The 57,671-nt window shown below is 40.8% G+C and carries 35 protein-coding genes (1 of these 35 running past the window's edge); 20 read left to right on the forward strand and 15 right to left on the reverse strand.

Annotated elements, in window-relative coordinates; translation table 11 throughout:
- Window positions 1-187: 187 nt before the first annotated feature.
- Together ACRRSQ_RS19670 and ACRRSQ_RS19675 are read right to left on the reverse strand one after the other, a co-directional pair.
- The gene (locus ACRRSQ_RS19670) at window positions 188-1,144 is read right to left on the reverse strand and encodes a hypothetical protein (RefSeq protein ID WP_440877484.1); all 957 of its coding nucleotides are present in this window, start codon (window positions 1,142-1,144) and stop codon (window positions 188-190) included.
- 659 nt (window positions 1,145-1,803) lie between these two features.
- Window positions 1,804-4,611, reverse strand: a complete 2,808-nt coding sequence (locus ACRRSQ_RS19675) for a bifunctional aconitate hydratase 2/2-methylisocitrate dehydratase (protein ID WP_440877485.1) — start codon at window positions 4,609-4,611, stop codon at window positions 1,804-1,806.
- Between the two features lie 436 nt (window positions 4,612-5,047).
- Between ACRRSQ_RS19675 and acnB the strand changes: the two genes are divergently transcribed.
- Together acnB and ACRRSQ_RS19685 are read left to right on the forward strand one after the other, a co-directional pair.
- The gene (gene acnB, locus ACRRSQ_RS19680) at window positions 5,048-7,651 is read left to right on the forward strand and encodes a bifunctional aconitate hydratase 2/2-methylisocitrate dehydratase (protein ID WP_440877486.1); all 2,604 of its coding nucleotides are present in this window, start codon (window positions 5,048-5,050) and stop codon (window positions 7,649-7,651) included.
- A gap of 223 nt (window positions 7,652-7,874) precedes the next feature.
- Entirely contained in the window at window positions 7,875-10,010 is a 2,136-nt protein-coding gene (locus ACRRSQ_RS19685; RefSeq protein ID WP_440877487.1) for a trypsin-like serine protease, read from the forward strand.
- Between the two features lie 30 nt (window positions 10,011-10,040).
- Here ACRRSQ_RS19685 and ACRRSQ_RS19690 read toward each other — a convergent pair whose 3' ends face one another.
- Window positions 10,041-10,799 (reverse strand): hypothetical protein, encoded by a 759-nt coding sequence (locus ACRRSQ_RS19690; RefSeq protein ID WP_440877488.1) that lies wholly within the window; start codon window positions 10,797-10,799, stop codon window positions 10,041-10,043.
- A 299-nt stretch (window positions 10,800-11,098) separates the two neighbouring features.
- Here ACRRSQ_RS19690 and ACRRSQ_RS19695 point away from each other — a divergent pair, with 299 nt between their 5' ends.
- The 3 genes from ACRRSQ_RS19695 (at window position 11,099) to ACRRSQ_RS19705 (ending at window position 16,111) form a co-directional block, all read left to right on the forward strand.
- Window positions 11,099-11,476 carry a YacL family protein gene (locus ACRRSQ_RS19695; RefSeq protein WP_440877489.1) on the forward strand — a complete coding sequence of 126 codons (378 nt, stop codon included), beginning with the start codon at window positions 11,099-11,101 and terminating at the stop codon, window positions 11,474-11,476.
- Between the two features lie 241 nt (window positions 11,477-11,717).
- Entirely contained in the window at window positions 11,718-12,956 is a 1,239-nt protein-coding gene (locus ACRRSQ_RS19700; RefSeq protein ID WP_440877490.1) for an efflux RND transporter periplasmic adaptor subunit, read from the forward strand.
- A complete protein-coding gene (locus ACRRSQ_RS19705; RefSeq protein WP_440877491.1) occupies window positions 12,956-16,111 on the forward strand; it encodes an efflux RND transporter permease subunit in 3,156 nt (1,051 codons plus the stop codon). Before ACRRSQ_RS19700 ends, ACRRSQ_RS19705 begins: the two co-directional genes overlap by 1 nt.
- A gap of 127 nt (window positions 16,112-16,238) precedes the next feature.
- Here the strand turns inward: ACRRSQ_RS19705 and ACRRSQ_RS19710 are convergent, their stop codons facing one another.
- Window positions 16,239-17,081: an HDOD domain-containing protein gene (locus ACRRSQ_RS19710; protein WP_440877492.1), complete on the reverse strand. Its 843-nt coding sequence runs from the start codon at window positions 17,079-17,081 to the stop codon at window positions 16,239-16,241.
- A 101-nt stretch (window positions 17,082-17,182) separates the two neighbouring features.
- On the reverse strand, window positions 17,183-17,797 hold the full coding sequence (locus tag ACRRSQ_RS19715; RefSeq protein WP_440877493.1) for a lytic transglycosylase domain-containing protein: 615 nt from the start codon (window positions 17,795-17,797) through the stop codon (window positions 17,183-17,185).
- A 230-nt stretch (window positions 17,798-18,027) separates the two neighbouring features.
- On the opposite strand from ACRRSQ_RS19715, the gene ACRRSQ_RS19720 reads away from it, so the two are divergent.
- From ACRRSQ_RS19720 to ACRRSQ_RS19740, 5 genes are all read left to right on the forward strand, one after another.
- Window positions 18,028-20,343, forward strand: a complete 2,316-nt coding sequence (locus ACRRSQ_RS19720; RefSeq protein ID WP_440877494.1) for a marine proteobacterial sortase target protein — start codon at window positions 18,028-18,030, stop codon at window positions 20,341-20,343.
- Window positions 20,344-20,423: 80 nt separating this feature from the next.
- Window positions 20,424-20,972 (forward strand): sortase domain-containing protein, encoded by a 549-nt coding sequence (locus ACRRSQ_RS19725; RefSeq protein WP_440877495.1) that lies wholly within the window; start codon window positions 20,424-20,426, stop codon window positions 20,970-20,972.
- 174 nt (window positions 20,973-21,146) lie between these two features.
- Entirely contained in the window at window positions 21,147-24,347 is a 3,201-nt protein-coding gene (locus ACRRSQ_RS19730) for an HD domain-containing phosphohydrolase (protein WP_440877496.1), read from the forward strand.
- Window positions 24,348-24,532: 185 nt separating this feature from the next.
- Entirely contained in the window at window positions 24,533-25,438 is a 906-nt protein-coding gene (locus ACRRSQ_RS19735; RefSeq protein ID WP_440877497.1) for a LysR substrate-binding domain-containing protein, read from the forward strand.
- A 123-nt stretch (window positions 25,439-25,561) separates the two neighbouring features.
- On the forward strand, window positions 25,562-25,843 hold the full coding sequence (locus tag ACRRSQ_RS19740) for a hypothetical protein (RefSeq protein WP_440877498.1): 282 nt from the start codon (window positions 25,562-25,564) through the stop codon (window positions 25,841-25,843).
- Here ACRRSQ_RS19740 and ACRRSQ_RS19745 read toward each other — a convergent pair.
- On the reverse strand, window positions 25,840-26,067 hold the full coding sequence (locus tag ACRRSQ_RS19745) for a helix-turn-helix transcriptional regulator (protein WP_440877499.1): 228 nt from the start codon (window positions 26,065-26,067) through the stop codon (window positions 25,840-25,842). The genes ACRRSQ_RS19740 and ACRRSQ_RS19745 overlap by 4 nt on opposite strands.
- Entirely contained in the window at window positions 26,057-26,461 is a 405-nt protein-coding gene (locus tag ACRRSQ_RS19750; protein WP_440877500.1) for a hypothetical protein, read from the reverse strand. Before ACRRSQ_RS19750 ends, ACRRSQ_RS19745 begins: the two co-directional genes overlap by 11 nt.
- Before the next feature lie 491 nt (window positions 26,462-26,952).
- On the opposite strand from ACRRSQ_RS19750, the gene ACRRSQ_RS19755 reads away from it, so the two are divergent.
- Window positions 26,953-27,603, forward strand: coding sequence for a cupin domain-containing protein (locus ACRRSQ_RS19755; protein ID WP_440877501.1), 651 nt, complete (start codon window positions 26,953-26,955; stop codon window positions 27,601-27,603).
- Window positions 27,604-28,117: 514 nt separating this feature from the next.
- On the forward strand, window positions 28,118-34,687 hold the full coding sequence (locus tag ACRRSQ_RS19760) for a hypothetical protein (protein WP_440877502.1): 6,570 nt from the start codon (window positions 28,118-28,120) through the stop codon (window positions 34,685-34,687).
- 133 nt (window positions 34,688-34,820) lie between these two features.
- On the opposite strand, the gene xseA is transcribed toward ACRRSQ_RS19760, so the two are convergent.
- A complete protein-coding gene (gene xseA / locus ACRRSQ_RS19765; protein ID WP_440877503.1) occupies window positions 34,821-36,155 on the reverse strand; it encodes an exodeoxyribonuclease VII large subunit in 1,335 nt (444 codons plus the stop codon).
- Between the two features lie 190 nt (window positions 36,156-36,345).
- Here xseA and guaB point away from each other — a divergent pair, with 190 nt between their 5' ends.
- From guaB to ACRRSQ_RS19785, 4 genes are all read left to right on the forward strand, one after another.
- Complete coding sequence (gene guaB / locus ACRRSQ_RS19770) at window positions 36,346-37,818, forward strand: IMP dehydrogenase (protein WP_440877532.1); 1,473 nt, start codon at window positions 36,346-36,348, stop codon at window positions 37,816-37,818.
- A gap of 225 nt (window positions 37,819-38,043) precedes the next feature.
- A complete protein-coding gene (gene guaA, locus ACRRSQ_RS19775) occupies window positions 38,044-39,621 on the forward strand; it encodes a glutamine-hydrolyzing GMP synthase (protein WP_440877504.1) in 1,578 nt (525 codons plus the stop codon).
- Between the two features lie 443 nt (window positions 39,622-40,064).
- Window positions 40,065-40,412, forward strand: a complete 348-nt coding sequence (locus ACRRSQ_RS19780) for a RidA family protein (protein WP_440877505.1) — start codon at window positions 40,065-40,067, stop codon at window positions 40,410-40,412.
- A gap of 44 nt (window positions 40,413-40,456) precedes the next feature.
- Window positions 40,457-42,412, forward strand: a complete 1,956-nt coding sequence (locus ACRRSQ_RS19785; RefSeq protein ID WP_440877506.1) for a RecQ family ATP-dependent DNA helicase — start codon at window positions 40,457-40,459, stop codon at window positions 42,410-42,412.
- Between the two features lie 4 nt (window positions 42,413-42,416).
- Here the strand turns inward: ACRRSQ_RS19785 and ACRRSQ_RS19790 are convergent, their stop codons facing one another.
- From ACRRSQ_RS19790 to ACRRSQ_RS19820, 7 genes are all read right to left on the reverse strand, one after another.
- Complete coding sequence (locus ACRRSQ_RS19790) at window positions 42,417-46,406, reverse strand: translocation/assembly module TamB domain-containing protein (protein WP_440877507.1); 3,990 nt, start codon at window positions 46,404-46,406, stop codon at window positions 42,417-42,419.
- Complete coding sequence (locus tag ACRRSQ_RS19795; RefSeq protein ID WP_440877508.1) at window positions 46,406-48,346, reverse strand: autotransporter assembly complex protein TamA; 1,941 nt, start codon at window positions 48,344-48,346, stop codon at window positions 46,406-46,408. Before ACRRSQ_RS19795 ends, ACRRSQ_RS19790 begins: the two co-directional genes overlap by 1 nt.
- 206 nt (window positions 48,347-48,552) lie before the next feature.
- A complete protein-coding gene (locus ACRRSQ_RS19800; protein ID WP_440877509.1) occupies window positions 48,553-49,830 on the reverse strand; it encodes an AmpG family muropeptide MFS transporter in 1,278 nt (425 codons plus the stop codon).
- A gap of 110 nt (window positions 49,831-49,940) precedes the next feature.
- Window positions 49,941-50,270 carry a hypothetical protein gene (locus ACRRSQ_RS19805; RefSeq protein WP_440877510.1) on the reverse strand — a complete coding sequence of 110 codons (330 nt, stop codon included), beginning with the start codon at window positions 50,268-50,270 and terminating at the stop codon, window positions 49,941-49,943.
- 265 nt (window positions 50,271-50,535) lie between these two features.
- Window positions 50,536-51,117 (reverse strand): peptidylprolyl isomerase, encoded by a 582-nt coding sequence (locus ACRRSQ_RS19810; protein WP_440877511.1) that lies wholly within the window; start codon window positions 51,115-51,117, stop codon window positions 50,536-50,538.
- Window positions 51,118-51,161: 44 nt separating this feature from the next.
- Window positions 51,162-51,728, reverse strand: a complete 567-nt coding sequence (locus tag ACRRSQ_RS19815) for a YajG family lipoprotein (protein WP_440877512.1) — start codon at window positions 51,726-51,728, stop codon at window positions 51,162-51,164.
- Window positions 51,725-52,876 (reverse strand): methyltransferase, encoded by a 1,152-nt coding sequence (locus ACRRSQ_RS19820; RefSeq protein ID WP_440877513.1) that lies wholly within the window; start codon window positions 52,874-52,876, stop codon window positions 51,725-51,727. Before ACRRSQ_RS19820 ends, ACRRSQ_RS19815 begins: the two co-directional genes overlap by 4 nt.
- A 372-nt stretch (window positions 52,877-53,248) precedes the next feature.
- On the opposite strand from ACRRSQ_RS19820, the gene ACRRSQ_RS19825 reads away from it, so the two are divergent.
- From ACRRSQ_RS19825 to ACRRSQ_RS19840, 4 genes are all read left to right on the forward strand, one after another.
- Window positions 53,249-53,566: a BolA family protein gene (locus tag ACRRSQ_RS19825; protein ID WP_440877514.1), complete on the forward strand. Its 318-nt coding sequence runs from the start codon at window positions 53,249-53,251 to the stop codon at window positions 53,564-53,566.
- 567 nt (window positions 53,567-54,133) lie between these two features.
- Window positions 54,134-55,324, forward strand: a complete 1,191-nt coding sequence (fabV, locus tag ACRRSQ_RS19830; RefSeq protein WP_440877515.1) for an enoyl-ACP reductase FabV — start codon at window positions 54,134-54,136, stop codon at window positions 55,322-55,324.
- A gap of 445 nt (window positions 55,325-55,769) precedes the next feature.
- Window positions 55,770-57,107 carry a Na(+)-translocating NADH-quinone reductase subunit A gene (locus tag ACRRSQ_RS19835; RefSeq protein ID WP_440877516.1) on the forward strand — a complete coding sequence of 446 codons (1,338 nt, stop codon included), beginning with the start codon at window positions 55,770-55,772 and terminating at the stop codon, window positions 57,105-57,107.
- Between the two features lie 2 nt (window positions 57,108-57,109).
- On the forward strand, window positions 57,110-57,671 hold the start of the coding sequence (locus ACRRSQ_RS19840) for an NADH:ubiquinone reductase (Na(+)-transporting) subunit B (RefSeq protein ID WP_440877517.1). It continues 641 nt past the right edge of the window; only the first 562 of its 1,203 coding nucleotides appear in the window; its start codon is at window positions 57,110-57,112; its stop codon lies beyond the right edge, outside the window.

Below are 57,671 nucleotides of genomic sequence, written 5' to 3' on the forward strand. Positions count from 1 at the left end.
AATTTACTTGCTTCATCTATGCGTTAACTCATTTTATTTTAAAAGAAAAGATTATGGCTCTAATTTATTGAGCAGGGATCAGTGTTTTTAAGTTGACGTGGGGAGTCATACCAACGCCTCGTTAAGAGGCTAAAATTAGTGACGAAGGAGTAAAAGCCAACTGTTTTTTGTCCTTTTAAACGACTTGTTAAGTTTCGGCTTCTTCAAGCTCATCTTCTTTTCTAGAGTTTACAACTACTTCGTCATTCTGTTTCTGTGAGAAGGGTTGCGAAGGACTGTCACTTAAAAGTTTTATAGACGCTTTGTTCTTTTCTACTTTACCTTCGTCATGCGCTGAAAAGAGTATATTTTCGATCGTTTGCAATGGTTTAGTGTAAACATCTGGGTTTAAGGTTTTTAAATCAGCAGTAAATCCGAAGATTACAAATAATGTAGAGAATATTAATCCCCAATGAGGCTTACTTTTCTTCACCTCTGACTCTATTTCATCTAATTTTTCTAAAAGTAAGGATGTATTTTGGTCTTGTGGTAAGTCACTTATTTGTGACTTTAAAATACCAACTAATGCGGACATCTTAGCTTTATTTATAAGGTCTGGATCATATGATGATTTAAACTCTTCAAAACTTGATGAGCCAAAAGAAACGTCACTTATTTTTGACGCTGAAAATCTAACAACTTGGGCTAATCTAGTTAGTGCTACTTTAGTATCTAAAATGTTCCTAGAAGAAACTAATTCAGCTTGTTGATCGTTAAATTTGATATCTAATTTAGGGGCAAAAATAGAGCCAAAAACTCCAAAAGACTTGCTTCTATTAAAACGATATATGTCTTTAGGTGAAATGCTCGATAAAATAGCGAAAATTTCACATAGATTTTTGTTTGTAAAAATATCTTCTATTTGAGTTTTTATGCTTGGTGAAAGCAAAGTCAACTTTTCATGGAGCCACAAATATAATGATTCAAAGCATAATAAAAACTCTTCAGGCGCATCAATAGAGAAATTATAAGGCATTATCTTATCTGATAAATATTGGTAGTAGTCCGCCAATACGATCATATCGTTTTTTGAATCACCAGTACTTCCATTTCGAATAATGGCATCAATATCATACTTCAATACTTTTAACTTATTTTCATCCATTTTATTTCACTTCCTTAGTGGAGATTGCAACTGATGTACAAAGAAACTTAACAGCTTTTTAACCAGATAAGTTCCGCATTTCTGCCAGAAACATTTCAGACTAAATTATTATAGAATATTTCAACTTTACCTTTTTACTATCACATCATCAATTAGTTATAAATTTGTGATTTTGTAACTATCCGTTGAAAAACGGAATTTTTCCTTTTTTGCGGTGAAAATAAGGACTTTAAATTAAAACCTGATTTTTAAAAATTAAACATTAGAAAAAGTGTTGCATTTTTGTTGATGATTTTCGTCCGGTATGTGCGCAAAGTGACCATTGATAATAGTACGACTGGTTTGAAAGACTATATCGGTGGCTTTGTCGATGTTCAAACTTGCCTAATGAGTCCAAATAAATTTAGCCTTGTTAAAGCGGTTAGCTGTCGGTAAATCAGAAAATTTAGACGTGAAAAATATAGAGATAACAATATAGAAGAAAGCTAATAAGGAATATTTCCAGAGGGAATTAAGCTAATAAAAAAGGCTACTTTTTAGTTAATGGCAAGTTTTACCTTGTTTAACTAAATAAGTAACCTTTAAATTATAAGTAATCTTTAAATTGTTTGCTACTTCAGCACTATTTAATGACTAAAAATAGTGCTGTAGATAACCGCTTAAACGACTTTAACTGGTACTGCTTGGGCAGTGTACTTAGTTGTCATTTCTTCTGTTGGTGGTGCAAAACGCGTTAAGTCGATACCTTCAACTGCCGCAGTATATTCTGCTAACGTTGGGAAACGACCCAATACCGTTGAAAGTACAACTAATGGTGTAGAACCTAGTAACGACTCACCTTTTTTCTCTGCAGTATCAGCAACAACACGGCCTTGGAATAAACGGGTAGAGGTTGCGATTACCGTATCACCTGGTTCCGCTTTTTCTTGGTTACCCATACATAAGTTACAGCCTGGGCGTTCAAGGTATAAAATGTTGTCGTATTTAGTACGTGCTTCACCTTTTGGAGCATCATCGTCAAATACAAAACCTGCGTATTTTTGAAGAATGTCCCAATCGCCTTCAGCTTTTAACTCATCAACAATGTTATATGTTGGTGGCGCAACAACCAGTGGTGCTTTAAATTCGATAGTGCCATTTTGTTTTTCAAGGTTACGTAGCATTTGCGCGATAATTTGCATATCACCTTTGTGTACCATACAAGAACCAACAAAACCTAAATCAACTGGTTTGCCGTTGTAGTATGAAACTGGGCGAATAACGTCATGGGTATAACGCTTAGAAACATCTTCGTTGTTAACGTCAGGGTCAGCAATCATTGGCTCAGCAATCGCGTCTAAGTCAATTTCAACTTCAGCGTAGTACTTAGCGTTGTCATCTGGAGCAAGTGCTGGCTCTTCACCAGACTTGATACCTGCGATACGCTCGTCAGCAAGTTTAATTAAACCAGCTAACATGCCTGCTTCGTTGTCCATACCCTTGTTGATCATGATTTGGATACGGCTCTTAGCAAGCTCAATTGATTGGATAAGCGTTTCATTGTTAGAAATACAGATTGACGCTTTTGCCTTCATTTCTGCAGACCAATCAGTGAAAGTAAACGCTTGGTCAGCTAAAAGCGTACCAATGTGTACTTCGATAATGCGACCTTGGAATACGTTTTCGCCGCCAAATTGCTTAAGCATTTGCGCTTGCGTTGCGTGTACCACATCACGGAAATCCATGTGGCTTGCCATGCTGCCTTTAAAGGTAACTTTTACCGACTCTGGAATTGGCATTGCCGATTCACCTGTAGCAAGAGCAATAGCAACAGTACCTGAGTCAGCACCAAAAGCGACACCTTTAGACATACGGGTATGTGAGTCACCACCGATGATGATGGCACGGTCGTCAATGGTAATGTCGTTTAATACTTTATGAATAACGTCAGTCATTGAGTGGTAAACGCCTTTAGGATCACGTGCGGTGATCACACCAAATGCGTTCATAAATGCCATTAACTTAGGCGTATTCGCTTTTGCTTTGCTATCCCAAACAGAGGCTGTATGACAACCTGATTGGAAAGCACCGTCAACTGAAGTCGAAATAGTAGAAGCAGCCATGGCTTCTAATTCCTGACATGTCATTGGGCCGGTAGTATCTTGAGAACCAACAATGTTCACTTTAACACGAACGTCTGAGCCTGCGTGTAAAGGCGCGTCGGAAGCAACACCTACAGCATTACGGTTGAAGATTTTCTCAACCGCTGTAAGACCTTGACCTTCATGAGAAACTTCTTTTGCAAGAGCATAAACTGCAGGCGCTTCAACACCTAAGGTTTCAGCAGCGAACGTTTGTAACTTCTTACCAAAAGTTACTGCGTAAGAACCGCCTGCTTTCATGAATTCCATTTTTTGTGGCGTGAATGCAGAAGATACGTCAGATAACTCGTTATCGCCGTTGTATAATTTCTTCGCTTTAGTATCAATAGTTAATACTGTACCCGTTGCTACAGAATATGCTTCTTCAAGCACTGGGTCGCCGTTTGCATCAGTAACAACATTACCGTCTGAGTCTACTTTCTTAACCCAGTTTTTAAGGTCAAGACCAATACCACCAGTTACATCAACCGTGGTTAAGAAGATAGGGGCAATACCGTTAGTACCGGCTACTACTGGCGCAATGTTGATAAATGGAACATATGGGCTTGCTTGCTCGCCTGCCCAAAGTGCAACGTTGTTCACACCAGACATACGCGAAGAACCTACACCCATAGTGCCTTTTTCAGCAACTAGCATCACTTTTTTGCCAGGGTGCTGTTCTTGCAGGGCAACGATTTCTTGTTGTGCTTCAGGAGTGATCATACATTGGCCGTGTAATTCACGGTCGGCACGAGAGTGAGACTGGTGACCAGGAGATAATAAGTCTGTAGAGATATCACCAACACCGGCGATATAAGTAACCACTTGAACTTTTTCTTGTACTTCTGGAAGCTTAGTGAAGAACTCGGCTTGTGCGTAGCTTTCTAGAAGATCTTTGGCAACAGCATTGCCTGCTTTGTAAGCAGCTTCTAAACGAGCAGTATCAGCGTCGTATAAGAATACTTGCGTTTTTAATACGTCAGCAGCAGGGGCTGAAACAGCTGCGTCATCACCTAAAGCTAAATCAAGTAATGCTTCAATTGAAGGACCACCTTTCATATGAGAAAGCAATTCAAAAGCAAACTCAGCAGTAATTTCAGCAACAGCTTCTTGGCCTAAAATAATTTCTTTTAAGAACTGGGCTTTAACACCAGCGGCACTTGTTGTACCCGGCAGAGTGTTGTAAATGAAGAATTTTAATGAATCTTCACGGTACTGGTTTCCAGTATCTTTAATTTGGGCAATAATTTCAGATAGTAGGTCAGCACTATCAATTGGCTTTGGTGCCAAACCTAAATCGTTTTTGCGGCTTTCAATTTCCGCTAAATATTCTAAATACAGGCTCATTTGATACTCTCTTTAATTATACTCTGATGATAATTTTGTAACTAAGGGGATAAAATTTGTGACTAGTTTACCTGATTTCTTACCGACTTCGAATCATTTGATCAAATAAGCATTATTCATCTTGTTTATAGTAAATAGACGGCATAGTTATATTGGTTATATTGTTGTTGTTACTATTTGATATTGCTATAAAAAATTATGATTTACATTTCCTCTTAGGAGAAAAGTCTAATATGTTGTTATTTAGTAATTGCTTATCTTAAAACTCAGCTATGCCCAGTTAAGTCCTGTAAAGCCGCACCTATTCAAGTTAGTTGGGTATAAAGTCATAATTTGTTGAAGCTTTATTGCTTATTCATCTGCTTGATATACCAATATTCAAGTTGACCGTTCACATGCATAAAGTACTTCAACCCGAACTTAAAAGGTGAATGTCGTGCTTCAAGAATATCGTAATCATGTGGCAGAACGTGCCGCACAAGGAATCGTGCCAAAGGCGTTAGACGCTAAGCAAACCGCAGCATTAGTTGAATTGTTAAAAGCGCCACCGGAAAATGAAGAGGCGTTTTTAATTGATTTATTAACCAATCGCGTCCCTGCAGGTGTTGATGACGCCGCTTATGTTAAAGCGGGGTTTTTAGCCGCTGTGGCTAAAGGGGAAACAAGCTCGCCGATAATCAGCCCTGCCAAGGCTACTGAGCTCTTAGGTACTATGTTAGGTGGTTACAATATTGAGCCACTAATTGATTTGCTAGACGATGCCGAACTCGCTGAACAAGCAGCCGAAGGCCTGGCAAATACCTTGTTAATGTTTGACGCCTTTTATGATGTAAAAGATAAAGCCGAAGCAGGTAACGCAGCAGCAAAACAGGTGATGCAATCTTGGGCAGACGCTAGCTGGTTTACCAGCAAAGAAAAAGTAGCGAGTAAAATTACCGTGAAAGTGTTTAAAGTTAGCGGTGAAACCAATACCGATGACTTATCGCCAGCGCCTGATGCTTGGTCGCGCCCTGATATTCCGCTGCATGCCAAAGCGATGCTCAAAATTTCACGAGACGGAATTACTCCAGATGACGACGGCACGATTGGACCCATTAAACAAATTGAAGCATTGCAACAAGATGGTATTCCTCTGGCGTATGTTGGCGATGTGGTGGGTACGGGTTCGTCACGCAAGTCTGCGACTAATTCCGTATTGTGGTTTATGGGGGAAGATATTCCTTATATTCCCAACAAACGCAGTGGCGGCGTTTGTTTAGGCGGAAAAATAGCGCCGATTTTTTACAATACCATGGAAGACTCTGGCGCACTGCCAATTGAGCTTGACGTACAAAAAATGCAAATGGGCGACATTATCGATATTTACCCGTATGAAGGCGTAGTAAAAAACGCTGTGGGTGAAGTGATTGCCGAATTTGAATTAAGCCCAGTATTACTTGATGAAGTGCGCGCAGGCGGTCGCATTCCACTTATTATCGGCCGTGGTTTAACAAATCGTGCTCGTGAGGCGTTAGGATTACCGGCGACTGATTTATTTGCCACGCCAATTGCTCCTGTTTGCTCAGATAAAGGTTTTACCCTTGCCCAAAAAATGGTCGGTCGTGCTTGCGGTGTTGAAGGTGTGCGTGCAGGTCAATATTGCGAGCCGAAAATGACCACCGTTGGCTCGCAAGATACCACAGGACCAATGACCCGTGATGAGTTAAAAGATTTAGCCTGTTTAGGTTTTTCAGCCGATTTAACAATGCAGTCGTTTTGTCATACATCGGCGTATCCAAAACCGGTTGATGTTACAACTCACCATACTTTGCCTGATTTTATGATGAATCGCGGCGGCGTATCACTTCGCCCAGGCGATGGCGTGATCCATTCATGGTTAAACCGCATGTTATTGCCAGATACGGTCGGTACTGGTGGCGACTCGCATACCCGTTTCCCATTGGGTATTTCTTTTCCTGCTGGGTCTGGGTTAGTTGCCTTTGCTGCCGCAACCGGCGTGATGCCACTTGATATGCCAGAATCAGTATTAGTGCGCTTTAAAGGGGAAATGCAACGGGGTATTACTTTGCGTGATTTAGTGCATGCCATTCCTTACACCGCGATCAAACAAGGTTTATTAACGGTAGAAAAAGCAGGCAAGATCAACGAGTTTTCCGGTCGTGTTTTAGAAATTGAAGGTTTGAAAGGCTTAACCGTTGAGCAAGCGTTTGAACTTTCTGACGCCTCTGCCGAGCGTTCGGCGGCGGGCTGTACCATTAAACTGGAGCAAGAGGCGGTGGCTGAATATTTAACTTCAAATATTGTCATGCTGAAATGGATGATCAGTGAAGGTTATGGTGATGTGCGCACCATTGAGCGCCGCATAGTTGCTATGCAAGCATGGCTAGATAATCCGTCATTGATGGAAGCTGACAGTGACGCGGAATATGCTCATGTCATTGAAATTGATTTAAATGACATTACCGAACCTGTGGTGTGCTGCCCGAACGACCCTGATGATGCCAAATTATTATCAGAGGTAGCTGGTGTTGAAGTTGACGAAGTATTTATTGGCTCGTGCATGACCAATATCGGCCATTTTCGCGCCGCCGGTAAACTTATCAATAACTTTCTTAATGATAACAGCAGCGCACTGCCAACGAGAATGTGGGTAACACCGCCGACGAAAATGGACAGCGCACAACTGAGTGATGAAGGTTATTTTAATATTTATGGCAGAGCAGGTGCGCGTGTTGAAACGCCAGGCTGTTCACTGTGCATGGGTAACCAAGCGCGAGTAGCTGATAAATCAACGGTGCTGTCTACTTCCACGCGAAACTTTCCTAATCGCTTAGGTACAGGCGCCAATGTTTATTTAACCTCGGCAGAGCTTGCCGGTGTTGGCGCAATTTTAGGTAAATTACCCAGCCCTGCTGAGTATATGGCATATGCGTCACAAATTGATGCCACCGCCGCCGATACTTACCGTTATTTAAATTTTGATAAGATGGAGCAGTACGTTCAAAAAGCGGATAAAGTGATTATGCAAGCTCCTGCTTAGTGCTAACTAACCCGCTGATATAAGAACAAATGAAAAACGCGTTAACAGATAGTATCTGTGACGCGTTTTTTTTGCACAATTTTTGTTACATATCCGGTCTAATGAAAAAAGGTAACTTGCTTATAAGGGTTGCTTAAAAACTGTATTTTGCTAAATTCCTTGTTTATTAGTGTACATGGTACTAATACACTTGGCGCTTAGCTTCATTTAAAAGGATTGTTTGATGTATTCTCGCTTTTCACACAAATTTTTCATCGTTTTATTAACCTTATCTGCGGGTAACCTTGCTGCGCAGACTCTACCAACAAACGATATTCCACAAACACAAATTGTGGGTGGTGAACTTGCTGCGCCAGATGCTTGGCCTTGGATGTCTGCATTAGTTTATACCTCAAGCCAAGTGAATGTTTCACTACAAGTTGCTAATACAACGTACGACAGTGACAGCTTTAATTACAGCGCCAGTGGCACGGCAACCGGTGCTTTAGTCGATTGTGGATTGGGCGGAACAGTTTGTGCTGATGCGAGCAATAAAATTTGTTTGATTGAACGTGGCGATTTTAACTTTTCAGATAAGGTGCTTAATTGCCAATCAGGTGGCGGCTTAGCGGCAGTTATTTACAATAATGTTGCTGGCGACATTTCCGGTACCTTAGGTGAAGGTTTTACTGGTACCATTCCTGCGGTTGCCATTAGCCAAGCCAATGGCGAAGTGCTAAAGGGCCTCGTTGGCGAAACTGCGACGGTATCGGTATCTGAGGCAATCAATGCTCAACAAGACTCAAGTTGTGGCGCTTCATTTCTTGGTGGTAAATGGTTAGTTACTGCGGCGCACTGTGTTGACAGTGCTATTGCTGAATTTGCCAAGGTTAATATTGGTGAATATGATTTATCAGATGGCGCAGAAAATGCGGTCGATATTGCCACTATCTATATTCATCCAGATTACGATGCAGCCAGTTTAGACAATGATATTGCTTTACTTGAGCTATTTGCGCCGGTGACCAATACACCAATTACCTTAGCCACTACTAATATCACCGACTCATATGCTCAGCAAAACCTGTTTGCAACCGCATTAGGCTGGGGTGGTCGTTTAGGTTATGAGCCTGATCAAGGACCAACAGGAAATTTTCCTGATAAATTACATCAAGTTGAATTGCAACTTTTGACCAATCTACAATGTAAAACAACACTTAGAGATAGCTTTAATGCTACTGCTGATCCAGGCATTGTTTATTCTTTAGAAAGTTTTGGCATACAAGATCATAATATTTGTGCAAATTTTGATGGCGGTGGCAAAGGCACCTGTCAAGGCGACAGCGGCGGTCCATTAATTATTAATACCAATGAAGGCTGGCAACTGGCAGGCATTGTTAGTTCAGGTTTTGGCTGTGCCGCCGACGGTTTTCCAGGGGTCTATACGCGAGTCGCTGAATATCGTCAGTGGATCGAAGAAATTACTAATGGCATCGCAATAGATACCAAAGTTGAATTCGGTTATTTTCCAGTAGGTAGTCAAGCGACTGTTGAGGCGACAGTCACCAACAATAGTTTAATGAGTGCGACACTTTCCTACGCCATTAGCGGTAACAGTGCCTTTACCCTTGCAGGCAATCAATGTTTAACCCTAAGTGCAGGTCAAAGCTGTGAGTTAACGATTAATTATCAGCCTACTGCCGCCGGTTTAGACAGTGCTAACTTAGTGATCAGTTCGCAAGACTCGAGTTTATCGTTAAGCCAAGCTAGCATTACCGGACATGCCTTGTCGCAAAATTCTGCCTTGGCCAATCAATTGGCGAGTACAGAAACGTATTTGTCTTGGTATAGCGGCGGTGATGCGTCTTGGGTGAGCACCGAGAGTGATGTAAGTATTGAAAGTGGCATGATTGAATACAGCGAAGAATCTGCTGTGATGTTAGCAACCACGCGTGGTGGCACCTTATCTTTTCAGTGGTCAGTCTTTTCCGAAGAAATTGAAGATAGAGCCGATGACAGCTATGGCACTTTGTCTTTGTTAGCCAATGGTCAAGTGCTTGCTACAATTTCAGGTAATGTAGATTTTACTGACTACGAGCTGGAATTACCGGCTGGGCAGCACATTATTACTTGGCTGTTTGCCAAAGATGCTCGTGGCACTGAACCAGAAGATAAAGCACTGCTTAAGAGTGTCAGTTTTGAAGCGCTTGCTGATGATACCAGCGGTAATAACGGTGGCGGTTCAAATAACAGTAATAATAGTAATAGCGCCAGTAGTGACAGCGGCGGCGGGACTTTGCATTATTCATTGTTACTGTTATTGATGATCAGTCTTGGTCGAGCTTGTTTCAGTAAAAGCGCCCAGAAAAACGTTAATTAAAGGCGAACGTTATTAAAGGTGCCAGTAAAACTATTTACCGAGTTTTGCTTGCACCTTTTTCATATGCTCGCGAAAGCTTTTATCAAACGCGGACTCGCCACAAGCAAATGCTGACGTTGCACTTATGCCTTCCATACCAACATTCGATAAGTCTTGTTCGATAAAACATACACCGTTATCACCTTTGGTGATTGAAATATTATCTGCCAGTTGCGTGGTATTGAGGGTCTTTTTTTCTTCTTCACTTAGTTTAGCAGTTGAATGCGGCACAGATGGCAGTGCTGGGTGCATGTTAGAAAAAGAACGTTGTTGATTACGCTCTTGAAAATATTGCTCTCCAATTTGTCTATTTAGCGAAGAGCGTAGTTTTTCAAGTTGCTGTTTGGGCGACATCTTAACTGCGTTGTTAGTGATGTTAGCAGTTTCAGCGGATGTTGAGCTTTGTTTAGCAGTTTCTTCAACAGGAACCGTTTTAATCGCTGCTGGCTCAACAGTAATAGGCCCGTCGCTTTTAGACTTGCTGCTTTTCGGCGCTTCGTTTTTGGATTGCGTGCTTTGTGGCTCAGCTTTGTCAGGTGTTAGCTCCTGTTCAATAACATCATCCATGTTATTTTTTTTCATCGGCTCAGGTAATACGGCGGGTTTAACATACAAATAGCTTTTAATCGCCTGTTGTTGCTTTGGCTTAAAAGCGGGAAACGTCTGACTATAAATTACTGCTAATAATAAAATATGACAGATAACCGCGATAAAAATTGCCCAGTAATATCCTTTTAACACACGCGCCATTTGATCTAATTTTGAATGAAGTTATAGACTTTGTTTTGGCTAAATAGTTCAGCCAATTGTTAATTGCTTGTTACAAAAGTGCGTTAGATAAAAAACACTTTTCTATGCGAGTGTTTGCTACACTTAGCGAAGGGCAAGGCGGCAAGGCCAGCTAGGTTTCAGTAACGAATGTCATTTCAAACCTTAAGTTTATAAATCCTTGCAAATACAAGGTCAGCAAATAACGTATACAAAACAGATAAATAACAATAATAGACCATTAAAATTAGCGCAATTGAGATAAAAAGAGGTAGTGGGCTATGGAATATGATTTTTTGCATGACGCAATAACAGGCAATGCCAAAGCAATATTTTCGACAGAGCACGAAGTGATGGGACCTTGGTTAGAGGTTGAAGTGGGCATGGATGCGAGCAAACTTACCCAGTTACTTACGGCAATTGATGAGATTGAAAAAGGATTTAAAAATGAAATACTGATCTCAGGCAGCGAATACTCCGTAATACTAGACCAAGACGATGTCTCCATTGAGACCAATAGCAGCATGAATGGCGCTGATGCATTACCGATTGAATTACAAGATGAACATGTTGATTTTGATAGCAATAATTCCAGCCAATGCGGCCTTGAAGATTTTCGCGAAGTGTTAATGGCTTGGGCAAAATTTATTAAAAGTTAACGGTATTAATTTTTATTACTGAACGCATACTAGGTGCGCAAGTGATTCAACGTGAAAATTAGACACTTCGTTTGTTTTCATAATGTTATTCGTCTTAATATTCTTTACTATACTTGGTTAAAAATGGATTGCCTTTAGCTAAGGCAGGCTGATTTAGCGTATTGTTTTTACAATAATTATATTACGTTGACATCGGCTACAACTAAACCAATCAACATGTCTATCATCATTGAGAAAGTGTATGAACTCTGCTGTTAAAAAAAATCGCCGTATGGTGCCTTTGCGCTATGTATTAACACCGATATTAATTCTAATCGTTGCAATCTTCATTTTAGTTGTCTTAAAAATGCTATCGCCAAAGCCGGCAAAAAAAGCGGTTGAAATTAAACCACCGTTGGTCGAAGTTACTCACCTTACCAGAGAAAATATTACCTTTGAAGTGACTAGCCAAGGCAGTGTTTTACCACGCACAGAAACTAATATTATTTCAGAAGTCGCTGGTCAAATTACCCAAGTATCGCCCAAGTTTAATGTGGGTGGATATTTTAAAAAAGGTGAGTTGATACTGGCAATTGACGATATCACCTATCAAGTTGCCTTAGTGCAAGCACAGTCGCGTTTAGGTACGGTAAAAGCTGAGCTTTTAGAAGAAGAAGCGCGTGCGAAACAAGCACGAGAAGAGTGGTTGCTATCAGGTAAGCCGCTTGAACATGCGCCACTTTTAGCCGTAAGAATACCGCAAAAGCAAAAAGCAGAAGCTGAATTACTGGCTGCCCAAGCTGACCTAAAAGCCGCTGAGATAAAATTAGAACGTACTAAAATTGTTGCCCCTTATGATGCGATGATAAAAAGTAAACATGCCGATATTGGTCAGTATGTCACCACGGGCACTCAGTTAGCGACGACCTTTGCCGTAGACTACGCTGAAGTACGTTTGCCGATCAAACAAAAAGATGTCGAATTTTTAAATTTACCGGGCATTAACGAAGTGAGCCAAGCCTTGTCTCAAGTGAATATTTATTACCAACTTTCAGGAAAAACTCATGCTTGGCAATCAAAGTTAACGCGCTATGAAGGCGTAGTCGATGCTACTAGTCGAGTTCATTATGTGATTGCGCAAATCGACGATCCTTATGCGGTAGCAAATAATGCCGAACATGAAGCTTTACACGTGGGGACGTTTGTAAAGGCAAAAATAAGCGGTAAAGATCTTGATGATTTAATTGTGATACCGCGCTTAGCAGTGCATGGCGCAAATGACTTGTATTTTATTGATAAGAATAATCAGCTAAAAATACTGCCTGTTAATATTTTACGTAGTGATACCAAATCTGTGTACACCTTAGATAAATTCCCTGCCAATTACCGCTTAATTACAACCAAACTTGAAGCGCCAATTGAAGGCATGAAACTACGCGTACAAGGTGAAGAGCCTATCGCTAAACCTGAGCCTGCTGTTAGTGATGAAGGGGCAGCTTAATGAGTTTGGCAAATGAAAATAACCAAGAGCAGTTAACAGGAATTATTGCTTGGTTTACCCGCAATAGTGTTGCTGCCAACTTGTTGATGGTAATTATTTTACTTGGTGGTTTTATTTCTTATCAGGGTATTAATAAAAAAATGTTCCCTGAATTTAACCCCAATAGCATTCAAGTTGTGGTGCCACATTTAGGTGCGTCGCCTGAAGAAGTCGAGCAGTCGGTAATTTTAAATATTGAGGACTCGCTCGAAGATATTCAGGGGATTAAGCGCATTACTTCAACGGCAAACGAAGGCATGGGCATGGTCAACATTGAGTTGCAATCGGGCTATTCGCTTGAAGAAAAACTGAATGAAGTGCAAATGCAGGTGGACTCGATCACCACATTTCCGGAGCAAACGGAAAAGCCCATTATCACCAAACTAGAGTTTACCAGTCAGGTGATGTGGCTATCGGTTAGTGGACCAATGGATCGTCGTGCGCGTCAAGAAATGACCCAAGATATTCGTGATGAAGTGATGGCGTTGCCAAGCGTTAATAATGCGCAAATTGTTGGTAATCGCGATTATGAAATCTCGATTGAAGTGTCTGAAGAAAAACTGCAAAAATACAATTTAACCTTTGATGCGATAACGCAAGCGGTACGTCGTTCATCAATCGATTTACCCGGCGGTACGATTCGCTCTAAAGGTGGCGATATTTTAGTGCGCACTCAAGGGCAAGCCTATACTGGCAAAGAGTATGGCAAAATTGTTTTGCGCACTGCCGCAGACGGTACTCGTTTGGTCTTGTCTGATGTTGCCAATGTTGTTGACGGCTTTGTTGAAGAGCAAGACTTTGCACTTTTTAATGGTCAGCCAACATCAAGCATAATGGTGCAGTCTACTGGTGAGCAAAACGACTTAGAAATTGCAGCTAAAGTCAGAGAATATGTCGCCAAAAAAAGTGAAAGTTTACCCGAAGGGGTAAAGCTTGATGTCTGGGGCGATGCATCTTATTACCTGTCAGCGCGTTTGGATATGATGCTCACTAACATGCTGATGGGCGCAATACTGGTCTTTTTGGTATTAACCTTTTTCCTTCGAATCAAAATTGCTTTTTGGGTCATGCTGGGTATTCCAATTAGTTTTTTAGGGGCATTTTTGGTGATGCCGATGCTCGGCGAATGGTCGGTATCGGTTAATATGCTGAGTCTTTTTGCTTTTATCATGGTACTTGGCATTGTCGTTGACGATGCCATTGTTATTGGCGAAAGTGCCTATGCAGAAATTCAACAATATGGTCATTCAACCGATAATATTATTCGCGGTACAATGCGAGTGGCGATGCCAGCAACCTTTGGTGTATTAACCACCATTGCCGCTTTTGCGCCTATGGTTTTTATCGACGCGACCTTTGCAGCATTTTTCCGCTCTATTTCCTTAGTGGTTGGCGCTTGTTTAGTGTTTTCATTAATTGAGTCAAAATGGATATTGCCGGCGCATTTAGCTCACATGAAGTATGTGCCATTAACGCAAGATAATTCCAATATGTTAGAGCGTTTTCAAATGCGTTTTAAAGATAGGTTAGATCGCTTCATCCACCACACCTATAAGCCTTTATTGGAAAAAGCACTGATTGCCCGCTACAACACTATGGCGTGTTTTGTTGCGGCGTTTATCTTAGCGTTAGGGTTAATTATTGGTGGCTCGGTTAAGCTCGAAGTTTTCCCCAATATACCCAGTGATTTTATTCAAGGTAAAGTGGTAATGGTTGATGGCTCTGCGCCAGAAGCGAGAAACAAAGCGATTGAGCAAATCGCCAAAGCGGGTCGAAAAGTTGCTGAAGAAAATACCCATTTAGGCAAAAGTTTTGTGAAGCACTCTATGGTATTTACTGGTGGTAATTTAGAAGCGACTTTTTTACTTGAGCTAGTGAAACAAGAAGAGCGAGAGCTTGACGCTTACCAAATTGAAAAACTGTGGCGCGACGAAATTGGTGAAATTCCGGGTACACGTGACTTGCGCTTTTTCGCCGGTACTAATGCCGGTGGCGGCGCCGCGATAGAGTTTCAATTAACTGGGCAAAATGATGCCGAGCTTGAAAAAGCCGCTGATAGCATTACCGACAGTTTATCTGCCTACGACGGTGTTTATGATATTCGACACTCATTTAGTCGAGGTAGCCAAGAAATAAAACTTGGCATTAAGCAAGAAGCGGAAGTGCTAGGTTTAACCTTGTCTGATCTGGCAAAACAAGTTCGACAAGCTTTCTATGGTGATGAAGCTCAGCGTATTCAACGTGGTCGAGACGAAGTTAAAGTGATGGTGCGCTACCCGCAGGAAAGCCGTATTTCGATTGCTGATCTTGAAGATATGTGGATCCGCACGCCAACGGGCGATCAAGTGCCGTTTTATCAAGTAGCTAATATTGAAATTGGCCAAGGTTTTTCGTCGATTACGCGCATTAATAAAAAACGCTCGATCACGATTTCAGCCGATATTGACAGCGAAAAAGTTGAATCACGTAAAGTGGTGAGTGAAATGAATGAAACCACCATTCCTGAAATTTTATCTAACTACCCAAGTGTGAGTTATGGCGTTGAAGGGGCAAGTAAAGACCAAGCCGACTTTATCGCTCAATTAATGGTGGCAAGTATTGTTGCACTGTTTTTAATATACGCGCTGATCGCGATCCCAACCAAATCGTATGCGCAGCCGTTGGTGATCATGTCGGTCATTCCATTTGGCATTATTGGCGCGATTGTTGGTCATTGGCTGTTAGGTAAAACCATTAATATGATGTCGCTATTTGGTTTTATTGCCTTAACAGGCGTGGTGGTGAATGACTCGCTGATATTGGTCGACTTTATTAACAAAGCCAAAAACTCAGGCAAGAAGATGATAGATGTGGTGATGCAAGCAGGAACGCTGCGTTTTAGAGCGATATTGCTGACGTCGCTAACCACCTTTTTTGGTATTTTACCGCTTTATTTTGAGCAAAGCTTACAAGCACAGTTTATTATTCCAATGGCAATATCATTAGGTTTTGGCATTATTTTCGCCACAGTGATCACCTTGTTTTTAATTCCTGCGCTGTATTTGATCAAAGAAGATCTGCAAAATGTTTTTAAGCGCAATCGAGGGGCGGACGTTAATCAACAGCAGATAGGTTAAGTCGATACTGCTTTTTTGCATAACCACACGAGCGATATGACGATGTCGTGAGTGTGGTTTTTTATTAGGGAATCTAATTTAGTGAAAATTCATGAAAGCTTAGCCCTAAAGCTTCAAGGATAGGATGCTAGTTTAACTGTTCGCTTAAATCTTCAATAAAGTCTTGCACGTCTTCTTCATCAATATTGAGTACCGTTAACACAGAGTCTTGTACATAGGCCCAGTCGGCACTGTCGCGAAAATGTTTATGAAGATGGGTAATATTTTCGGCGAGCTTTAATATCGCGTAATCGGTTTGCGATTGGCTGCCATTTAACTTTTCTAAATAGTGACGATCGTGGTGAGATAAGATCAGCTCACAAATCTCTTTTGGTAAACGCCATGACGATGCAACGTAATAACCAATGGTTGCATGGTTTACTTGATAAACACTTTCTTCGATTTCGGGCAAAGGTTCGCTTGGCGTATTGACGGCGTGATCAAGGGTTTCTTGATAGTCTTCGTAGCGCATTGCCATAACCGGAATACCACAGTCGTGAAATAACCCTAAGGTGAAGAGTTTTTCTGCCGACTTTTTTTGCCCTAAGCTTTTACCAATAAATACTGCGGTATTGGCAATGTTGGTGGCATTTTGCCAAAACTCTTCCAAGGCAATACTGCAATTATTTTGGGTAAAACTTTTTCGAATTAAACTGCTGGTAACTAAGGTAGTAATGCCTTGCAAACCAATATAACGTACCGACTTTTGAATATCGGCAATGGTACGGGCTAAGCCATATAGCGGCGAGTTAATCGTTTTTAAAATAGTGGCACTTACCGCAACATCTTGAGAAATGGTATGAGCGATAAGGTTCATATCTGGTTCAGGCTCAGCCATTAGCTGTTGAAGCTTCATCAATAAATCAGGTTGCGCAGGAATAGAAAAACCTTTGCCAATATCTTTTACCACAGTGTCATTGATGTGCAACATAACGTGTTTACAGCGTCTTTTTTTAATGAATAAGCCTTAAAGCTTACTAAATTTTTAAAGAAAAAACGAGCCACCAAAGCCGGCTAATTGCCGATATTTATTTAAATTTTTTGTTGGTATCTCGCATGTAAAATGCGCACTCTTTCAACGTAAGCTTGCGTTTCTGGATAAGGCGGAACGCCTTGGTACTTTTTAATTGTGCTTTCTCCGGCGTTATAGGCAGCCGAGGCGAGGGTGATATTGCCGCGATATTTTTGCAGTAATCGTGCTAAATGTTGACTGCCTGCTTGAATATTTTGCTGAGCATTAAAAGGGTTAGTAATGCCAAGAGACTTGGCGGTTTTTGGCATTAATTGCATCAGCCCTTGTGCGCCTTGTTTAGAAATGGCAAAGCGATCAAAATGAGACTCGGCGTGGATCACCGCCTGGATCAACGCAGGATCAATATTATATTGGTTAGCTGTTTTAATAATTTCTGTTTGGTATTGCTGTAAATAAAGCTTGGTTTTTTGCCAATTCACTTGCGAGTTGAGCTGGCAGGCGTAGCAGCCAATGCGTATTTGCTGATAATCGTGGTCGATAGGCGCAATATCAGAAAACGAAGTCACACCTTGCTTCGACTTATATTTATATACCTGAACCGCTTGTTCTTGCGCTATTAGGTGTAGCGGCAACAATAGCGCGACGGCTAATAATAACTGCTTGGTTAACGCCATGATAACTTGATTGTCATTTTATTAAGGCCTGTGGATATTTTTAACATAGAGATAGCGCAGGCAAAAGTCTAGCGCTAATGCACTGTTTTAGGCCCACTCGAACTTTCACGTGCCATCTTTTAGCCACAATTGATCGCCACAATGCCATAATTTAAACCGTTAAAAATAATAATGTTTGCGCAAACTTTAGTCCTTTAATGAACAACTTTGGTTAATAAAGGCGCTTACCTATGGCAACCCAATCTAGTCGTTATTTCTCTTTATTTTTTGTTGCAAGTTTGTGTTTTTTTGCGATGCAAGCAAGGTGCAGTACCAGTGCTGAACCTTATGAAAAAAACAGCAATATTGCAGCGGAAAACCTATTGCCTCACTTTGAACATATCCCTTTTGATGACATTAAATCAGGCAGTTTGTTTTATCAAAACGAAGCTGGTTATCAGGCGCAACTAGCTCAAAATACTGAATTTAACATTAGCGTTAACGGCTTGGTGACACGTGTTGATGTTACTCAACATTTTTTGAATAGTTCGCCCGACTGGCTCGAGGCGGTTTATGTTTTTCCATTACCTGAAAATTCAGCCGTTGACAAAATGACCATGCTCATTGGCGAGCGTAAGGTAGTCGGTAAAATTAAAGAAAAAAAACAAGCGCAAAAAATATATCAACAAGCCAAAACTCAAGGGAAGAAGGCGAGCATTGTCAGCCAGCAACGACCCAATATGTTTACTACAAAAGTGGCCAATATTGCTCCCGGTGAAAAAATGAGTATTCACATTAGTTATTTACAGCAAGTACATTTTCAAGACGGGCAGTTTTCATTGCGTTTACCGCTGACGATTACGCCGCGCTTTTTAGCAAAACAAATTCCAATGGCGTTGCCAACAGCTCAAAAACTGCCAGAGCAGCAGACAATTGAAATACCCGATATCAGCATTGACGATAGTGCTAACTTAGGGTGGGCGGTAATTGATGCTGCCGAAATTAGTCCACCACAAAAATATTACCCTTTTATCCATCAACTCGGTCAACAGCTCGATCACCAGTTAGCTCAGGAACAAAGGCAAGGCAGCGCGCAGCAAACGGCAACAATTTCAGCGTCAATTGACTTAGGTTTGCCCATAGAGTCGTTAGCAAGCTTGTATCACCCCATTGTGCAATCACAGCATAAACAAACATTAACACTTGGCTTAAAGCAAGAACGCATTGGGCTTGACCAAGATTTTGTTTTAACCTGGCAAGTAAAAGCCAACCAGCAACCACAGGCAGCATTTTTTAAAACAGCGCAGACCGACGCAGATTATGGCTTGTTAATGCTAGTGCCGCCAAAAGGTGAGTTTTTAAAAGCGCTGGCAAAAGAAGTGGTAGTTATTGTTGATACCTCAGGCTCTATGTCTGGTGTTTCAATTAAGCAGGCGAAAAAAGCGCTCGCCTATGCGTTAAGTAAGCTTAGCCAGCAAGACCGATTTAATATTATAGAATTTAACGACAGCAGCCAGCGCATGTTTGTAAAAAGCCAGCTAGCAAGTAAAGAAAACATTCGTTTTGCGCAGCAATGGTTGAGCATGTTAAGCGCGGGCGGCGGCACCAATATGTATCCTGCGATTGAATCGGCGCTCACTACAACAGAGCAAGCTTCATATTATCGACAAGTGATTTTTATTACCGATGGCGCGGTAGGTGATGAAGCAAGTTTGTTTTCTCTGATCGAAAACAAACTTGGCAGTACCCGTTTACATACGGTTGGTATTGGTTCAGCACCCAATAGCTATTTTATGTCGCAATCGGCAGCATTAGGGCGAGGCAGTTATCGTTATATTGGCGATGTTAACGAGGTTCAGCAGCAAATTAACCGTTTGTTTGATGATATTAGTCAGCCGGTGTTAACTGATGTCAGTATTAAGTTTCAAGCAAACAGTACCAAGGGAAACATTGCCAAGGGAAACGCTGTTAGCGATACAGCTAGCGCTATTGAATATTATCCAGACCACATTCCAGACTTATACGCCAGCCAACCACTGATGGTAAGCGCTAAAATGCCAAAAAACATTGGTGAGTATTTGTTAGTTCAAGGAAAATTAAATCAGCAGCGGTGGCAACAAAAAGTGCGAATTAGCCAAGCCAAACAACAAAACGGTATCGCGTCGTTATGGGCAAGGGCAAAAATATCCGCGTTAAGTCATGCATTACGTCGTGAAAAAATGCAGGCACGGGGAAGTGACAATAATCAAACCACAGTAGATGGCATTATCGCGCACATCACTGAATTAGCGTTAGCGCACCAGCTTGTTAGTGCGTATACCAGCTTTGTTGCTGTTGAAGAAAAAGTCAGTCGGGAAAGCAAGCAAACACTCCATAAACAAAAACAAAAGCAAAAAATTGCCAATGCGATGCCCAAAGGTTCACAGCAAATTATGGTGGCTAATACCGCATTAGGGTTGGAAAGCTATATTAGTTTAGGGTTAATTCTTCTGGTGTGTGCCTTGTTTATTCATGTCTGTAGTTACTGGTTTTCGTTTGGCAAAGTCAACGTTGAAAGTGAACAATAATGCGATTCACTGCTCGGCTTAACTACCTTGTATTAAGCCTAATAATATTAGCCTTGATAAGCTTAAGCTACCCTGTGTATATGTTAATAAAAGCTGAAGTCGGTCAGCACTTACTTACGTTGGCGTGGCAGCAAACGCTTAAGCAAAATATAGCTGAAGATATTAGCGGGCTTTTACGCATAAAACAGGTTAAGCCTTGGCCTTGGGCGGATTTTCACCCGGTTGGTCAGTTAACATTTGCCTTTGCAAACGAACAAGTTGAGCGAAAGCCAACGATAGTGCTAAACAGCGACTCAGGACAAGCGCTTGCTTTTGGTCCTGGCTTACATGGTTTAAGCTTAGCTAGTGACAACTTAACAATAATTTCAGGTCATAACGACAGTGTCTTTTCACCATTAGCAACGCTAAGTTATGCCGATACCATTAGTTATCAAACAATTAACGGCAAGCGTCAAACTTATCACATACAAAGTCTTGAAGTTGTCGACCTTGCTAAACAGCCATTGATGCTTACCGATTTTGACACAGCAACCAAACCTAGCTTGTTATTAATTACCTGCTTCCCATTTCAAGGGCGTAGCAGACAAGACAGCTCACTGCGTTATCTTGTTTATGCGCAGGCGTTGTAGCAGCACCTGCAATGTCGATATGTTTTGTTACAGAAAACATTAAAGCCCAGTTGCTGTACAGGGCTGTTAGACTAACCATTTGCTAAACTTTCTTGTTTCAATCGTGGCATATGTCGATAACATACGTTAGGTTAACAATATGTTAACTACGTAACTCGGCTTATAGGCGATACTATGCTGATTGACTCTCTCAAAAAACTTCATCCTATGTTTACTATCCGATTTACTGTCGTAAGTATTTTTATCTTTGCGACTTTTCTAACTGGGTTAGTGGCAACAGGTTTGCAATATCATTTTAGTAAAAAAGCGGCCTCTGAAAGTGCAGAGCGTATGTTTGAAATGACCAGTCAGAGCACGAATAGCTTTCTTGTTAACCTAGATCAAAAAGCAACCAATATGGTTAGACTTTTATCGCAATTTAGTCGGTTGGCGGATCAAGACAGCATGGACAGAGATACCGTTGAACTTTTTTCTGAAGCAATGAAAGCCAACAAAATGCTGTATGCCATTTATGTAGGTTTTGCCAATGGTGATTTTTACGAATTAGTTAACCTAGAATCAAGCCCAATTATTCGATCACAAATTAAGGCGCAACAAGAAGATCGCTGGGTATTAGTGACGGTGACAGGGGAGGGGCAAAATCGCGTACGTGCTTTTACTTACTTTAATGCTGCTGGCGAGCAAACCTCAAAACGAGATGAACCTAGTAACTATGATGTACGCACTAGACCTTGGTATATCAATGCGCCACTAAACAGTGTTCATAAATCTAACCCTTATTTATTTCAGCATTTACAAGCTCCGGGGCAAACTTATTCAACCATCATTCCTTCTACCAAAGCGGTTATTGCTGTAGATATTGCGCTATCGTCGTTATCTGAATTTTTAAAAAATAAAAGCAGTGCGCAATCCGGTTCAAAAGGCCACGAAATGTTTTTGTTTCAAAACTCAGGTGAAATTGTGGCTAGCAATCAAGAGGAGCAGCTTGAAAAAACGATTTTTAAACCGCTGATGCTGACACTCAATGCCGAGCAAAAAGCGGTTATTGAAAATGCTGCTGTCTTGAAGGTGTCAAATGAACTCGATTGGGCGCCAATCGACTTTACTCAGTCAGGAAAACCAAAAGGCTATAGCATTGATATTATCAATTATATTGCCAAAGAAACGGGGTTGAAAATTGAGTTTGTTAATGGTTTTTCGTGGTCTGAATTTGTCGATAAATTCAAAAAACAAGATATTGATTTACTGCAGCCAATTTTCCTTAATGAAGAAAACCGCCAGTTTGGTTTGGCCTCAAATTCATTTTTAGAACTGCCGTTTTCAGTGGTGACACAAGAAAACCATGCAACAATTGAACACTTAAATGATATGAATGGCAAGCATTTAGCCATACCGGAAGGTTGGTCGGTTATTCAAGCATTAAAAGATAATTTTCCACAAATAAATATTGTTGAAGTTGAGTCAACGTATGCGGTATTACAGGCTGTCGCCAACGGTGATGTTGACGCGGGCTTAGACAATGACGCGATCTTACGTTTTACCCAGCAACGCTTTTATATCGACAATATTCAATACCATGAACAAATTGACTTTAGCCCTGCAAAAATAAGTACATCGTTGCACTTTATGTTGGCGGATGACCAAGCCGAACTTGTTGATATTATTAATCTCGCGATTGCGAATATACCAGAACACTACCGTGAGTATTTAAATCGAAAATGGCTAAAAGGTAGCGAGGCAAACCATGGTGTAGTACCGTACCCAGCGCTTATTGAACTAGCAAAAAATAGCGATAACCATGGCAAGTTATTAACCGTAAATATTAATAAGGTAGAGCGCTTTATTTATTTAATGCCGGTTGATGAACAACAAAAAGAGTTTTTCGCGATTGTGGTGCCAACGGACGACGTTTTGGCAGAAAGTGTTGAAAAAGTTCAGTTATCTATTTTGATCACGATCGGTTGTTTGTTACTCATTTTGCCAGTCACTTGGTTATTTGCTGCGCCGATTGTTAGCCCGATTAAAGAGCTTGAAAAAGAAAACCAAAAAATTAAGTTTCGTCAATATCAAGATGTACGTTTGGTTAACAGCAATATTCAAGAAATAAGCGAGTTGGCCAATTCGTTAGTGGATATGTCGTCTTCCATTGCTGAGCATGAACGAAAAAATAAAGAGCTGATGGAAGCGTTTATTAAGCTGATCGCACAAGCAATTGATGATAAATCACCGTACACGGGCGGACACTGTAATCGCGTACCTGAACTTGGCATTATGCTCGCAAACGCGGCGTCAGCGTCGAATACACCGCCGTTTAATGACTTTAGTTTTGCCAATGAAGACGAGCAACGCGAGTTTAGAATTGCAGCTTGGCTGCACGATTGCGGTAAAATTATCACCCCTGAGCACGTGGTTGATAAAGGCTCTAAATTAGAAACAATTTATAATCGGATTCATGAAGTACGCATGCGTTTTGAAGTATTGTGGCGTGATGCGCAAATCGACTATTACCAACAGTGCCTAGAAGCACCTGATAAAAATGAAGCGTTAACTATAGCGTTACAAGCTAAATTCCAGCAATTACAACAAGACTTTGCCTTTGTCGCACAAAGTAATGTTGGCGGTGAATTTATGGATGAGAGTGCGTTAGACCGCCTACAACAGCTAGCTAAAATAAAATGGCAACGCCACTTTGATAATACGCTTGGCTTGTCACCCGTAGAAGAATTACGTTTAGAGAAGATGAAAAAGCAAGGCCAATGTGCTGAACAGCCAAACGGCGGTTCAGTAACGGAATATTTACTGTCAGATCGCCCTGAACACATAATTGAGCGGACCCGCAATCCTGAATTTTCACCAGAGCAAGGCATCAAAATGCCAATGCCTGAATTTGAATACAATTTAGGTGAGCTATATAACTTATCAATAAAAGCGGGCACATTAACGGCAGAAGATCGTTATAAAATTAACGAACACATGCTCAGTACAATTAAAATGTTAGACACCTTGCCGTTTCCACCTGAACTGGCAAACGTACCTAAATACTCATCAACTCACCATGAAACCCTGATAGGGACAGGTTATCCTCGCCAATTAACGGCTGAAGATTTATCCATACCTGAACGTGTATTAGTGATTTCAGATATTTTTGAAGCACTTACTGCCGCTGACCGCCCTTATAAAAAAGCAAAATCGTTAAGCCAATCTGTTGATATTTTGCATAGTTTTGCCTTAAAGCAGCATATTGATTTTGACCTGTTTGAACTGTTTTTAACCAGTGGCACTTATTTAACGTATGCCAAGCAGTACCTGCATGAAGATCAAATTGACCACGTCGATATTGCTAAATACCTGCGCACCGACAAAGTCGCCAGCTGATAGCTCGCTGTTTACCGCTTTCAGCTTGTAACTTACTGCTTGCGACTTACCGCTTATCGCTTGTGACTTTTAACTTGTCGCTGATAACTTATCATTTGTGATTTTTTTGAGTCAATTTTATTCACCTATTGATGATTATCCTTTAAGCTAGGCAAGCATGAATAATGAGCAAAATAAGGATTTTTATGGCAAAAAGTTTACCCGCGTTACATTTGTTTAGTATTTTTGAAGCGGCTGCGCGCCATGAAAGTTTTCGCTTAGCGGCAGAAGAGTTATTTATCACGCCGTCAGCCGTTTCACATCAAATAAAATCGCTGGAAGCCTTTTTAGGTTTTGAGCTATTTCTGCGCAAAAGTCGAGGAGTTAGTTTAAATGCCGCCGGTAAAAGCTATTTAGCCTATGTGCAAAAAGCGTTAGAGTTACTTGAGCAAGGCACTAAAAATGTTAGCGGAAAATACTCTACGCCAAGCTTAAAAATATCAACCTTTCCAACTATGTCGAGCAATGTCATTATTCCGCAGCTTAGCCACTTTCAACAAGCCCATCCTGAAATTGAAATTCGCCTAGAAACCGGCATGAACGTCGCCGATTTACGCTATGACGACTGCGACTTAGCGATAAGAGTCGGTAAGGGCGACTGGCCGGGAGTGGAAGTAAAAAAGTTAATGGACTTGCACATTGAAGCGGTATGCTCGGCGGAATTTGCTAACAAATATCAGCTAAAATCGCCTGAGCAAATTGCCGAGGTGCCGTTAATAGATTTAGACGGCATGGACAATATTTGGCAGCAATGGTCGCAAGCAGTACAAATACCGCAACAAGACTATCAACATCCGCTGGTTTTTAGTCATTACGACTCGTGTTTACAAGCCGCTGAACAAGGTTTAGGGTTGGCTTTAGCGATCATGCCAATTGAACAACTTTTGCTTGACCGGCATTTGCTAGTTGCGCCGTTTAAACTTAATACTCTTTACAATCAGGCGTTATATGCCGTCTATAGAAAAGAAGATGCCGACCGGCATGACATTCAGTGTTTTCTTAATTGGTTGGTGAAATCCCCCAATTTGAAAACGACAACAAATGATGAATGAGATTCACCTATAGCGTGAATATTATCCCGTTGAGAGCTTTAGCTTAAGTGACTACTATGACGTTATCCATTTAAAACGTGTGTAACACGTTTTTAAGATTCTTTTATTAAGTAGGTGACTGACATGGAAAGTACTCTTTGGCTGAAAATTTATCGCGTATTGGCAATTGCAATAGTGGCATTGCCGATTATCTTAAACTGGCTGCTAGAAGGCAGCTTGCTCAGTTCGTTGCTTTACGTACCTATAGTTAGCTTAGCTTTTGGCGGCTTGGCAATTTGGTTAGATCGTCAGTTACTTAAGTTTGCTGCAACTCTAACGCGACGCCGAGCTAAACCTGTTGCATCGGCGCCGAAGCTATCTCGTTTACTGAACCAAAACAGTAAATCAAACTGTTGCTTCTATTAAGCTTCATCGTCACTAAGCATGTTTGGCTGGTAGGGATCTGCTTGAAATATTTCACTGATCTCTTTGCCAAATACCGCGGCGATAGTAAAGGCTAACTGCAAAGACGGATCGTGCTTTTCCCGCTCTATCGCATTCACCGCTTGGCGAGAAACACCAAGGCGTTTTCCTAAGGCTTCTTGTGACCAATTCTTTTCTGCGCGTAACACTTTAATATTATTTTTCACGATTATCAGCCCATATCAACAACTGCAAAATCAGCCCGTGACAGCCAAAAACCACCGGCAAAATATAGGCAAAGCTTATTTGTGGCAGGTCAAGCTTAAACACTAACATGCCATAAGCAAAACTGACAAAACACACTAACCCTATCACCCATAAAAACGCTTCGCTGGTTAGCCTGCTCATATATTCGTCTAATGCTTGAAAGTGGGCTCGGTAAATAAAAAACGCCCATACCAATGGCGCTATCGGTAATAACGCAAAAAATACCACCATGCTAGTTGGCAAAGCAAACAGCTCAATGGCAAAGGTTTGCACAGCAATCAGGAATAAAAATACCAGCATGGCGATCATAAACCGTACGGTGAAACGTTTCTCTGAGTGTGTCATTTTTTGCATGCCATCTCCTTTTTTGTATGTAATGTCTATTTTACTAAAAGTAATGTATACCTTACTTGTTAATGTGTCAAGTATACCTGACTTTTGGCGAGAGATAGCCAGTATTGCTTGGATTAAAGCGTGTAAGCTTTATTGGCTTATTCCTCGTTTTTCACTTTTTGGAGGCGTTTTTAATAGGGCGCGTTAGCAGATCTTGCGTTAGTGCTAATCATAAATCGCCATAGCAAGTTGAAAGCGAATGATTTCTTTGTCTATTAACAGACCCTAGTGTTTTAGCTTATTTTGAAAAATAGTTAATTATTTTTAATATTGATTGAACTAATAGCAAACAAGGCACTCTTACTTAGCAAGATACTTATCCCCCTTAGTGTTTTATTGTTTATGTTTCATGTTCTTTGCGTTTACTTGCTTGCAAGTAAACGCTTTTTTTTTGCCTAAAATTTAAGTGAATCAGGTAAACTTGAATTATCTAAAACTAACAGCGCGATATTATGATTAATTTAAATATGAATTTTGCTCAGCGTATCGTGATAGATACTCAGCAACTGCCTTGGCAGGAAAGCCCAATGGCCGGTGTTCTACGCAAACCACTAGCTAGAGAAGATGCCGAGAGAGGCCATGCAACGAGCATCGTTAAATATCAAGCTGGCGCGAGCTTTGCCAAGCACTTCCATCCTTTAGGTGAAGAAATTTTGGTGTTAGACGGGGTTTTTTCAGATGAGCACGGTGATTATGGTAAAGGTTGCTATCTTCGAAACCCCGATGGCTCATCACATGCGCCCTTTAGTAAAAATGGTTGCCTGTTGTTGGTAAAATTGCATCAGTTTCAAACGAGTGACCAGCAACAAATAATGATTAATACGCAACAGCAACCATGGCTTGCAGGGCAAGGCAACTTAAAGGTTATGCCTTTGCATCAACATTTAACCGAGTCTACTGCATTAGTATTTTGGCCAAAAGGCGAAAAATTTAAACCTCATACCCATTTTGGCGGTGAAGAAATATACGTGATTAGTGGTGAGTTTATTGATGAACATGGTCGCTATCCACAAGGTACTTGGTTGCGAAATCCACACTTAAGTCAGCATCATCCTTATGTTGAACAGGATACAATTATCTGGGTTAAAACTGGCCATTTATAAATAAAAAGCATATTAAATTTAATCTTAATATTTTTATTTTAGTTGCTTTCATTTTTTGTCTTATTGGCTGTTGTTAATTTTTATATAAATATCTTCCAAATCAATAGTTAGTGAATATAACCTTAATTTATAATCTTATTTCTTAAAAAACTATTTTTTCAATTTATTGCACTTTCATTTAAAAAAATCATATATCCACAGTTTTTTTCTGGTTAATTTGAATATTGTCTACTAAGTTTTATTGATGCAAAAGGTGGTTGTTTTTTCATCACCTCAAGATAAGAATAAAACTGGTTTAAGGATAAAGGATGGTGGCAATACTTAGTTCAATAAGTTGTTCAGTGCTGCTACTGATCTATTCTTTTTTCACACGAGTCTACACATTTATAAAGCTCCTTCGTTGCTGTAATTTTTTAGCAACCGCTAACATCAATCGATCACAATACTTTGTTAACTATCTAATAGTGCTAATTAAATACTGGCATAAAAAAATAATGATTAAGGAAAGTTTATCATGGCACAGCATGTAGAATGTACACGCCCTAAAAAAATGGGCTTTCTATTTAAAAATGTTTTTGTTGTTTCGCTTCTCAGTCTTTTTCTTAATGGTTGTGGTGATAGCACTTCACCGCCAGCACCTAATCCGCCTGTTCAAAATACCACACACTCCGTTGGTGGTAATGTTACCGGTTTAGCCGGCTCAGGCTTGGTTTTACAAAATAATGGCGCCGACGATTTAGCTGTTATGGCAGACGGTGCAGTAACGTTTGCAAGTGAAATTGACGATAGCGCTGCTTATGCGGTGACTGTTAGTGCTCAGCCAACGTCGCCGTCGCAAACCTGTTCTGTCGATATGGGTTCTGGTACCATTTCAGGTGCTGATGTTTCCAATGTTGCCATAAGTTGTGTAACAGATACCTTCACCGTTGGCGGCAGTGTTACTGGGCTTTCGGGAGCTGGGCTTACCTTACAAAATAATGCCGGTGATGATCTTGCTATTTCAGCAGATGGTGATTTTACTTTTGCAACGGAAGTTGAAGATGAAGGCGCATATGCGATTACTGTCAGTGCACAACCTTCAACGCCTGCGCAAACATGTACGGTTGAGATGGGCGCTGGCACAATAGCGAATGCTAATGTGACTGATGCTGCAATAAGGTGTGTTACAGACACGTTAACCTTAGTGGGCGCAGCGGTTGATGGCCCTGTTGCTAATGCTGATGTTAGGATTTATCGTTTAGATACCAGTATGGCCAATTTAAGAGGTCAATTACTTGATGAAGGGATAACAGATGCTCAAGCAAACTTTTCTGGCTTAGATGTACCGGTTGATGAAACCGGTCCGTTTGTCATTGTTGTTACGTCCAATGAAAATACCGTTGATTTAAATTCAGGTAACCCACCAATTATTGCTGAAATGACCACTATATTGACCGCTGATGGCATTAGTGAGCCAGTATATGCAACGCCATTAACCACAATGGCTGTCGCGTTGACAACAGCAAAAGCCGATGATGACGGCACAGTTACCGAAGAAGAATTTCTCAATGGTTTAGATGAAAGTGCTAACGAAGTTGTTGCCGCACTAGGTTTTGGTATGTCAGATGATATTGATATTTTTGCGACACCTCCTTTAGTCACTGATAGTTCAGATACGGCGGAAGAATTAGCTGATGTCGCTGACTACCGCACGGCAATTTCGGGTATGGCCGCTGTTATTTTTCAAATTGAGCAAAATGATCAGGGCGACTCAGACACGGGTGATATTTTATCCGGCCTTGCGGATGATTTAAGTGATGGTGAAATTGATGGTAGTAATAGTGAAAATGAACAAGTAGATGATTATGCCAGTGAAGATGCGATAGTTATCGTTGAAACCGACCCATCACAGCTAACCATTCCGGGAACTGATAGTACCGTTGATGATGTTGAGCAATTACTTGCTGATGAAACAGAAGATACCGGTACGCAAACCGATACTACTGATTTAAGTGATGGCACGATTGATAGCGACGCACAAGCGGCTAGTGTAAGCACTGACCGCGATGAAGACGGCGTGTTAAACGGTGAAGATGCTTTCCCTGATGATCCTAACGAAAGTGCTGATGCGGACATGGATGGTGTTGGTGATAATGCCGACCCTGACGATGATAATGACGGTGTTAATGATGACAATGATGCCTTTAAAAATGATCCTACCGAAACGGTTGATTCAGATGGTGACGGTACGGGTAATAATGCCGATACGGACGATGACAATGATGGCGTATTAGATGTTGATGATGACTTCCCATTAGATGCTTCAAAAAGTAATGCTACCGATGTTGATGACGATGGTTGGCCAACGGATCAAGATGCCGACGATACTAACCCAAATAATCCGGGCGTAGCCTTTGTTGATACTGACGGTGATGGTGTCGGTAATACTACAGATACCGATGACGATAACGATGGCGTGCCAGATGTTGATGATGATTTACCAACTGATGCTACTGAAAGTTCAGACCTTGATGGTGACGGTATTGGCGATAACAAAGATGATGATATTGACGGTGACGGCGTAGCCAATAATACCGGTGGCGACGATGTAGTTAATAGCCAAGATAACATTGCCCCAGATGGCGATGCGTTCCCATACGATAGCGCTGAAAGCTCAGATCTTGATGGCGATGGTGTGGGTGATAATGCCGATGCTGATGCCGATGGTGATGGTTTAGCCGATATCAATGATCCTGATCCAACCAAAAAAGATACTGATGGTGATGGTGTTAAAGATGGCGCCGATGCATTCCCTGATGATTCAACGGAAACCTTAGATTCAGACAGTGATGGTGTCGGTAATAACTCTGACAATTGTCCTGCGATGCCTAATCAAAACCAGCTCGATACAGACCAAGATGGCTTAGGTAATGTATGTGATCCAGATGATGATAATGACGGTGTATTAGATGGTGATGATGACTTTCCACTTGATGAAAATGCCTTTGAAGCAACTGATAGTGATGGCGACGGTTGGCCAGTAGGTCAAGATCCCGATGATACCGACGCTAATGTGCCTGAAATTGATTATGTTGATACCGATGGCGATGGCGCAGCTGACAACGGTGGTTTAGCACCAGATGGTGACGATGATGATGACGGTGTCGATGATGCTTTAGATGAATTTCCATTAGATGATAGTGAGTTTAATGACGCTGACGATGATGGCACTGGTGATAATGCCGATACTGATGACGACAATGACAATACGCCAGATGTGGACGACGCTTTTCCAAATGATGCAGGAGAATCAAGCGATTCAGACATGGATGGTATTGGTGACAATAGCGACAACTGTCCGTTAGTCTCAGGCCCGCAAACGAATACTGATAATGATGACCTTGGTGATGTGTGTGATCCTGATGATGACAATGACCAAGTTGTAGATGCTGATGATGCCTTCCCGTTAAACCCTGAAGAGTCAGTTGATACCGACGGTGATGGTATTGGTAACAATGAAGATAGCGACGATGACCAAGATGGCTTAACTGATGCAGAAGAAGCAGAGCTAGGCACTAATCCGTTATTAAGTGATACCGATGGCGACTCAATTAATGACGGTGATGATAACTGCCGCTTAATAAGTAATGTTGACCAAACAGACTCTGACCAAGATGGTGTTGGTAATGTTTGTGATGATCCCGCTGACGTTTCAGGATTTTACTTACTCGATTTCTCTGTCACAACGGCTTCGATAACAACAGCAAGTGATGACTGGGATGACTTTGCCGCGGATGAATGCGACAACATGGAAGATGATCTTGGCAGTGAAATTGTCTTAATCAAACAAAATGGCGCTGAAATAAAGCTACTATTTGCTGATGATGACTTCTCAATTGAAGATGGTGATTTTGGTTCAATAACCACTTTCGGTCAAATTAACCTTGCTGGTGAAGATATTGAGGAATTAGCAGACGGCAGTGGTACGGTTGAGTTTAGTTTTGACGCAACCTTCGAACTTGCCCCTGATACTGGGGTAATTAGCGGCGTAGCTAATGATTATGTTGGTGTTGAAAGCGGCGACCAAATGGTGGTGGAATGTAGCGCTGAATTAGCTGTTACCTTAACGCCAATGGAAGAAGGTAGTCTTAATGACATTCTAGACAATACAGGTACTGACGGTGGTTTTGCTTCACTAGAAAGTGATGAGGTGTGGGATCAAACACGTCAAGCTCATATCTTTGAATTTAAATATGACATTTTCAATGATACTGGTGCAACCGTAGGTGAATGGGATGGTGACGAAGAGCTATGGCAAGAGTTTAGCGATGATGAACTTCGCTTTAATTTAGGTAGTGCTGGTTGGGCTTCACCAGTATCCGCACCACGGATTGAATTAGTCGAAGGAAATATCAGTGACGTTATTGATGAGGACGCCGATGGTAATGCCTTAAGAACCTCACGAGTTGAAGGTTATGGTATTAATATTACCGGCAAAACCTTTGGTTTCTTGGTTGATGACGACTGGCTTGATCATGGCGGCTTAGATGTCACGACAACTTTCGAACATGATAATGCTAAGGCATTGGCGGTTAAAATAGTGAATCAAAATACCGTATATGAAGTTGGCTGTGGTGGTGAAGATTTTTGGCAAACTGGCTTGAGCTGTGATAATTGGACGCCGTCTGATTGGACATTGCCTATTTTTGACAATGCGCCTGTTTTAGCCACCAACTTCTCAGACAAATTGTTTGCTAACGGCAGTGAAATGACAGTTTTCCATCAAGGTGTTTTAGTTGCCCGTGGCGTTGATGAAAATGTGTGGGCATTCTTTACAGGTAATGATACCTCTGGCGCTGAAGGTAGTAGCGGCGTAGTCGATTACTATACAGTGCGCAATGACGGGCAAATTAATCTATTGCTCGACTTTGATGATAATGATGTGACTGGTGAATGGGAGATCATTGACCCATTAGGCAATGACAGCGATTTATTAATGATGTTTGAAATACCAGAGTTTGTTAAATGGCATTTTGATTATTCTTTTGAATCTGCACAGTTATTCTTAGCAATTGTCGAAGACCCTGCTGACGGTGTTGGTTATGTGCGTATTGGCGAGGTAATGGAAGCGGGCCATTACACTATAGAGTCAGGGTTAAACGTACCTGCACTCGAGCAAGTCACCGAAAATTTCTCGTACTTATTACCGCCAATTATTGATAGTGACGGTGATGGCGTATTAGATGAAGATGATGCCTTCCCTGATGATCCAAATGAGCAACATGACTTTGATGGTGACCAAATTGGTGATAATGCCGACCCTGATGATGACAATGACGGTACCAATGACGATGAAGATGCCTTCCCGTATGACGCAAATGAGCAATTTGATTCTGACTCTGATGGCGTAGGTGATAACGCAGATGCCTTCCCGTTTGATGATAGCGAGCAGTATGACTTTGATGGTGACCAAATTGGTGATAATGCTGACCCTGATGATGATAACGATGGCGTTTTAGATGAAGATGATGCTGATCCGTTTGACCCGAGCGTTGGTATGGCATCAGATCTTGATGGCGACGGTATTGCCGATAAAGATGACAACTGTAAAGTTATCGCCAATGAAGACCAGCTAGATACAGACCAAGATGGCTTAGGCGATGTTTGTGACATGGTTGTGCCTGATATGACCGGACTGTATCTAACAACCTTTACCCCTAACGACGGTAGTGAGCTACTAAATGAAGCCGGTGATGCCTGTGAAGCAGATACACAAGAGGTCTTCTTCTTAGATGTTCATATGATAGGTAACCAAGTCTTTATGGTTGACTCAGATGATGATGAAGACAGCGGCGTATATGGTGTAATGCAAGCTGATGGTAGCTTTACCGTGCAGAGTGAATCAGAATCGTTTGTTGTCGAAAATGCAACTTTTAGTGACCTAACGGGTAACTTTAGCTTTGATTTTACCGAGTCGGAAAGTAACGATGATGAAACGGTAACCTGTAATTCAGCTGGCGTAATTGTTGGCGTTAGTCCAACAGATGAAAGTGAGCAAGCAATTTTATCGGTAGGAATAACTTGGTTTGAAAGCGATTCATTTGATTCTAATGGTGATGGGCAAGATGATGAATTTGACTTTGAATACGGCACCATTTCTGAAGGCAGTGTCGAAACGTTATTTGCTTGGGATTTTGATGTTGCTGATGATTGGGTTGATATTTCAGATGAAGTGGTCGATGCCAGTATCTTTTTAACCGACAGTGGCTTTGTTGTTGCTGATGATCTCTTTACCATTACCGGTTATGCCGATGGCACTGAAATTGGCATTATTCAACAAACCAGTGAAGGTGTTGCTGTTGCGACTAATATTGAGCACATCGAACTGACAAGCTTTGACTTCTCTGGTTTGCCAATTGGCGCAGCACTGGATGAAAACTGGTTTATTGGCCTTGCTGAAGATGCTGTTTTTAGCGAAGGTGCTAAAATGCTTATTGCTACGATAACCGCGCAAGTTGAAACCTATAGTTTCTGGTGTGATAACGACTTTGATGATTGGTTTGAAGATAATCTAGCGTGTGACAATGTTGTCGCTATACGCTGGGAAGAAACAGAACCGGGCTCAGGAAACTATGATCCTGTGCCTGCTACCTCACTTGATGATGTCATTAATACACCAGCATCGCTTATCAATGATCGTGTTGGCGGTATGTGGGTCGGAGACGGCGACAGCTCTTCAGGTGGCTATCATATTCAAGCTTATTTTGTTTCTGATGACGGTACCGTTGACGGTGATAACTTTGAAGTTGTTTACATTAAACACGTTGGCGGCGAAGAGCATGAGCTTGCGCGTGGAGTTCCTACACAAATAACCATAGGTACCATTGATGTACTTGGTTTTGATATTCCTGACAGTGTCTCTGGATTAGTTGAGTTAGACGAAGATGAGCACCATCGTATTCTTTTTGTTGAAAGTGAACTAGAAGGTAGTCCATATGTCAGACAAGGGGATAAAACAGAAGTAGGTACCACATTTAAAGACCCTGTATTTAATTCTGTTGCAGCGGCAGATATTATTGACGGTTTTGCCCCAGGTGGCCCGTAATAGTGGATTGCCTTATTTTTGATAAATCTAAATGAGATCTAAAAAAGTAAAGGGCGCTTAGCGCCCTTTTTAATGCATCAAATTTAATAAAAAAGGTAGTAGGAAATTTAGAGTTTTCTGTAAATATGAAGGCTTAGTTTTGTTTACTAATCACTTTAGTTTTGAGAGAACCTTGGTGTAATTGCAACGTTAATTCATCACCTTCAGTCACTTGCTTGGTTGACTTGATAATCGTGTGGTTAGCATCTCGTGCAATACTGTAGCCACGGGCGATGGTCGCTAGCGGACTTACCATGTGAAGCTGCTCAACTAAGTGCGCAAAATCTTGTTGTTTTTGCGAAACCAGTTGCTGGGCATTATGTTCGAGTCTTTGCGTTAATTGCTTAAGTTGTTTGTTTTTATCAGCTAAGCTCTTTTCAGGTGAACATAAGGTTAATCGTGCTTTTAGCTGAGTAGGTTTAATGGTAAAACGTTGCAGCTCACGCTTTATTGCGTATTGCAGTCTGTTTTCAAGCTCGTCAGCTTTTTGTTGCTGAACTTGTAATTTTTGCTCGGGATGAACTTGCGATAAACGATGAGCTAAAGCAAGATAGCGCTGACGGCTTAACTGAGCGACTTGTTGCTGGTTGACTAACAAACGCTTCGTTAAATGGGCGATTTTATCACTTAATTCGGTAACTTCATCTGACACTAATTCAGCTGCGGCTGACGGCGTTGCGGCGCGAACATCAGCAACATAATCGCTTAGTGTGGTATCTATTTCGTGACCAACCGCGCTAATAATAGGTAACTGGCTTTGATAAATGGCATTCACAACCGACTCTTCATTAAAACACCATAAATCTTCTAATGAACCGCCGCCTCGGCCAACAATTAAAACGTCACACTCGTTACGCTCATTGGCAAGACGTATCGCAGCAACAATATCCGCTGTTGCCGCTTCCCCCTGCACTAAACTTGGGTAAATAATCGCTTTAATGGTTGGGTTTCTACGTTTTAATACACTCAGTATATCTTTTACTGCTGCGCCCGTAGGAGAGGTAACGATACCAACTGTTTTAATGTGTTTAGGCAGTATTTGTTTATGAGCTTGGCCAAATAATCCTTGGGCATTTAATTTTTGCTTTAGTTGATCATATTGTTGGCGTAGTAAGCCTTCGCCAGCATCTTCCATTTGTTCAATGATTAACTGAAAATCGCCGCGAGGTTCGTACAAAGAAACCCGGGCGCGAACTAAAACTTGTTGGCCGTTTCTGGGAGAAATTCGAACGCGTCGATTGTTGCCTTTAAACATTGCGCAACGTACTTGTGACTTACTGTCTTTTAAGGATAAATACCAATGGCCCGAACTAGCCGCGATAAAGTTGGATATTTCACCACATAACCATACCGTATTTAGCTCACTTTCTAAGATAAAACGTACTTTTTTAGTGAGTTCACTTACTTGTAAAATATGCTGTTGGCTCATAGTTAACGGGGAATTAATCGTCTACGCGGTTGAAGTTATTGTGTATTATATATAGGTTTGCGTTAAAAAATCGCTTTAAATTTTTCTTTTTAGCAATTATTTTAAAATTTAAGTTTACCTTGAATGCCAAAACGGTTAAAATTCTGCCGCAATATTTCCTCCTATTAACTTCTTTTAGTGAGATGTTGTGATGCTAAGAATTGCCCAAGAAGCTTTGACTTTTGATGATGTTCTACTGGTACCTGCCCATTCTACGGTACTTCCTCATACTGCCGATTTAAAAACCAAACTAACCCGTAAAATTGACTTAAATGTGCCAATGATTTCTGCGTCGATGGACACAGTAACCGAAGCGCGTTTAGCGATCACCTTAGCGCAAGAAGGCGGTGTTGGTTTTATTCATAAAAACATGACCATTGCCGAACAAGCGCAAAACGTGTCTAAAGTTAAAAAATATGAAAGTGGTATTGTGACAGACCCTGTGACGGTTAGCCCAGAACTTTCAATTATGGATACTATGAAGCTTGCTGATACTGTTGGTTTTTCTGGTTTCCCTGTTGTTGATAGTACTAATAACCTAGTTGGTATTATTACGGGTCGTGACTTACGTTTTGAAACAGACTTAACTAAGCCGGTATCGGCGTTAATGACTAAAAAAGAAAAGTTAGTTACCGTAAAAGCGGGTGCACAACGTGAAGAGATTTTAGGTTTAATGCACGAACACCGCATTGAAAAAATCTTAATGGTTGATGATGCGTTTAAACTGAAAGGCTTGATCACGGTAAAAGATTACCAAAAAGCCGAAAGCAAACCAAACGCTTGTAAAGACGAATTAGGTCGTTTACGTGTTGGCGCTGCTGTTGGTGTTGGCGCAGGAACCGATGAGCGCATTGACGCCTTAGTTGCTGCTGGTGTTGACGTATTATTAATTGATACCTCACACGGCCATTCTCAAGGGGTTATTGATCGCGTGAAAGAAACCCGTGATAAATACCCTGATTTACAAATTATTGCCGGTAACGTAGCAACAGCTTCTGGCGCAAAAGCCTTAGCTGATGTTGGCGTTGATGCGGTGAAAGTAGGTATTGGCCCAGGTTCAATTTGTACAACTCGTATCGTAACAGGTGTTGGTGTACCGCAATTAACCGCGATTTCAAATGCCGTTGAAGGCTTAAAAGGTACCGGCATTCCAGTCATTGCTGATGGCGGTATTCGTTTCTCTGGTGATATTGCTAAAGCACTTGTTGCTGGTGCGCACTGCGTAATGGTTGGCAGCATGTTAGCCGGTACTGAAGAATCTCCGGGTGAAGTTGAACTTTACCAAGGTCGTTACTACAAGTCATACCGCGGTATGGGCTCACTAGGTGCGATGGATCAAAAAGAAGGCTCAAGTGACCGTTACTTCCAAAAAACTGATGGAGAAGCCGACAAATTAGTACCAGAAGGTATTGAAGGTCGTGTTGCTTATAAAGGCCCTGTTGCGGCAATTATTCATCAGCAAATGGGCGGCTTACGTTCATCAATGGGCTTAACTGGCTCTAAAGATATTGAAACCATGCGTACTAAGCCGGAGTTTATGAAAATTACGTCAGCAGGTATGGGTGAGTCGCACGTACATGACGTGACCATCACAAAAGAAGCTCCTAACTATCGTATGGGCTAGTTTTACTTGGTATTTTTGACGATAACGGCATCAGAAGTGCTCATTGACTAGCGTCAACTCCGCGCTTCTTCTTTTTTATCGTACAAAACTACTTTGTAAAACACTCATCTCTTTTTATTAAAGAGATACAAATTTAACACCCTGATCTAACGTTAAGGTCAGGGTGTTGTTATTTATAAAAAGTATCAACATTGATGCTTCACTTTAAAAGCAGGAATAAACAACATGAGCAAAGACATTCATGATTCACGAGTACTGATCTTAGATTTTGGTTCTCAATACACGCAGCTTATTGCCCGTCGTGTTCGTGAAATTGGCGTATATTGTGAGCTTTGGGCTTGGGATGTTACCGAAGAGCAAATTAAAGAATTTAACCCAACGGGTATTATTTTAGCCGGCGGTCCAGAAAGTGTAACCGAGCAAGACTCACCACGTGCACCTGAGTATGTATTTTCTGCTGGCGTGCCGGTATTAGGTGTTTGTTACGGTATGCAAACCATGGCTGAGCAACTTGGCGGTGGCGTTGAAAGCTCTGAGCACAAAGAATTTGGTTATGCTGCTGTTGAAGTGATTGGCGAGTCAGCGTTATTTAAAAACATTGAAGACAGCATTGGCGCTAACGGTAATGCTTTATTAGATGTATGGATGAGCCATGGCGATAAAGTATCAGCCATTCCTGAAGGCTTTAAAACCATCGCGCAAACGCCAAGCTGTCAATATGCCGCAATGGCGAACGAAGAGAAAAAATTCTACGGCGTGCAATTTCACCCAGAAGTGACTCATACTAAACAAGGTTTACGTATTTTAGAGCACTTTGTTGTTGATATTTGTCAGTGTGAAAAGTTATGGACGTCAGCATCAATTATTGAAGATGCCATCGCTAAAATGAAAAAACAAGTCGGCGACGACGAAGTTATTTTAGGTCTTTCAGGTGGTGTTGACTCATCAGTAGTGGCTATGCTGTTACACCGCGCAATAGGCGATAAACTGACTTGTGTATTTGTTGATAACGGTTTACTTCGCTTAAACGAAGGCCAGCAAGTGATGGATATGTTTGGCGATCACTTTGGTTTAAACATTATCAAAATTGACGCGGAAGACCGTTTCTTAGACCGCTTAGCGGGTGAAAACGATCCAGAGAAAAAGCGTAAAATCATTGGTAATGTTTTTGTTGATGTTTTCGAAGAAGAGTCGAAAAAATTAGAAAATGCCAAGTGGTTAGCGCAAGGGACTATTTATCCTGACGTGATCGAATCAGCGGCGTCAAAAACCGGTAAAGCCCATGTCATTAAATCACACCACAACGTTGGTGGTTTGCCTGATTACATGCAGCTTGGTTTAGTTGAACCACTGCGTGAACTGTTTAAAGATGAAGTACGTAAAATTGGTTTAGAGCTAGGTTTACCGTACGACATGTTATACCGTCACCCATTCCCAGGTCCTGGTTTAGGTGTGCGTGTATTAGGCGAAGTGAAAAAAGAATATTGTGACCTTTTACGTCGCGCTGATGCGATTTTCATTGAAGAACTGCACAAGCATGAGCTTTACCATAAAGTGAGCCAAGCGTTTACCGTATTCTTACCAGTACGCTCAGTAGGTGTTATGGGCGATGGCCGTAAATATGATTGGGTAGTGAGCTTACGTGCTGTTGAAACGATCGACTTTATGACCGCGATTTGGGCACCATTACCGTACGATTTCTTAGGGTTAGTGTCTAACCGTATTATTAATGAAATTGATGGTATTTCGCGCGTGGTTTACGATATCAGCGGCAAGCCGCCAGCGACCATCGAGTGGGAATAATATTATTTTTAGCTGGTTAGAATACCAAAATTCGGCGTTGAAAGTGCTCACCTAGTAAACTAGGCTCCGCGCTTTCGCCTTGAATTTTAAACATTCTTCCTGCGCTAACAATCAATATTCAAAAATATTTTAAACCTCAACGTTGCAAAACCTTGAGGTTTTCTTTTATTAACGACAACAGGAAGCTCAATCTAGTTGGAGTTTTAGTGGTTCGACAGGCTCACCATAAACGGTATTAAATTATTAGCCATTAACAGCTAACCGTTCGCCCTGAGCTTGTCGCACTTCGACTTTTGCTTCGTTCCTCACCAGCTCAGTACAGACGGAAAGGCATGACTTAGTTGAACTAATAAACTGTAATGATTATCATCCGTTCGCCCTGAGCTTGTCGAAGGGTGTTATTTAAAAGAAGATTAAATTTAAAATAAGAAGAGCAATACCCAATGATTGAAAGAATAGAAACCAAAGAGCGCATGAGTAGAATTGTAAAACACAACGGCACCATTTATTTATGCGGCCAAGTATGTGCTGATGCCACTAAAGATATCACCGAACAAACGCAAACCATGCTTGATAAAGTCGACGAGCTATTAATTAAAGCCGGTAGCTCGCGTCAGCATATGTTGTCAGCGACAATTTATGTTAAAGACATGAGCTATTTTGCCGAGATGAATGCGGTTTGGGATGCATGGGTGCCAGAAGGTCATGCCCCTGCGCGTGCTTGTGTTGCTGCAAAAATGGCGCGTGAAGCGTTATTGGTAGAAATTAGCGTTGTTGCTGCTGAAATTTAAGCTTTATTTTAAGCGCTCACTTTCACTTTAAAAGAGTCGATACTTTGCAAAATATTTCGTCATTATTACAACAGCAGTTTGGTTTTGAGCAGTTCCGCGAAGGGCAAGAACAAACGGTAAAACAGTTGCTTGCTGGTGAGTCATCCCTTGCCATTTTCCCAACCGGGGCTGGCAAGTCGCTGTGTTATCAATTCACCGCACTGCAACTGCCGCATTTAACCTTAGTGGTATCACCGCTTTTGGCGTTAATGAAAGATCAGTTAGCCTTTTTAACAAGCAAAGGCATTGCAGCCGCCAGTATCGACTCGAGTTTATCACCGGCTGAAAATCAACAGGTGATGAATGATGTGCGCAGCAACAAGTTAAAAATATTAATGGTCTCGGTAGAGCGTTTTAAAAACGAACGTTTTCGCCACTTTATCAGTTCCGTTTCAGTCTCCATGTTAGTGGTCGATGAAGCGCATTGTATTTCAGAATGGGGTCATAATTTCAGACCTGATTATTTAAAGCTGCCGCATTATCAGCAAAGTTTGAATATTCCATTAACTCTGCTGCTAACCGCTACGGCAACGAAAAAGGTAAAACAAGATATGGCAGCAAAGTTTGCCATTAAAACCGAGCATATTGTGCAAACCGGTTTTTATCGCCCGAATTTGCATTTAGAAGTTTTACCGGTCAACGCTCGTGAAAAAAATAACGCCTTAGTTGATCAAATTAAGGCGCAACAAGGCTGCGGTATTGTCTATGTAACCCTGCAACAAAGCGCTGAACAAGTCGCTGATTTTCTGCAAAGCCAAGGCGTCAATGCACAGGCTTATCATGCCGGTTTTGAAGACACGAAACGTCAGAAAATTCAGCAAGACTTTATGAACAATCAAATACAGGTGATTGTTGCTACCATTGCTTTTGGCATGGGCATTGATAAAGCCGATATTCGTTTTGTTATTCATTATGACCTGCCTAAATCGATTGAAAACTACAGCCAAGAAATTGGCCGCGCAGGCCGTGATGGTGATCAGGCAAGGTGTATTACCTTAGCCAATCTCGACGGCTTAACCACAGTTGAAAACTTTGTTTATGGCGATACACCAGAGCCTGCGGGCATTAAACATGTGCTCAATACCATTAACAGCGAAACGCAAAATGGCCGCTGGGAAATGCAAGGGTTAAGTTTATCGACCGCCAGTAATATCAAGCAGTTGCCATTAAAAACCTTGTTAGTGCAATTAGAGCTGCAAGGGGTTATTCAACCACTTTTTTCTTACTTTGCTGATTTTAAATATAAATTTAATACTCCCGAAGCCGATATTATCAGCCGCTTTTCTGGTGAGCGAGGCCAATTTTTAAAAGCGGTTTTTCGTTACAGTCAAAAGAAAAAGGTTTGGGCCGAGCCAGACTTTGAAGCATTATTTCAACATTATCAAAGTGACCGACAGCGGGTGATCACCGCATTGGAGTATTTAGCTGAACAACAATTAATTAGCTTAGAAACTAAAAAGATCACTGATGTTTATCAAGTCAATAGCGCAGGCCTGCAGGCTGATGGTTTAGCCGAGCAGTTAAGTGACTATTTTGCCGAGAAAGAAACCAGTGAAATTAAGCGTATTGCCACCTTAGTACGCTTTTTTGAATTAAGTACTTGCTTAAGCTTTAATTTATCACGTTATTTTGACGACCAACAAACGCCACGGCAGTGTGGTCATTGCAGTGTTTGCCAAAACCAAGTGGCTAAATTAACAACTTCAGAAAGGGCTACTTGGCCAGACGATGTAACCTTGATTGAGCAAGTTAATGCTTTTGCTCTGCATATGAAAAACCATAAAGTGAAGCAATTATCACTGACGAGTTGCTGCCATTTTCTCACCGGTTTAACCATGCCGATGTTCAACCGTAAAAAGGTAAAAGAGCTTAGCGGTTTTGCCCTTTGTCAGCAGCATAGATATCAAGAAGTGAAAGATAAATTAACCGCATTATCGGCGCAGTTAATTGGCGTTGATTAATCCGTTAATCGACATCAAATGAATAATAAATATCGGCTGACTTTTCAATGCCTGAAACAGTTTCCAGCCAGAGTTTATTCATTAAATAGAGCCGAACGGTAATTTCGTCAATCGGCTCGTAAATACCGACACCATATTTTAAATAAATACGCTCGCCTAAATAGCCACTAATGGTGGCTTGGGCTTGGTCACCATCAACTTCGGTGTCGACCGAAATATCATGTAAAAGCGGCAGTTTTTGGATCAGCTTATTCAGATTTTCTGCTTTGGTTAAGGTGGTGCCTAGCGCAATACCAATGGCTGCGGTGTTTCCTGTGCCCGAGTCTAACCCTTGACCTCGTATTAAATAAGAAAGGGTTTCAGGTTGCTCCATTGTCGGCTGTGAATAAAGTTGTAATTCAATGGCGTTGCTTGGTCCTGCAACGGTTAAGCCTACCGTCACATCGTCATTTTTTATATAGCGCTCAGCGCGAAAATCGACATAGGGCGTTTTTAGTGGACCATTAAAGTTTACTTTGCCTTGCTTAACTTGTAAGTCTTGACCGTAAGCTTGGTAGGAACCATTGAGTACAGACATATCACCAAAAACTTGCATCGGTTGAAAGGGTGCTTGTTGTACTTTTAAATCACCTGATAAATTGCCGGTAAAGCCAAAACCTTCAAGTTTAAAGCGTTCGTTAATATTGATATTAATATCACTTTTTATTGCAAACTTTTTCTGCTGGCTAATAGCGTTGCCACTGTCGTCAACTATGATGGTATCATCGCTGATTTTAACGCTACCTTCAGGAAACTGTGCAAGGGTCAGCAAGCCATCGATTACGTCAATATTGCCGTTAAGTTGCAATAGGTTGTTTTGATAATGGGCAATCAGTGATGGCGCAACAATAATATTTACATTCGGTGGGAAATCTAGGGCTAATTTTTCGGCACTAAGCGTCGCACTGACATTGAACTCATCTTGCCAAGCCATGTTAGCTTGATAGGAAATCGGCGCGTTATTAACGGTTAAACTGCCGTTTATAGTCGCTTTGTGATCATTAATTGAAGCAATAAGATCAAGGTTTTCAATATCGCTCGCGCTACGAGTAAAGCTAATCTTGCCCTGTTTAATCGCAAGCTCACCTTTAACAATCGGTTGGCTTAATTTTCCTGAAACTGCAATGTTACTGGAAATATTAGCGTTGAGATCGTCAATGTCGGGAATTAATTTTTGCAATGGTTTTAAATTTAACTGATTGATTACAACCGAACCACTTAGACTATGATCTGGCAAAGTCAGCCGGTTATTAATATTGACCAGTACTTGATTATCAGTTTTGGTAAGTGATAAGTGAGTAAGTAGTTGTTCTTTACTAAGCTCAATATTAATGGCGCCACTTTGCCACTGGCTTAAAATTAATGGCGTTTTTGCTCGCTCATTTTCTTGTGTATTTTCTGTTTTTTGCTCAACATAACTAATTACCCCAGGGCTTATGGTTAAATTAGCGAGTAAGCTAGGCGGTAGTTCGGGTTGCCATTGGGCGACAATATCTCCTTCAATATCGGTATCAAGAATTACATCTGATGATAATAGCTGCTGATTAAGCCATTCTCCCGCCAATTGTAAATGCAGGTCGACGCTGCCTTCTTTGGCCAATACTAGATCGTTATTCGCACAAAGCTCAATATGCGGTGTAAGCCAGCAATGCTTGTCTATGGTTAATCGTGTTGTCTTAACATCAAAGTGCCAATTGGGTGATTGGTTTGGCGTGAATTTATGATCTTTATAGTTAAATTCTGCAAGCGTTAATGCGCCTTGTAACTGTTGAGCATCTTTTTGCCACTGGCTCGATAAGGCAATATTTGCAGCTAAATCACCTTGCCAATTTAAGGCCAGTTTTTGGTCGTTAATATCGCCACTTATTTTTGCCTCAATAGCATCGAATTGATGGTGTTGGTAATAAAGGGTATCACTGGTTAGTGCGAGTTTGGTTTGATGACTTGCATTGGGTTGATAGTGCCAAGCCAATTTAGGTTGCTTGATAGTAATAAGCGTATTATTGCGCTTACCTGTGCTTAACTTGGTGATTTTTAGCTGTTTGCTTGCGCTAATAAGGTTAATGTTAGGCTGATGCTTTGCGCCACTAATATTAAACCAACTTTCCATCGAACCGTTAATTGTTAAAGCATCAGATGAAGTGCCATTGTGATTATCGCTGTTCGTTAGTGTGGCGTGTTCGTTTGGGCTCATTTGCTGATAAAAATTGATAAAAGGCGCTAAGTTGTTACTTTGCCAATTGCCACTAATTTGCCATGAATCGCGATTATTACCTTTGAGGGTTAATTTATTATTGAACGCTTTAATTGTAAGGTTACTATCGTTTATGTTCGCTAAACTGTCGACGCTAACTTGTCCATTTAGCTCAAACTCTTGACTGTTAACTTGGCCAGAAAAAGCAACGTTGTTGATATCAACAAGCCAGTTGGCACTTTCGTGTATGGCTGTTGAAGTAGTTGATGACGGCTGTGTCAGCTTGATAAAACCATTGCTGTCGAACTCTCCTGCAATACGACCATCAAGTGCAGGTAACCAATTATTTGATATCGCACGTAGTCGACGAGGCAATGATAAGCCAGTTGAGTTTAAATGAAATTGCCAACTCAATTGTTCTTTAATGGTTAAGTTGCCATCAAGCGTAACTTGGCTATCACTATTTTCATCGTTAAAATTAATGTGGGTTAAAACGACTTCACCTTGTTTTTGACTACCTGCCAATGTTAATTGTGCCTGTTGATAATCAAACCCAGAGAGCAAAACATCAGCAGCAAATGATTGTTTGTATCTATCGCCTTGGCTAGCGAGGTTTGCTTGATCAATAATCAAACTTTCTTCGGCTAATGCTGTTGTAGGTATGGTCAGTGGTGGCAAATGATTGGAGCTAAGGTTTAGCTTAAAAGGCAATAATCGACTGGTTAGGTTAATCGCTAGATCTACTGTTGCATCAATATCCCCTTGGCTAACTAGGTTCGCATTTAGCTGATCGAGTTGCCCTGATAAGGTCAGAACTTGCTGGCTGTTGCTTAGCGCTGTAAAAAAATTTAGTGCAGGTAATCGTGTCTGCTGAGAAACATCATGAAACATTGGTAAGTTGGTAAGTGTTTCAAGCGTAATGTGACTTTGTAAGTTAACGGTATAAGGCGTTAGCAGTTTGCTATCGCCTTGGCTGATAATTTTGCCATAAGGGGCAACAAATACTTCGCTTTGTTTGATAACAACATCATGCTGGTACCAACTTCCACTGAGCTTAATATCGGCCAACTCTTGAATGTTGTTTGGGTTTGAAGACGTTGTTATATCGAGTTTTTTGACCGCAAGGTTTTCGATTTTTAAATTGAGCGGCAAAAAAACACTGGGCAAGTTAATCGTTTGTTTTTCAGCAGTGCTATTTGATGAGGTAACGCTGATGACCTCAACTTTGCTAGCACTTGGTGAGGCGACAGCTATGGTGTGATGATTTAATTGTGCTTTGCTAGCAAAGTTTTCTACCGTTACCGTAACGACATCGCTAATGTCGATAGTTACCTGATTAAAGGCTAATGCATTAATGTCAAAACCAAATGGGAATTCAATAACGCGATCTTGTGTTTGCGGTCTTGTTTGAGCGCTTGTTTGAGATGTACTTGATGCTGTTTTATCTGCTTGGTAGCTTAATGAAAAAGTTTTTCCTTCTATATTGTCGATACACAGCTTATTGTTAAAAAAACAGCGTAAATGCAAGCTGATTTCCACATCTTTGGCATCAATATTAACCGAACCAACATCGAGGTGGATATCATCAAATACAATGGTATTTAACCAAGAGCCACTTTGGTAATTAAGGGAGATAAAATTTAGTTGATTTACGCCAACAATCGTTAATTGGCTGCCCCAAGGTGTTGCCAATAAAATAGCGAAAAAGCAAAGCAGCGCAGTGACAATTTTCAATAAATAGGTAGCAGCTTTGGTTATCATTAAAGCTCTGCTCCTAAGGTAAAATGCAAACGCCAACCTGGGTTGTCTTCACTGATGCTATAACCTAAATCAAGTCGAATTGGGCCAACGGGCGATAAATAATGCATACCAGTACCAACAGAATACACCGCTTTAAAATCAAGTTTATCTAAAGCATTACCCCCATCGGTAAACAAAATGCCGCGAAGTTTGTCGGTAAAATAATATTGATATTCCAAGCTGCCAACTGCCAGTCGTGTACCGCCAACGACTCTTGTTTCTAACTCTCCATTACTGTTAGTGACTTGTTCGGTTGAACCAAGTGATTGATAAGCAAAGCCGCGAATACTTTGGTCGCCACCGGCAAAAAAGCGTAAAGAGGGCGCAAGTAAATCTTTTTCTTCATCATCAATAAAAGCAGCGCCGAGCTCACTTCGAATAACTATTCTGTGCTTAGGAGCAAGGGTATTCACGTATCGCCAGCGAGCATAAAGGCGAATCACATCAATTGCTGAATTAGCCGACTCCGAACCTGCTTCAATAGTATAAAGCTGACTAAAACCCGATGTCGGGTCAAGTTTTGGGCCTTTACGGTGTGTTTTAGAGATACTTATGCCAGGCAGTAGATATTCAACTTCGGTGGTGTCGTCAGACAAGGTCCAACGTTCACGTAAAAATCGGGTATAAAATTGCGCGCTCCAGTTTCGGTAAAGCCTGAGGTTGGCTATTTTACTGTCAAGGTAGGTACTTGAAATATCGCCATATTCATCATCATTTAAGGTAAATTGAAACTGTAAAATATCATTGAGTGGATGACTTAATGGAATGGAGTAGTTAAAGCGTCCTTTGGGATTAATTCGCGAATATTCAATTTTAGTTTCTTGGCTGTGACCATAGCGGTTGATTAACGGCGTGCGCCAACCGGCAGAAATACGAAATTCGGTGTCGGTGGCATAACCTACACCAAAATCAAACGAATGGCTTTTTGCTTTGGTTAGTGCGACATTTATTGGTAAATGGGCTTTGTCTAAATCTTGTTTGTTAGGCACGGCAACTGCGCTGGCAAAATATTGGCTTTGTTGCAACTGTTGTTGTAATTGAAAAAGCGCTGAGCTGGTAAATAGCTGACCATACTCAAAAGGGACGAGGCTTGATAAAATGTCGGCTTCGAGTTCAAAATCGCTGAATAAGACTTCGCCAAAACGATAACGAATGCCACTTTGATAGTTGATGGTAATGCTTGCGTGTTCATAATTTTGGTTAATGGCTATTTGGCTTTTTTGTAAATGCCCTTGAAAATAACCGCGCTCAAGCCCTAGCGCTATTAAATCTGTTTTTATTTGCTCATAATGCCCGTGGTGTAAAATATCGCCAACGTTAATTGCATTATTGCTCAGTAGCTTAATAAAAGCGGGATCTGTTTTTGCGTCGCCTTCAACGTTGATCGACACCTTTTGTAAAATTACTGGTTGGTTAAGCTCGATGGCAATTAATAACAGCCAGCTGTTATTGTTTTGTTTATCTACGGTTATGTGGATATTACTTTGATAATAACCTAGTGCTTGCAGAGCTTGTTCGGTATGTTGCTCAGCTAAGTAGATAAAACTGTCGCGTTCCTTTGCGGAATTAGGCAAAGAGCCTAAATGCGCAAGAATGTTTTTAGTGAGTAAACTTTCGGTTGTTTGGCGCACATAACCTAAACGCTGTAGGGCTTTTTGGCTGTTTATTTTTGCCAGTTCTAATAAGCCATTACGTTCATCTATTGAGGTAAATAATTCTGAAATTTGCTGGTATAGCGACTGCTCGTCTGATGCTTTTTCGGATGTCCTTTGCTGAAATTTAATATCAACATCGAGATTTTGTGCGTAACTAGGCCAAGAAAAGATAGACCAAGAAAATATACTCACGACGAGCAGAATTTTAAGCAGGTTGAAAAATACAGTTGCGTAGAAATTCTTCACAGCATGTCCATTTACGCCAAATAACGAGTAAACAAATGGTCACTTGGTTACAAAAATCATCACCACAAAAAAGCCTATGATAACGGCGTTAAATACTAAAATATAAGCAAAGCCTTTTAAGCCGTCTTTAGCGCCATAGCCTTTACTGCGTAGAAATAACCACCAGATGGCGGACATTACAATAGGTAATAAAAAAAAGAGTCTTATCATTTATTTGTTTCACTTTCCAAAGTTGAGCTATTTTCCGTTTGTTTGTCGTCATGCCACGGAGCTACTTTAAATAACATTAGCATACCTGGCACCGCTAAACAGGTACAAAGGAAATAAAAATTTGTCCAACCTATTTGTTCAACAATAACGCCGGTAGTCGCATTGGCAAAAGTGCGTGGTAAGGCGGTAAGCGCAGTAAATAAGGCAAATTGAGTTGCGGCAAATGCTGGGTTGGTTGCTCGGGCAATAAATGCAGTAAAAGCGGCAGTACCTAAACCGACCCCTAAATATTCAAAGCCCATGGCAAAGGCTAGTGCATAAGTATTGTGGCCAATTTCTGCTAAGGCTGCAAAACCTAAAATACTAACAATTTGCACAACACCAAACAACCAAAGTGCTTTGTTAATGCTAAGTTTTATCATCACAATACCGCCAACGGCTAAACCAACGGTCATCGCAATTAATGATGCTGTTTTAGCAACGACGCCAATTTCGGTTTTACTAAAGCCCATATCAATAAAAAATGGCGTTTGCAGGGCCGTCGCCATCGAGTCGCCTAGTTTATACAAAAACAAAAACGCTAAAATTAACCCTGCCGACTTTAACCCTTCACGGTTAATGAAGTCTTTAAACGGCAGTACTACTGCTTGTTCAAGGGTTTTTGGGGCTAATTTTTCATCGCTTATTTCTTTGACTGCCAACGTTAGCAAAATACCTAATAACATAAAGGCGGCAACGATGATAAAAACCGACTGCCAACTAATGTGATCGGCTAAAATAAAGGCAAGTGAACCGGGCACTAAACCGGATAAACGGTAGGCTTGTACGTGAATAGAGTTACCTAAACCTAATTCGTTATCAGGTAATAATTCACGGCGGTAAGCATCAAGCACTATGTCTTGGCTGGCACTAAAAAAAGCCACGGCTGCGGCGAGATAGGCGACCGTCCAAATATCGGTGCTTGGATTGATATAACCAAAGCAGGCTATTGAGCATAGCAACAAAACTTGTGTAGCAAGCATCCAACTACGTCTTCGTCCTAATACTGGTAAAGAGTAGCGATCGAGCAGTGGTGACCAAATAAATTTCCACACATAAGGAATGCCAATTAATGAAAATAAGCCAATTTCAGTTAAGCTAACCCCTTCTGAACGCAACCAGCCGGGTACTAGTTGGTATAAAACGAATAACGGCATGCCAGAGCTAAAGCCGGTAAAAATACAAATAAGCATGCGCTTATTAAAAATAGACTGCTTAAAGGAAGTTGATGTCATTCAAGGAAGTTAGCTAATAATGTAGGAAGTGTTAGCCTATCAGAGACTTGAGTGCTTTCGAAGTAAATTATTGCCAAATTAGCTTAGCGGTTAACATTTAACGGTTAATATTACGCTAGCGGTCGCCAACCGATGCAGTCTATTGGATAACTGCCTTTGCCGTGAAAAAAATCTAAACAAGTATTAATTTCGCTTTTGAAAAATAAGTCTTGGTGAAGGGCATTTCCGCCGTGCAAACTAATTTCGTGAATGATATGCCAAAAGACCCGTTCACGCGCACTGTTAGGCGTTTCTTCGGTAATGTTGAATAAGGTCCATTCATCCATGGTATCTTTGATGAAATTATCGAGCTCAGTATGATGGATAGATTTATCGATGACAGCACGAATATAAGTGCCTACTTGAAGAATTTTTTCATTGATAAACTGCTCTACTACCATATCTATTTCCGTACTAATACCTAAGCCGACTGCTACAACTGACTTCGCACCAAAATAATGCAGTGCTTATATAGTTATCGTAGATAAATAGGAACTTGTCAAAATTCTAACCGTAATAAAATGTAACTATTTTGTACTTATGTTCGGATATTTTTGGAAAAACTAAAGATAACGTGAGCTTAACGGGTATTGCTCGGGAGGTAGACCAGTAAATGAATACTGATTTACTGATCTATATTCTTTTGGAATTTAAGTGTCTAGATATTTATTGAGCAGGTAGCAATGTTGCTTTGATCAAGATAATTGGCTCAACAGGCACATCTTCCCAGCCAAAGCCGTCATCATAATGAGTTTTGACTTGTGCCATTTTATCAACAATCTCTTGTCCTTCAACGATGGCACCAAATACGGCGTAACCCCAACCTCTGCCGGGATCTAAATTGGTATTGTCGGCAACGTTGAAATAAAACTGTCGATTCGCTGAATGAGGCGCACGCTCTTTAGCCATGGCAATTGTGCCAACTTCATTTTTGAGGCCATTGCCCGACTCATTGATGATATTGCCATGAACTTTTTTAATGATGTAGTTTTGATCGTAACCGCCGCCTTGAACAACAAAATCGGCAATAACGCGATGAAAAACGGTATTGTTATATTCACCTTGCACTACATAGGTAAGAAAGTTGTCTACGGTTATCGGCGCTTTTACTCTATCGAGCTCAACTAAAATAACGCCCATCGATGTTTCTAACTTAACTTGTGGGTATAAATTATCAGGATCAATCGCCAAGTTTTTTGCTGGTGCCGTTACGCTGAACAAGGCCAAAAAAACTAGAATAATTCTCATGGTTTTACCTTAACTTTCTCTCGTTGCTAGAAATAATTACTTTATTATTTTATAAAATCGCGCAGTTCATTGCTTTGCACAAGTTTGGTAATTAATCCGCCAAGCTGTTGATTTAAATCGCGCTCAAGAACTGCCATATCCGGTGTTAGTGGCCCATTACTTTTGCCTTTTGAGCTAAATGTTTTGGTTAGCGTTTGTTCTGTATTTTCAATTTTCACTTTTAAAACAATATCGTTTTGGGCGTTGTACTTGGTGAAGCCTTGATTAACGCTGGTTTTAACTTGTTCAATATAAACGTTAATTTTGTTATTGCTGTTGTCATTAACGGTCAAACCTTGCTGTTTAAACGCGTCGACTAGGCTTTGCTGCACAATACTTTGCAGTTGAGCTTGGCTAGAAAATAGTTCGGCCGCTTTGCCTTCTTTTAATATTTGTACAACATGATTACTAGTGCGTAGGTCGGTAACGTTAATTGCCGCTTGTTTATGCTGATAGTGACCTTGTCCTTGCATATGCACAACCGGTGAAATAATAACGTGGTTAGGCTGGCTAGCACAGGCACCAAGTAATAGCGCCGATAATAAGATTGCTAATGATTTTGTTTTTTTCATCGTTTTTTCGCCGAAATAGTTACAAATTTGTCGTTGCTGGCAATAAGGGTTTCATTACCAAAAATGCGTTTTAATTTAATATGGTAACCTAATTGTCGGTTACCGATAATGCGTAATTCGCCACCTTTTTTTAAGACCCTGTGGCTGTCTTTAAACATTTGCCAAGCGATATGATCGGTTGTTGCCGTTTGTTGATGAAACGGTGGGTTACACAAAATGAGATCAACACTACCACCTTCAACACTGGTTAAACAATCGTTAAGATGAAATTGACACTGTGCTGTCGCCTCTGGCAAGTTTTGCTCAATGTTTGCTTGGGCTGAAGCTATAGCCATATAAGATTCATCAAAAAATTGCACTTGTGCTTGTGGCTGCGCTGCCAATACGGATAAACCGATAACGCCGTTGCCACAACCTAAATCAATTACCTTAGTGTCAGGTGAAACCTTAGGTAAGTTTTGCATAAAATAGCGGGCGCCGATATCAAGCTTTTCTCGGGCGTAAACATTGGCATGGTTAGTAATAGTAAATGGTGTATTTTCAAGTGGCCACTTGGTTGGATAAGGCGATTGGCTAACGCTTTTATTATTAAGATCAGAATCAAACTTGGAAAATACCAGCCGTGCTTTTTTAACTGCCAAAGAAGTTTTGGTATCACCAAGGTATTTTTCAAACTGTTTAAGCGTTGAACTGTGAATTTCTTTGGCGCGATCCGCTGCAATGAACAGAATATTTTCATCATACGTTGTTCTTAAACGGATCAACTGTTCGACCAGCATGGCTTTGCTTTTGGGGATCTTAAATAAGACAATGTCAATATCGCTAGGCAGCGAGTCTAAGCTGCTAAGCAAGGTTAGCTTACTGTCATCTAAGTTGTTTTGCTCAAGGTTATTGATAATGCCTTGCTGACTTAAATAGGAGTCGTTAACACAATAAACTTGCTGCTCGGTAAAGTTAACGGTCAGTGCACCAAAAGCGTCATTTACCAGCAATATTTTACTGCTCGGTTTTATTAATTGCTGATCGTTTAAGTAGTTTACTAAATATTCGTCTGCCGCATCCCAAGCTTGAAGGCTTCGATTAACTTGCGCAGTTGGAAATCGTTCTAAAAATACGTTTTTATCGTTAACTATAAATGGGCTGAGCATGGAGTAGGTAAACTCATTATTGATGGCAAGTTTCAGGTAGGGATATTGTGTCAAAAAAATCGCTGTTGAGCCAGAGTAAAGCCGAGCTTAGTTACCTTTAATATCAAGCTTGATAAGTTGTAATAAAAAGTTATCAATTGCATTAACTCTGCGTTGGCATTATTTGCTATTATCTTTTGCCATCATTGCATACGAAAGTTTAACAGTGCTTAGCATTGCTTTTTCAGCTAAAAATAATTAGTAACTATTTATGTTGAGATAGCAAAAACTTACCGCTGTTTTAAAAATATAGCCGTCCAGATAGATGGTATTCTTGAATAAAGTTACTAAAGTAAATGTGTATTCAGGATGATTAACGTTTAAGGAATTTAAATGACCATAGAAAGCACTATTGAAGATAAATTACTCTCGCACTTTGCCCCTTTACATTTAGATGTTATTAATGAAAGCCATCAACATAATGTTGCGCCTGGCAGCGAATCGCACTTTAAAGTGATAATTGTATCTAATAGCTTTGAAGGCGAACGGTTGATTAAGCGTCATCGCGCAATTAATGCCTTATTAGCAAGTGAATTAGCGGAAAGTATTCACGCCTTGGCATTGCACACTTACACCGAAAAAGAATGGCATGATTATTACGAAGCCAATACGCGTCTTTCTCCTAAGTGCCTAGGTGGAAGTAAAGGCTAATTGTTTAGGGGCTGTTGAACTTTTGTGTTTGTTTTTGCAGCAGTTTATAGGTATTTAGACAAAGCATTGTGATTGCTATGTGGTTATTCCACATGAAAGCGCAATAATGATGGTTAAATGCCTAGAAACGCTGCCCTTGGGGTTCAACTAAACGCTATTTCTTCATCGTTGTTCACAACTTACATGGAACAACCATGCTGTGTTGTTCACGCCCTGAACAAAAAGTGTTTACTTTGAATAAAATTTAACCTCGAAAGAGCAGCAGCCCCTAGTGTTACAGCTAAAATATCACTAAATATTGAGCATTTAGTGATATTTTTTTGTTTTTGAAAAAGTATAAGGTTCACATTTTACTGTTGTTTTTTGCCAAGGTGTTACACAGAGCCTTGTATAATCTCACTATTCATTGCTAATATGCGCCGCGAAGGTGGTTAAATATAAGTTTATTACACTTTTTTACCAAAGGTCATACCTCTTAAAGCAGTAAGCAAGAGTAAACTATGCTCAATTTTTTGAGTGAAACATTGAGTTAATCTCTCAACAGTATTTAAATTAAAAGGTCTTCATATGGTTATCAAACCAAAAATTCGTGGTTTTATTTGTACTAATGCACACCCAGTTGGTTGTGAAGCTCATGTAAACGAGCAAATTGCTTATGTTAAAAGTCAAACACAAGCAGCTAATAAGCCTAAAAACGTTTTAGTGATTGGTGCTTCAACCGGTTATGGTTTAGCGTCACGTATTACTGCTGCGTTTGGTAATGGTGCTAATACCTTAGGTATTTTCTTTGAAAAGCCACCAACAGAAAAGAAAACCGCTTCTGCAGGTTGGTACAATACTTCTGCTTTTCAAAAAGCAGCTGATGAAGCAGGCCTTTATTCAAAAAATATTAATGGTGATGCGTTTTCTCACGAGGTTAAAGCGAAAGCGATTGCAGCGATTAAAGAAGATTTAGGCCAAATTGACTTAGTTGTGTATAGCTTGGCTTCTCCTCGTCGTACTGATCCTGATACGGGTGAAGTATACTCTTCAACCTTAAAGCCAATTGGCCAAAGTGTTACTACTAAAAACTTAAATACCTCTAAACGTGTCATTGACTCTATTACTGTTGAAGCGGCTAATGATGCTGAAATTCAAGGTACTATTGATGTAATGGGGGGCGCTGATTGGGAATTATGGATCAACGCGCTTAAAGAAGCCGGTGTTTTAGCTGATGGTTTCAAGTCAGTTGCTTATACTTATATTGGTAAAGAATTAACCTGGCCAATTTATGGTAAAGCAACGATTGGTCGCGCGAAAGAAGATTTAGATCGCGCTGCAACAGCCATCAATGAAAGTACTGCTCAGTTAAATGGCGCCGCTCATGTAACGTCATTAAATGCCGTTGTGACGCAAGCGAGCTCTGCTATTCCAATTATGCCTCTATATATTTCAGCCATGTTCAAAGTGATGAAAGCAGATGGCACCTATGAAGGTTGTATTGAGCAGATTCAAAACCTATTTATTGAAAATATTTACGGTGACTCGCCGCGTTTAGACGAGCAAAATCGTTTCCGTCAAAACTACAAAGAATTGGAAGACAGCGTTCAACAACGTGTTACGGATATCTGGAATACGGTTGATACCGATACCATTGATGAGCTTACTGATTACATTGGTTATCATGAAGAATTCTTACGATTATTTGGCTTTGGCGTTGAAAATGTCGATTACGACGCAGATGTTAGCCCTTTAACGGAAATAACTAATTTAATTTAACGAGTTTTTGTTAAAAAATACCGCAAATTTAAAGCCAGTTTTAAGATGTAAATTATCTTAAAGCTGGCTTTTTTCTTTTTAGTAACAAATTATTTTTGTTATCAATTTAATACCCTTTCTCGGTAAAATTTCACCTCTGGCTACAAATTGCATGAGGTTTTCTGTCCATTTTATGAGCGAAATCAAAATTAATCGCCTAAAATGCTATGAAATGCTCAACTGTACGTAGAATAAAAATCCCGTTTTGTGCTAAAATCGCGCCAGAAATTTTAACTTAGAGTCAGTAGGTTCTGATTATTTTGTATAAATAGTTAGTTTTCTATTGAAATACACTGAAATCGGTTATTTTTTCACTTAATACGTAGCAAAAAGCGATCTTTTTGTTTGTTTTATGTGAAAACGTAATTTGATTTTGATACTCCCATCAAAAGTAGTGCAAGTGTTTATGATTACAATAAAAAAAGGTCTGGATGTACCGGTAGTAGGCGCTCCCCAGCAAGTAATCCATGATGGTCCGTCCATCAAAACTGTTGCCACCTTAGGTGAAGAGTTTGTGGGTATGCGACCAACCATGTTTGTTAAAGTGGGCGATCGTGTAAAAAAAGGCCAGGTACTTTTTGAAGATAAAAAGAACCCAGGCGTTAAATTCACAGCTCAAGCCGCCGGTGTTGTAACTGAAATTAACCGTGGTGAAAAACGTGTTTTACAATCTGTTGTCATTGAAGTTGATGGCTATGATCAAGAAACCTTTAATCACTATTCTGCCAATGAGTTATCTTCTGTTTCTCGTGAAGATGTAGTTAGCAACCTTGTTAATTCAGGTTTGTGGACTGCTTTAAGAACTCGCCCATTCAGCAAAATTCCTGCAATTGATGCTAAGCCAGAAGCTATTTTTGTTAGCGTAATGGATACTAATCCGTTAGCGGCAAATCCTGAGCTAGTGATCAACGAACAAAGTGAAGCGTTTAAAAATGGTTTAACTGTTTTAGCTAACTTAACTGACGGTGATATTTTTGTTGGTAAAGCTCCAGGCGCAGATATTCCTGTTACTGGTAGTGAAAAAGTTGCCGAATTTGCGGGTAAGCACCCAGCAGGTTTAGTCGGTACACATATTCACTTCTTAAAACCAGCTAGCGCTGAAAAGCCAGTATGGCACCTTGGATACCAAGATGTTATTGCATTCGGTAAGCTTTTCACTACGGGTGAATTAGACTCAACTCGTGTTATTTCTTTAGCAGGTCCTGCTGCTAAAAATCCACGCCTTATTCGCACTGTATTAGGTGCAAATACTGCTGAGTTAGTGGCTAATGAAGTCACCGAAGGTGAACTTCGTGTAGTCTCTGGTTCATTATTGTCAGGCTCCGTGGCGACAGGTGTTCACGGATATTTAGGTCGTTACCATGTGCAACTTTCATTGATCTTAGAAGGTCGTGAAAAAGAGTTCATTGGTTATATGTACCCAGGTCCTAACATGTTCTCGGTAACACGTGCTTATATGTCTCATTTCTTCCCGAAGAAATTATTCAATATGACCACTACTACTAACGGTAGTTCACGTGCCATGGTGCCAATTGGTAACTTCGAGCGTGTAATGCCTTTAGATATTTTACCAACCATGTTGTTACGTGATATCGCTTCTGGTGATACCGATGGCGCACAACAACTTGGTGCCTTAGAGCTAGACGAAGAAGATTTAGCGTTATGTACATTTGTTTGCCCAGGCAAAACAGATTACGGCGTACTTCTGCGTGATTGCCTAACCACAATAGAGAAGGAAGGTTAGACATGGGCTTGAAAAAGTTTATTGAAGATTTAGAGCCGCATTTTGAAAAAGGCGGCAAACATGAAAAGTGGTTCGCTTTATACGAAGCAGTAGCTACTGGTTTATTTACCCCAGGTTATGTCACCAAAGGTAAAACCCATGTACGTGATAGCATTGACTTAAAACGTATCATGATCACCGTTTGGTTGGCTGTATTCCCAGCAATGTTTTGGGGTATGTACAACATTGGTTTTCAAGCAACAGAAGCACTAGCGGCAGGTTATGCATTACCTGATAGCTGGCAAGTAGCATTATTTACCATGTTAGGCGGTAGCTTAACGGTAGACTCAGGCTGGTTTAGCCAAATGTTCTACGGTGCAATGTTCTTCCTACCTATATATGCGGTTACCTTTATTGTTGGTGGTTTCTGGGAAGTATTATTTGCGGCAGTGCGTAAGCATGAAGTTAACGAAGGTTTCTTTGTGAGCTCAATCTTATTTGCGCTTATCGTGCCGGCAACCATTCCTTTATGGCAAGTGGCTATCGGTATTACTTTTGGTGTGGTTATCGCTAAAGAAGTCTTCG

It is taken from the genome of Thalassotalea sp. PLHSN55 (assembly GCF_052030545.1).
Taxonomy (GTDB): domain Bacteria; phylum Pseudomonadota; class Gammaproteobacteria; order Enterobacterales; family Alteromonadaceae; genus CANMXU01.

Bases quoted from the DNA above. Each gene is read 5' to 3' on its own strand.
- xseA (WP_440877503.1), bottom strand. From the start codon at position 36,155: ATGAGCCAACAGCATATTTTACAAGTAAGTGAACTCACTAAAAAAGTA.
- ACRRSQ_RS19805 (WP_440877510.1), bottom strand. From the start codon at position 50,270: ATGGTAGTAGAGCAGTTTATCAATGAAAAAATTCTTCAAGTAGGCACT.
- ACRRSQ_RS19790 (WP_440877507.1), bottom strand. From the start codon at position 46,406: ATGATAACCAAAGCTGCTACCTATTTATTGAAAATTGTCACTGCGCTG.
- ACRRSQ_RS19740 (WP_440877498.1), top strand. From the start codon at position 25,562: ATGGAAAGTACTCTTTGGCTGAAAATTTATCGCGTATTGGCAATTGCA.
- fabV (WP_440877515.1), top strand. From the start codon at position 54,134: ATGGTTATCAAACCAAAAATTCGTGGTTTTATTTGTACTAATGCACAC.
- guaA (WP_440877504.1), top strand. From the start codon at position 38,044: ATGAGCAAAGACATTCATGATTCACGAGTACTGATCTTAGATTTTGGT.
- ACRRSQ_RS19690 (WP_440877488.1), bottom strand. From the start codon at position 10,799: ATGGCGCGTGTGTTAAAAGGATATTACTGGGCAATTTTTATCGCGGTT.
- ACRRSQ_RS19675 (WP_440877485.1), bottom strand. From the start codon at position 4,611: ATGAGCCTGTATTTAGAATATTTAGCGGAAATTGAAAGCCGCAAAAAC.
- ACRRSQ_RS19760 (WP_440877502.1), top strand. From the start codon at position 28,118: ATGGCACAGCATGTAGAATGTACACGCCCTAAAAAAATGGGCTTTCTA.
- ACRRSQ_RS19715 (WP_440877493.1), bottom strand. From the start codon at position 17,797: ATGGCGTTAACCAAGCAGTTATTATTAGCCGTCGCGCTATTGTTGCCG.
- guaB (WP_440877532.1), top strand. From the start codon at position 36,346: ATGCTAAGAATTGCCCAAGAAGCTTTGACTTTTGATGATGTTCTACTG.
- ACRRSQ_RS19750 (WP_440877500.1), bottom strand. From the start codon at position 26,461: ATGCAAAAAATGACACACTCAGAGAAACGTTTCACCGTACGGTTTATG.
- ACRRSQ_RS19755 (WP_440877501.1), top strand. From the start codon at position 26,953: ATGATTAATTTAAATATGAATTTTGCTCAGCGTATCGTGATAGATACT.
- ACRRSQ_RS19670 (WP_440877484.1), bottom strand. From the start codon at position 1,144: ATGGATGAAAATAAGTTAAAAGTATTGAAGTATGATATTGATGCCATT.
- ACRRSQ_RS19815 (WP_440877512.1), bottom strand. From the start codon at position 51,728: ATGAAAAAAACAAAATCATTAGCAATCTTATTATCGGCGCTATTACTT.
- ACRRSQ_RS19820 (WP_440877513.1), bottom strand. From the start codon at position 52,876: ATGCTCAGCCCATTTATAGTTAACGATAAAAACGTATTTTTAGAACGA.
- ACRRSQ_RS19810 (WP_440877511.1), bottom strand. From the start codon at position 51,117: ATGAGAATTATTCTAGTTTTTTTGGCCTTGTTCAGCGTAACGGCACCA.
- ACRRSQ_RS19725 (WP_440877495.1), top strand. From the start codon at position 20,424: ATGTTAATAAAAGCTGAAGTCGGTCAGCACTTACTTACGTTGGCGTGG.
- ACRRSQ_RS19685 (WP_440877487.1), top strand. From the start codon at position 7,875: ATGTATTCTCGCTTTTCACACAAATTTTTCATCGTTTTATTAACCTTA.
- ACRRSQ_RS19735 (WP_440877497.1), top strand. From the start codon at position 24,533: ATGGCAAAAAGTTTACCCGCGTTACATTTGTTTAGTATTTTTGAAGCG.
- ACRRSQ_RS19710 (WP_440877492.1), bottom strand. From the start codon at position 17,081: ATGTTGCACATCAATGACACTGTGGTAAAAGATATTGGCAAAGGTTTT.
- ACRRSQ_RS19800 (WP_440877509.1), bottom strand. From the start codon at position 49,830: ATGACATCAACTTCCTTTAAGCAGTCTATTTTTAATAAGCGCATGCTT.
- ACRRSQ_RS19825 (WP_440877514.1), top strand. From the start codon at position 53,249: ATGACCATAGAAAGCACTATTGAAGATAAATTACTCTCGCACTTTGCC.
- ACRRSQ_RS19780 (WP_440877505.1), top strand. From the start codon at position 40,065: ATGATTGAAAGAATAGAAACCAAAGAGCGCATGAGTAGAATTGTAAAA.
- ACRRSQ_RS19700 (WP_440877490.1), top strand. From the start codon at position 11,718: ATGAACTCTGCTGTTAAAAAAAATCGCCGTATGGTGCCTTTGCGCTAT.
- ACRRSQ_RS19835 (WP_440877516.1), top strand. From the start codon at position 55,770: ATGATTACAATAAAAAAAGGTCTGGATGTACCGGTAGTAGGCGCTCCC.
- ACRRSQ_RS19720 (WP_440877494.1), top strand. From the start codon at position 18,028: ATGGCAACCCAATCTAGTCGTTATTTCTCTTTATTTTTTGTTGCAAGT.
- ACRRSQ_RS19695 (WP_440877489.1), top strand. From the start codon at position 11,099: ATGGAATATGATTTTTTGCATGACGCAATAACAGGCAATGCCAAAGCA.
- ACRRSQ_RS19730 (WP_440877496.1), top strand. From the start codon at position 21,147: ATGCTGATTGACTCTCTCAAAAAACTTCATCCTATGTTTACTATCCGA.
- ACRRSQ_RS19705 (WP_440877491.1), top strand. From the start codon at position 12,956: ATGAGTTTGGCAAATGAAAATAACCAAGAGCAGTTAACAGGAATTATT.